The organism is Cellulomonas sp. (assembly GCF_015234515.1).
Classification (GTDB): Bacteria; Actinomycetota; Actinomycetes; order Actinomycetales; family Cellulomonadaceae; genus Cellulomonas.
The window spans coordinates 163,346-221,016 of the sequence record NZ_JADGMY010000014.1; the positions used below are offsets into that span (position 1 = coordinate 163,346).

Genomic DNA, 57,671 nt, shown 5'->3' on the forward strand with positions numbered 1-57,671 from the left:
CGACGTAGACGTGCACCCCGATGGGGGCCGTCGTGTCCGGGTCGAGCGCCCAGCCACGCAGGGAGATGGTCGTCGGCGTCGTGGAGATCGCGTCCAGCACGCCGACGGGTGCCGCGTTGCTGACGGTCACGAGCGCGCAGCCGAGCACGACGTCCGCGCCGGAGCCCCGGTTGACCGCGGTGACGCACACGACGTGCCTGCCGTTGGCGGCCGTGATCCGCGCGTCGAAGCCGTGGCGCGACCCCACGCCGTAGGCGGCGGCGACATCGGGCCGGGCGCGGTCGGCGGCGATGTCGGAGACCTTGCCACCGACGGACACGCGGATCGTCAGCGACGCGTCGGTCTCGGGGTCGAAGGCCCAGCCGCGCACGGTGATGCCGGAGCCGCCCTGGTAGGCGTCGACGACGCCGCGCGGGGAGGCCGCGACCGCGGCGTTCGCCAGCTGGGCGACGCGTGCGCGGATCTGGGCCAGACGGTCGTAGAGGTACTGGCCGGGACACGTCGTGGTCGCGGCGTCGCGGTGCGCGTAGATCGTCGGGAACGACACCACGGTGCCCGCGGGGAAGCGTGACGCACCGCCGCCGGACACCATCGTCACGTTGGTGCCTGCGGTGATGCGGTGGACCGAGAACTTCCAGGCGATGAGCTGGCTGATGGCCTCCACCATCGCGTCGGGGGCCCCGGTGGTCGCGAAGTTACCGATCGCGGACACCCCGATCGTCCGGCTGTTGAAGCCGCCGGTGTGCACACCGACCACGGTGCTCGTCACGCCGCCGGCGCGTCCCTCGAAGGTCCGGCCGAACCGGTCCACGAGGAAGTTGTAGCCGATGTCGCACCAGCCCCGGCCGCCGGCCGCTTCCGGACGCGTGTGGTACGAGTAGATGCCGCGGATGATCCCGGCAACGGCGTCGGCGGAGTAGTCGTTCGCCGAGGCGGTGTGGTGCACGGCGGCCGAGACCATCGAGTTGGAGTAGTCGGGCGTGCAGCCGCGCAGCGACTCGTCCGCGCCCCAGCCGGCGCGGCTGATGATGGCGGGGCGCGCGGGGGCGGCCGCCGCGAGCACCGCGGCGTCGCGTACGGCGGCGTCACTCGCCCTGCCGGCGCCGGTGCTCGCCCCGACGGTCGCGCGCGCGTCGACCGTGGCCTCGCCGGGGTCGACCAGGACCGCCTTGAGCCCCGTGACCCTGCCGCTGCCCGCCTCGGCCCAGACCTGGAGGCCGTCGGCGCCGGCGGTGACGACGGCGTCCGTCCCGTCACGCGCACCCGCCTCGGCATCCGGGGTGCCGAGGTCCGGGGCGATGTCCGACGCCGACACGCCGACCCACTCCGACCAGCTGCCCGCCTCCCGGACCCGGTAGCGCACGACCACGTCGTCGAGGCCCGGCTCGTCCTGCCACGTGAGCCCGAGCACGGTGAACGGCGCGGTGTCGAGCGGTGCGGTCAGGACATCCGGAGTGGGCGTCGTGCCGGCACCGGCGGTCGGCGACGGCGACGGCGACGGCGCCGTGACGTCGGGGCTCGGCGCGGCGCCACGCGGCGCGGCCGACGGGCTCGCCGCAGGCTCGGAGGGGGCGGCCGGGGCGGTGGGCTCGGCGTCGGTCGCCGACGTGCGGGGCTCGTCGTCCTCGGTCGGCGTCGCGGCGAGGGCGGTGCGGACGACCCGCCCTCCCTCGCCCGACGAAGCGGTCGACCCGGCGTCGTCGACGGTCGCGTCCTGGCTCGCTGTCGCCGGTTCCGCCTCCTCCGCGAGCGGCACGTCCTCGGGGTCGGGGAGCGAGCTCACGAGGTCCGAGCGCACGCCGACGAGGTCGAGCTCCGTGACGTCGACCGAGCCGTCCGCCTCGGTCGCCGCGGTCGCGGCGGACCCCGGCAGGACGACGAGGGACGTGGCGAGGGCGGCGCTCAGCAGGACGGCGGCGGCGCGGCGAGGGTCGGACATGGGTGTCTCCTGTGCTCGGGCGTTAAGTCGAGGGGACCACGGACACCGGTCGGGCGCGCGGCCGACACGCCCGGTTCGACCGCTTCGACGGACGTGCGCGACGGCGCGTGCGCGGTCTGCCCCCTCCGTCCCGGGCGGCTCAGCTCCTCGCCGGCCGGCCCTCGTCGCCCCGGGCCCGGAACCGCCGCACGGCGAGCGTGACACCTGCGGCGAGCAGGACGACCACGCCGGCCGTGGTCGTCCAGAGGCCCGTGACCAGGCCGGGCGGCGCGTACGTGAGCTCGACCGTGTGCTGTCCGGCGCTGATCTCGACGCCCGAGAGCGCGTGGTCGACCCCGATGAGCTCGACCGGCCGGCCGTCGACGCGGGCGTGCCAGCCGGGCCGCCGGGCGTCGGCGACGACGAGCACACCGTCACCGTCGGCGGCCACGTCGAGCACGATCCGGTCGTCGTCCTGCAGGACGCGCACGACCCCGCGCGAACCGGCGGTCGGCGTGGTGGCGGGCGGCACGTCGAGGACGGCTTCGTCGTCGTCCAGGTGACCCCCCGCGAGCAGCGCGACCCGCGACTCCGGGTCGTCCTCCACCACGACCTCGGACGCCCAGCGGAACCGGGGGAGCGCGGTCGTGCGCTCGTAGACGGTCGCGTCGCCCGTGTGGACGACGACGAGGTCGTCGTCGGCACGGACCACGTTCGTCGCCCACCGGCCCTGGCGGTCGGTCTGCAGGGTGACGGTGGCGTCGTCGACACGCAGCCGCACGCGGAGCGGCCCCTCCTCGTCCACCGACGGCAGTGCCATCCACACGCTCCCGGGGTGGGCGAACCCGCGGGTCACCTGCGCGGTCCGGGCGACGACGCGATCGTCGTCGTCGACCAGCTCGAGCACGAGGGTGCCCTCCTGGCCGGACGCGAAGACGAGGCCCATCACCAGGTCGACGCGGACGCCCCGGACCGGGCCGTCCAGCTCCGCCGACGTGGCCCACTCACCCTGGAGGAGCGGTGCGTCGCCCCGCGGGCGACTCGTGCGCTCGAGGTCCCCGAGCAGCTCCGCCCCGGGCTCCACCACGGCGTAGCGCGCGGCGAGACGGTCGAGGGCGGGGGAGCCCAGGGCCTCCGAGGTCATCGTGGAGTAGGTGTCGCTGCGCATGGCGTCGGGGTCTGCCGACTCCAGGAGCGCGCGCCACTCCTCCGTGTGGAACGCGTGCCCCGTCGCGGACCGCAGCCCGTACGCGGTGCTGCTCCCCGGCAGCATCGTCAGTCCCGTGCTGGTGAAGCGGTCGCTCCCGAGCCGGTCGCGCAGGACCTCGTGCGTCGGCGTCTCGGGGTAGAAGGTGCTCACGGGCGATCGGGGCCACCACGCGTGAGCGACCTGGCCCGCCTGCACGGCCATGAGCAGGGGCAGGCACACCGCGGCCGCGACAGCCCAGGACCGACGGGAGGTGCGCAGCGCGACGAGCAGCAGCGTCACGGCGACGGCGAGAAGGACGACACCGACGACGAGACCCGTCCACGCAGCGCCGACCTGCTCGTGCGGTGCAGCCCGCAGCGCACGCACGACCGCGACCGCCAGGGCCACGGCGGCGGCACCGCCGAGTACCCACGCGGTGGCGGGGACGGGGCGACGGGTGGGCCGGGGGACGGTCTCGTGGTCGTCCGAGCGGGCGTCCGCCTGCGGCACGTCGGTCGAGCGTGCCCGGACCGACCGGACGAGGCGTTCCATCCCGTAGGCGGCGCACACGGCCGCGACCAGTCCCAGGAGCCCTCGCACGCGGCCGACGTAGTTGACGTCGAAGCCGGGCAGCCGTTGCACGAGGCCCAGCGCCAGTCCGGAGTAGACGACGGCCACGCAGGCGGCACCGCCCGTCGCCGCCGTGACGAGCGGCCACGAGAGCGCCCGGCGGGAGCGGACGGCGAGGGCGAGGACGACGAGCACCAGCGTCACGGCGCCGACGTACGACAGCCGCTCGACCGGGTTGCGCGAGCCGCCCCACAGCGGGTCGTCGACAGCCCCGAGGACGTCGGGGGCGAAGGTCGTCGCGAGCGCCGACCAGTCGAGGTGCATCTCCGGGGACTGCAGGCGGCGGTCCAGGCTGACGGCGCTGGTCGTGTTGAGGGCGAAGGGGATCAGCTGCCACGCCGACAGGGCGGCTCCGAGCAGTGCGCCGCTCGTCGCCACAGCAACCGACCGCAGCCACTCGCGCAGCGCCGCCCGGGCGTGCCACAGGCGCACGACCACCAGGACGAGCGACGCGTACGCCCCGTGCAGCAGCACCGCGGGAAACCCGCCGAGCAGCATCGCGGCGATCACGGCGCCCAGGGGCAGCGCGTCGCGCCACCGGCGGTGCTCGACAGCACGGTCGACGGCCCACAGCAGCAGCGGCAGGAGCACGGCGACACGCGTCTGCGGCCAACCGGTCCAGGCGATCATGAACCCGCTCGACAGGAAGGCGAGGCTGCCGACGGCCCACGAGGCCGGCCCGAGGCCGAGCCGCCGGAGCAGCAGCACCATCCCGCCCACGCCGACGGCGATCTCGAGGAGCTTCACCAGGCCGGGCGCGTACACGTCCGGCACGAGGAGCCAGGGGAGCGTCAGTGGCGAGAACATGGAGGAGTCGGGCAGCGACCCCAACGGGCTGCCCCCCGCGACGTACGGGTTCCACCACGGCATGTCGCCCTCGAGCAGCGCGTGCTTGAGCAGCAGCAGCCGCGGGATGACGGAGTCGACGGTGTCGGCGGGCCACGGGTTCCGTGCGGGGGTGTCGGCCAGGACGCCGTCCCACGGCGCGTACGCGCCCAGCATGTCGGTCGCGGCGAACACCGTCCGGCCGAGCAGCGCGGAGCCGACACCGACGACGACGAACAGGGCGAGCCCGCACCAGGCGGCGGCCGTGACGAGCGTGACGCCACGCGACGCGGGGTCCTGCAGGGCACGGACGGCTCGCTCCACGGCCCGTCCACCGGAGCGGCGCACGGAACGGATCACGCCGACGAGCGGTCGTACGGATCGATCAGGGGTGCCGCCCGACCTCACGGACGAACCTCGCGCACCGAGACGCGGCACTGCTCGATCGGGGCGCCGGCGACGTCGGAGCAGGTCGTCAGCGCCGTGAACGTCGCGAGCGGCGTACCGAGCGCCGTGAGGTCGGGATCGGCACCCGCCACAGGTGTGAACTGCAGGTGGTACCGGATCCCTGCATCGCGGACCTGCTGCCGGAAGGACGGGTCCGTGAGGTCGTACCCCTGGTCGGCCCGGCCGAAGACGCGGGCGTCGAGGTAGTAGGCCAGCCGAAGTGTCGCCCGGTAGTTGCTCCCGAGGATCGCGGAGCCCGCCGGCACGAACGGACGCATCTCACCGGCGAGGCGCGCGATGTCGGGGGGCTGCGACGCGGCCAGGGCGTGGGTGACACCGCGGGCCTTGCCGCCGACGCTGAACGGCGCACGCACCCCGGCCCCGTGCTCCCACGCCGCCGTCAGCGGGATGAGCAGGGCGAGTATCGCGGCGGCGGTGCGGACGACGAGGCCGCGGCCGGCCACGAACCGCTGCCATAGGGCAGGCAGCGCGCTGTACGCCGCCAGGGAGGACAGGGTGAGCAGGGGCCAGTAGTAGCGGGCGTTCCCGCCCTGCGTCGCGGCGGTGGTGACGCCGGCGTAGCCGAGGAAGTACACCCAGCCGGTGAGGACGAGCGCGAGGGTCGTCCGGCGCAGCCGTGCCTCGCCCGCTCGCGAGAGCACGAGCGCCGCGGTGGCGAGCGCCAGCACCGGGACGGTCCAGGGAGCGAAGCTGCGGATCCGTTCGAGGTAGTACGGGAAGGCCAGCAGCCGCTGCTCGACGTAGTAGGTGAGGCGGTCGCGCACCGTCAGCTGCTGCGTCTCCTGCCCGCCGCCGTCCGACCCGCCGCCGGTCCGTACCTGGAACGTCCGGTCCTCGCCGAACGAGATCGCGTGCTCGTTCGGTGGCGCCCACAGCACCGGCTCGCGCGCGGCCGCGCCGCCGGTCGGGTCGACCTTCGCGCTCATGTTGACGGCGAAGGACGAGCCGATCGTGGCCTCGCCGTACTTCCACGACAGGACGGCGGCCCAGGGTGCCGCGAGCAGGCCGGCGACGAGCACCGCCAGGCCGGCCGCAGCGGCCACCTGGCGTCGTGCCGTGCGGTCACGCAGCCGCAGCACGAGCCAGGCCGCGAGCACGACGACGACGACGGGCACGAGGAAGAGCTTGGTGACGTACCCGAGCGTGCACGTGGCGCCGAGCAGCACGGCGTGCCGTCGGACGTGGCGACCCGTCGCGAGGGACTCGTCGAAGCGCGCGAGGACGAGGGCGAACAGGGTCGTCCAGCTCACGACGAGGACGTCGGGCGTGAGCGACCGGACGTTGGCGAGGTAGAAGACCGCGGCGGTCGCCATGAACAGCAGGGTAGGCACGCTGCGGCCGTGCGTCGCCCACCACACCAGCGCGCCGCCGGCCGCGAGGCCCAGGGAGGCGCCCACGGCGGAGACGGCGACGATCGCGACGACGCCGTCGACGCCGAGTGCGATCAAGGGCGCCGCCAGCCAGCTGATCAACGGCGACCAGTACGCGTTCACGGCGGAGCCGAAGAGCCCCGACGCGTACTGCCGCGCGATCGAGATGTACGAGATGCCGTCGATGTTGTTGAGGTCGTGGCGTGCGCGCACCGTCGCGACCGCGAGCAGAGCGGAGGTCACGGCCCACAGGACGGCGGGGGCGGCCGGCACGCGGTCGACCGTTGCCCGCAGCCGACGCGCCGCCCCGGCAGCCACCGCCCCGGGCGTCGGGGCGGTCACGAACCGTCTCCCGTGGTGCCCGAGGACGCGGGGACCGTGCGCGGCGCGCCGCCCCGCGGGCGCAGCGCTGCGGCGCAGGCCAGGAAGAGGACGTCCACGGCCACGCTCCACAACCGCGTCAGTACCGTCACGACGACGGCGGCCTCGAGCGGCATGAGCGCGCTGAGGAACAGAGCCTGCACACCTTCGCGGACGCCCAGCCCTCCTGGCGCGAAGACGGCCAGCATGCTCACGGCGGACGCGATGCTGGCGGCGCCCACGACGTACGCCAGGTCGCTCCACGGCAGGTCGGAGTACACCGCGCGGGCCAGCAGGTAGTACGAGGCGCCGGTCAGCAGCGTGCCGAGCACGTACAGTCCGCCCCCGCTGAGGACCAGCGACCAGGTTGGGCGGTCCTCAGCGGGCAGCCGCCGGCGGGCGAGGCGATAGGCGAGGTCCAGCAGGCGACGCAGAACGGGAGGTGCCAGCGCCAGGAGGCACACGCCGGCGGCGACGGCGGACAGCACCGTCGCACGGCCCCCCAACGCGTCGAGGCGCGGGTCCAGGGCCAGCAGCGCGAGGCCGACCAGCAGCGTCGAGATGAGCTGCAGCGCGGCCTCGAGGGTGCCGCTCACGGCGAGCTTCGACCGGCTCACGCCGTGCTGAGCCGCGAAGTAGACCTTGCCGACGATCCAGGTGCCGGCGCCCAGCACGTACCGACCCAGCCACGCCTTGGCGTAGACGTACGAGAGCTCGCGTGCCGACCGGTGCACGTCGCGCGCGCCCAGGCGTCTCAGCAGGTGCAGCCAGACCAGCGCGCCCCAGTACCGGAACCCGAGCGCGAGCACCGTCGCGGCGGCCAGGGGGGCGGCGGAGAGGTGCAGCCCCTCCAGCTGGGCCCAGTCGATCCGGACGAGGTAGACGGCCACCGCGACCACGACGACGGCACTGAAGCCGATCTGGATCCAGGTGCGCGACGTCATCCGCCGACGGCTCACAGCCCTGCGTCCGTGCGTGTGATGAACGGGGCCACGAGCGCCTCGTAGTGCCGCTTCGCGAGCCGCTCCCACGAGAACTCGTGCGACAGCTCGAGCCCTCGGAGCGCGAGCTGCTCGCGCTGCTCGGGAGGCATCGCGGTCAGCCGCACGAGCGCGGCTGCGAGCCCGGCAGCGTCGCGCTGCTCCACGAGCAGCCCCGTGCGGCCGTCCTGCAGGATGTCGTCGGCGCCGCTCTGGCGGGTCGCGATGCACGGCAGGCCGTAGGAGAGGCCTTCGAGGAGGACGACCGGCAGGCCCTCCATGTCGCCGTTCGAAGCGACGACCGACGGGACGACGAGAGTGTCGGCCGCTCGGTACCACGCCTCCTTGTCCTCGCCCGTGGCGTAGCCGGCGAACGTGACGCGGTCAGCGAGGCCGAGAGCGTCGGCCAGCGCGACGAGCTCGTCGAGCAGCGGTCCGTCGCCCACGACGACGAGCCGCCAGGTGCCCAGGTCGTCGCGGACGGCGGCGAGCGCGTCGAGCAGGTAGGGCAGGCCCTTCTTCTCGACGAGACGCCCGACGAACAGCAGCACCTGCTCGTCCGGAGCCGCCTGGATCCGTGCGCGCGCACGCTCGCGGATCGTCCCGTCGTGCACCCGCGCGGGCAGGTTGGTGCCCATCGGGATGATGTGGATCGGCACGCCGCAGGTGTCGTCCTCGTCGAACCGTCGCAGTCGCGCGAGCGTCTGCGAGGAGACCGCGGACGCTGCGGCGGCCCGCCGCAGGGTCGAACGCACGACGAGGCGTCCCAGGACCGGCAGCCGGTGCCAGACGTCGACGTCGGAGGCGTGCGTGGTGAAGACGAAGGGGATCCCCGTCAGCCTCGAGACCCACGACGCGACGATGGCCTGCGGTGTGAACCAGTGTGCGTAGACGACGACAGGGCGCGTCCGTCGCGCCTCGCGCAGCGCTGTCACGAACTCGCCGAGGAAGAGGAACGGGACCGCGACGTACAGCCACGGGTTCCGTTGCAGCGCGGGCATGATGCCGCGTCCGGCGAGCACCTCGCCCGACCGGGGCCAGAAGTAGTGGAAGCGGATCTCCTCGAAGCCTGCGTGCCGCGTCCGGTCCTGGGTCGCGGAGCGCCGGTCGTGCGGAGCCACCACGCGGATCACGAGCTCGGGGTACTCCTCGGAGAGGGCGACCACCTGGTCGTGCACGAACGCCGGGACAGGGTCCTGGGCGTGGGTGGGGAACGTGGACGCCAGGACCAGGACGGATGGTCCCCGCCGCGGCTCAGCCCTGTCCATGGACCAGATCGGCGAACCGCGCGCGGTCGGCGTCGGTGAGCGCCCGCGTGTTGACGTACGTCAGCCGGCCGGCGCGACGCAGCAGGGACTCGATGACGTCGAGCTCGAGGCGGGTGAACCTCTCGTCGAACGTCGCGTCGCCCGACACGAGGTCGCGCATCGAGTCGTTGAGGTCGGCCGACCGTGCCACCTCCGCGGCGAGCTCGCGGGCGTTGTCGTCGCCGACGTCGACCGTCGTGGTGGCCGGGCCGTCCTTCCGGAGGAAGCCGATGCCCCCGACCGGCGCGGCGCTGCCGAAGACGTCACCGGGGAAGATCTCGTCCGCGTGGATGCGCGTCGAGATGAGGAACTCGGTCCGCAGCACGCGCTCGAGGACGAACCGGATGGCGTTCTTCCCGTACACCGCCGCGCGGTAGCGCAGCGGGATGCGCGCGCCGACCAGGCTGCGGACGTTGTACGTGAAGATGTGGAGCGGCCGCGGGTACGGGTGGACGATGCCCGACGTCGTGTCGACGAACAGCAGGTCGTCGCCCAGGAACCGGAACCCCTGCGCGAGCAGCGCGATGCTCAGCGTGGTCTTGCCCGTGCCGCCGTAGGCGGGCAGGGCGATCGCCTCGCCGTCCTTGGTGACGCCCGCCGCGTGCATGAACAGGACGCCGCTGTGCAGCAACTTGTAGTACATGACGGGTTCGAGCACCTGGGCCTGGAGGAACACGCCAATCGCGTTCATGTAGACGCGGTCGACCCAGTGCCGACCGAAGTAGATGTCGACCTGGTCGGTCTCCAGGCCGCGAACGAGCGTCCGGTACGTGAACAGCCGCTTGTACCGCGTGTGCCGGACGATGTCGCCGGGCCGTGCGTCCGGGAGGTCGTCGACGACGTGGACCCGGATCGTGGCGGCGGTCGCCGCTGCCGGGTCGCCCTGCGCGATGCGCAGGTACTCATTGTCGAAATATCGCCGATAACCGCGGTGGCGGGTGTTCAGCTCTACGGTCAGAAATCCGTAGAAGTTGTACCTCTTCACTGCTGCTTCCCACCTGTCCTGCCGGCTGCGCGTCCGCGGACCGTCTGTTGCGGCCGTCTCGGCGTCGTGGCCGCATCGATCCGTGTGCCAGTGATTCATCGGATGTTCGACCACTGGGCGCCGAAACTTTAGCAGTCGGGACCATCCCGAGGGGCGCCTTCCTGGTCACGTGTCCGGGTGGCGTCAGGCCTCGGTAGACTTGCCCCGATTCCGGTCCACCACCACCAGGACGTGACGTGAAGGTCTTCATTCAGATCCCGTGCCTCAACGAGGAGACGACGCTCCCCGCCGTGCTGGCGTCGATCCCTCGGCACATCGACGGCGTCGAGCTGGAGATCCTGGTCATCGACGACGGCTCGACCGACCGGACCGTCGAGGTGGCCCGGGAGCACGGTGTGCGGCACTTCGTGCGGCACACCCGGAACATGGGCCTGGCACGGTCGTTCAAGGACGGCGTGCACTACGCGCTCGCCCACGGCGCGGACGTCGTGGTCAACACCGACGGCGACAACCAGTACCCGCAGGACCGGATCCCGGACCTCATCGCGCCGATCGTCTCCGGTGAGGCGGACATCGTCATCGCGGACCGACAGACCGCGACGATCGCCCACTTCTCGCCGTTCAAGAAGATGATGCAGCGCCTCGGCAGCGCGGTGGTCAACGGTGCCGCCGACACCGACCTGCCCGACGCGGCGAGCGGCTTCCGCGCGTACTCGCGTCCGGCGCTGCTGCGGCTGAACGTCGTCACGGAGTTCAGCTACTGCATGGAGACGATCATCCAGGCGGGGCACAAGCGCCTGAAGATCGTCAGCGTGCCGGTGACGACCAACGCGAAGACGCGGGAGTCACGGCTGTTCACGAGCATGTTCCAGCACATGCGGAAGTCCGCCGCGGCGATCGTGCGGAGCTACCTCATGTTCAAGCCCCAGGCAGTCTTCGTGACACTCGCTGCCGTCTTCGGGGTGCTCGCCTTCGTGCCGATGATCCGGTTCCTGGTGCTGTGGATCGTCAACGACGAGGCCGCCGGCAACGTCCAGTCGCTCATCTTCGGGGCGATCATGGCGGTCGCGGCGCTCCTGTCGCTCGCCCTCGGCGTGCTGTCGGAGCTTCAGCGCACGAACCGCATCCTCCTCGAGGAGCAGCTCGAGCGGATCAAGGAGCTCCAGTACCGCCGGGAGCTCGAGAACGGTCCTGACTGGGAGAGCTGGTCGACGGAGCCGGTGCAGGTCGCCGCGTCGTCCGACGGGGCCGCGTGACCCGCACCGAGGGTGTCCGTCGGCCGCGGAGCGGCCCGGACCACGAAGGCGCCGGCCCGGTGCTCCGTGCGGCGGGCACGTACGACAGCGGTGCGCACCCGAGGATCCGCGTGCTCCTCGAAGGGCTGGCGCGGCGCGGCTGGACCGTCCAGGAGGTGGTCGAGCCGCTGCGGTTCGACACCCGGCGACGCGTCGAGGTCCTGCGGCGCCCCTCTCGGCTGCCCGCCTTCGGGTGGGCGTTGGTGCGCGCTTGGTCCCGCCTGGGGCCGCGTCTGGTCTCCGCGCGTCGGGGCCCGGCGCCGGACGCCGTCGTGGTGGGCCACATGGGGCACTTCGACGTCGCGCTGGTGCGCGCACTGTCCCCGAGGTGTCCGGTGGTCCTGGACTACCTCATCTCCGGTGCGGGCACGGCTCGCGACCGCGGCGAGCAGGGGCGGGTCAAGCAGCGGCTCCTGCGTGCGCTCGACCGCTTCGCGCTCGCACGGGCCGACGTCGTGGTGGTCGACACCGAGGAGCACGCACAGGCGCTCGACCCGGACGCTCGCCGACGTACCGTGGTGGTCGCGGTCGGGGCGGACGACCGGTGGTTCGGCGCGCGTCGCAACGAGGCTGCGGAGCCGGACGGCGGTGGCCGGCTGCGCGTCGTCTTCTACGGCGTCATGACCCCGCTGCAGGGCGCCGGCGTGGTGGCCGAGGCGCTGCGGGCGCTCGACGGTGCCGTGGACGCGACGATCGTCGGCCAGGGGCAGGACGGCGAGCTGGTCGACAGGCTGCTCGCCGACGTGCCAAGGATCCGCCGGCTGCCCTGGGTCCAACCGGACGACCTCCCCGCCCTCGTCGCGGAGCACGACGTGTGCCTCGGCATCTTCGGGGACGGCGAGAAGGCCCGGCTCGTGGTGCCCAACAAGGCTTTCCAGGGTGCGGCCGCGGGGTGCGTCGTCGTGACCGGTGACACCGCACCCCAGCGCCGGGCTTTCGGCTCTGCGGCGGTCCTCGTCCCGCCCGGTGACGCGGCGGCCCTCGCAGAGGCGCTGCGGCAGCTCGCGAGCGATCCGGCGGAGCTCGCCCGTCGCAGGTCCGCGTCCCGGGCCTGGGCGGACGCCCACTTCCGTCCCGAGTCGGTCGTCGCGCCGCTCGACGAGCGGCTGCGGGCACGCTGATGGGTCGGCTGCTCGCGCTGCTGCGCAACCCCGCCGTCCGGACGGGGTTCGTCGTGGTCGCGGTCGGGGCCGCGGTGGTCGCCGTCGTCGTCGAGCGCGAGACGCTGCTCGAGGCGCTCGACAGCCTCTCGGCCGGGGCCGTGCTCCTGGCCGCGGCGCTGGGGGCCGTCTTCCTCGTGTGCACGGGGGCCTCCTGGCGCACGGTCCTCGCCGACCTGGGCTCACCGCTGCCGCGCACGGACGCGCTGGTGATCTTCGGCGTCAGCCAGCTCGGCAAGTACGTGCCCGGCGGGGTCTGGAACGTCGTCGCGGCGGGGGAGATGGGAGCGGTGCACCGGATCCCGCGCCGCCGGTCGGTCACCGCCATGGGTGTGTCCGTGCTCGTCTCCGTGGTCACCGGTCTGGCGCTGGGCGTGCTCACGGTCGCGACGGTCGGTGCCAGGGGTCTGGACCTGCGCTGGCTGTGGTGGGCCGCACCGGTCATGGTCCTCTTGCTCGTCCCGCCCGTCCTGAACAGGTGCCTGGCGCTGGGCATGCGCGTGCTGCGCCAGCCGGTGCCCGAGGAGCCGCTCACCACGAGCGGGACGCTCCGCGCCGTCGCGTGGGCGATCGTGGGCTGGCTGGCGATCGGGTGCCAGGTCGGCGTCATCGCGACCGCCCTCGGACTCCCGCTCACCGTCGGGTCCTTCCTGCTGTGCGTCGGGGCGTACGCCCTCGCGTGGGTCGTGGGCTTCCTCGTCGTGGTGACCCCCGCCGGTCTCGGCGCCCGGGAGGTGGTGCTCGCGGCGATGCTGGGCGGGTCGCTCGCGTCCGGGCAGGTCCTGCTCGTGGTCCTGTCGTCCCGCGTCCTGCAGACCGTCGGGGACCTCGCGCTCGCCGGCCTCGGTGCGCTGCTCGCCCGCCGCGCGGCGTCGAGGCGCCGCGCCGCCGCGGGCACGGGCGTGCCGTCTCACGGCGAGGCCCTCTGACCCTGCGCGGCACCGCCGCGCGGCGTCGGGACGTGCGCGTCGCTCCGCCGGCGGCTGCGCCACGGCGGACGCCCTAGGGTGTCCGGGTGCGGATCCTCCTCGACGCGACAGCAGTTCCCGAAGACCGTGGCGGCGTCGGGCGGTACGTCGACGCGCTGCTGCCGGCCCTGGTGGCGCAGGGCGTGGAGCTCGCCGTCGTGTGCCAGGCCCGTGACGCCGCTCGCACGTCCGAGCTCGTGCCGTCTGCCGAGGTCGTCGCCGCGCCGCCACGGATCGTGCGGCGGCCTGCTCGACTCGCCTGGGAGCAGGTCGGCCTGCCCCGCTTGGCCCGGGGCCTCGCGGTGGACCTGCTGCACAGCCCGCACTACACGATGCCGCGTGTCCCCGGGGTGCCGGTCGTCGTGACGCTCCACGACGCGACGTTCTTCTCGCACCCCGAGCTGCACTCGCGCCTCAAGGGCGGCTTCTTCCGGCGAGCGACACGTCACGCCATCACGCACGCCGCGGCGCTCGTCGTGCCGTCGCGCGCGACCGCCAGCGAGGTCGTACGCCACGCCGGGGGTGCTCCCGAGATGTTCCACGTCGCGTACCACGGTGTCGACACGTCGCTGTTCCACCCGGTCGACGAGGGCGACCGCGCTCGTGTCGCTGCCTCGCTCGACCTGGGCGGGCGACCCTACGTCGGGTTCCTCGGGACGCTCGAGCCGCGCAAGAACGTCCCGGCGCTCGTGCGGGCGTGGGGGCGGGCGGTCACCGACCTCGCGGAACCGCCGGCGCTGGTCCTCGCGGGCGGACGGGGATGGGACGACCAGGTCGAGCCCACGGTCGCGGCGGTCCTCGCCGAGCACCCCCACCTGCGGGTCAGGCTCCCGGGCTACCTGCCGCTGGAGGACCTCCCGGGCTTCCTGTCCGGCGCGCAGGTGCTGGCGTACCCGAGCCTGGGTGAGGGCTTCGGGCTTCCGGTCCTCGAAGCCATGGCGTGCGGCGCGGCGGTCCTCACGACGCGCGAGCTCTCGCTGCCCGAGGTCGGTGGTGACGCGGTGGCCTACTGCGGGACGGACGAGAACTCGATCGCCACCGGGCTGCGCGCGCTGCTCGACGACACGGCTCGTCGTTGTGCCCTGGCCGCCGACGCCGTCCACCGGGCGGCACGCTTCACGTGGCAGGCCGCTGCCGCGGCGCACGTCGAGGCCTACGACGCCGCGTTGCGGCGTCGCGCCGTCAGGCCCTGAGCGGCCCGGACGCCGAGGCCGGCTCCGCCTCGCCCGGTGCACCGGGAGCCGTCCGGTCGGGACCCGTCGCGGGCTGCACGGCGGACAGGGCCGGGGTGTCGCCCGGACGGAACCAGCGCCACGCGAGCCAGGCCAGCACCGCCGCGAGGACCGCGTACGCGAGTGTTCCCGTGAGGAAGCCGATCGGGGACGACCACCGCGGCTCGAGCGTGAGGACCTCTCCGGCGAGCCCCTCGGCGTACCGGCGTGACGCCCAGTAGAACGCGGCGACGTGGCCGACGAGGACCACGGGCAGCGTGCCGCGCGCCAGACGGCGGAGGAGGTCGCGCTCCGGGGTGCCGGTGCCGTCCGCGACCAGGGCGGCCAGCAGCGGGACGCCCACGGCGAGGGGCAGCGCGTATCGTCCCTGCCAGATCAGCCCGGTGTCGGCGGCCGTCGGCACCTGCAGCACGAGCGGGGCGGCCGCCGTGCCGACGACCAGGAGCAGCAGGGCGCGTCGCAGCCGGGGCGCGCGCGCCGCGCTGAACGCCACCAGCAGGACCGCCCCGAGCATCGCGTACCACGCGATGAACGTGGCCGGCGGTGAGGGCGCGTCCAGCCACCCGTAGTCACCGATCATGTTGAGCAGGTACTCGGACGTCTTGCCGACGACCGACAGGACGGTCGTGCGGGGATCGGCGAAACCGGGGTACTGGTCCCGCGTCGTGACGACGGACGGGTGCGTCACCAGCCACGCCACGGCCGCTGCGCACGCGGCGAGGGTCGCCGCGACGAACCACCGGAACCGGGGGTGGCGCACGACCTCCCGCCACCGGCCGCGCGGCGCGGCGACGAGCGCCACGACGACGACCGCCAGGGCCCACAGCGGCGCGGACGACCGCGAGTTCACCAGCAGGGCCCCGGTGACGACCGCCTGTGTCAGGGCTCCCGTCGTCACGGGGCCGCGGCTCAGCACGATCCCGAGGCAGGCGCACCAGAAGGCGAACGCGGCGGCGATCTCCAGACCGGCCGGGTTCACGGTCGCCCCGAGGAAGAAGCACATCGGGGTCAGGGCGATGGCGGCGCCCCACGGACCCGCGCGGTTGCCCGTCACGCGGGTCAGGCGGAACAGCCCCCAGGTCAGCAGCAGGCCACTGACCAGGGCGCTGACCAGGCGCATGGCCATGATCCCGGCCTCGGCGGGGAGGAACAGCGACGGCCACCCCACGAGCGCGTAGTACAGGGGCGGGTACTGCGCGGCGTACGTGCGCGTCTCGATCGCGTCACCGGACTCCGGCAGGTCCTGCTGGCAGGCAGCGGGGACGTCGGGCTGGAAGGCGAAGCAGTTGGGCAGGAGCACGGACGCCGCGTAGTCCGCCGGGAGCAGGACGACGCCGGCGACGCCAGGCTCGGCGCCGGCACCGGGGTCGGGCTCCGCGTCAGGAAGCGTCACCTGACCGCGGACGACGCCCGCGGCGCGCACCACGTGACTGGGCTCGTCCGGGGAGGACATCAGCGGTGTGCCCAGTGACCAGCACATCCCGAGCGCGACGACGAGGGCTCCGACGGCCGTCCAGCGGGCGGCGGTGCGTCGGTGATGACCGCTCCGCGTGCCCGCGTCGTCGTCGTGGGCAACGGGCGTGCGGGACATCGGCGCTGGCCTCCGGTTACGGTTCCGCCGCCGGGCCGGCGACGCGGACAGTGTAGGCGTGCCGCCGTCGCGCCGGGGCTGTCACGGTGGCGCCGCGTCCGTCCGGCGGCGCCCTCCCGGACGGTAGTCTTTCCGCCGTGTCCGTCCCCCCTGTGAGTCGTGTGCTGGTGGTCCTGCCGGCCTGGAACGAGAGTGAGTCGCTCCCCGGAGTGCTGGCGGAGATCCGCGAGCACCTGCCCGGGGTCGGGGTGCTCGTGGTCGACGACGGGTCGCTCGACGGCACCGCCGCAGTCGCACGGGCGCACGGGGTGGACGTGCTTGAGCTGCCCTTCAACCTCGGCGTCGGCGGTGCGATGCGGGCGGGCTTCCGGTACGCGCTCGAGTCCGGCTACGACGCCGTGGTCCAGGTCGACGCCGACGGTCAGCACGACCCGCGTGACGTCCCGCGCATCGTCGAGCGGCTCGCGCACGCCGACGTCGTGATCGGTGCCCGCTTCGCCGGGACGGGGCAGTACGTGGCCCGCGGTCCGCGGCGGTGGGCGATGCGCGTCCTCGCGGCCGTGCTCAGCAGGGTGGCCTCGACGCGCCTCACCGACACGACCTCCGGATTCCGCGCCGCCGGCCCGCGGGCCGTGGCGCTGTTCGCCCGCCACTACCCCGCGGAGTACCTGGGCGACACCGTCGAGTCCCTCGTGATCGCGGCCCGCTGCGGGTTGCAGATCGAGCAGATCGGCGTCGCCATGCGCGAGCGCTCGGCGGGACGACCGTCGCAGAGCCCGGTGAAGGCGTCGATCTACCTGGCACGGGCGTGCCTCGCGCTGCTGATGTCCCTCATGCGCCGCCGTGAGACGGTCGTCCCGCAGGAGGTGGCGGTCTGATGAACGGGCACCTCTTCGCGCTTCTCGGGGCGCTCGTCACGCTGGTCTTCATGTTCGAGCTCCTGCGCCGCCGACGGCTGCGCGAGAAGTACGCGAGCCTGTGGATCGTCGTCGCGCTCCTCGTGCTCGTCGCAGCGGTGTTCCCTGCCGTCACGGAGTGGCTCTCCGCCCTGGTGGGGATCACCACGCCGGTCAACCTCGTGTTCTTCCTCGGGCTGCTCGTGCTCCTCGTCGTCTGCGTGCAGATCAGCGCCGAGGTCAGCGAGCTCGAGCTCGAGAACCAGACGCTCGCCGAGGAGGTAGCGCTGCTGCGCCTGCGCGTCGAGCGGCTGGAGAGCGCCGTGGAGGGCGGCAGCGCGTCCGAGACGCCCGCAGCCCCCGACACGGACGGCCGGAACCTGTGACGGCCCCCGCCGAAGCCTCGTCCCGTGGCCTCGGCGACCGTTGGGGATTCCTCTCCGTCGCCGTCGGGCTGGGCGTCTACGGCCTGGCGTCGTACGCGTACCTGACCGTATCGGGACGGGCGCTCGGGGTCGCGTTGTTCGCCCCGCTGTCCGTGCTGTGGACCCTGCTCAATGCGGTCGGCATCGGCTTGTTCCTCCCGCTCGAGCAGGAGCTCGGGCGCACGACGGCGTCCCTCAGGGCGCGGCGACGCGGGAACGGTCCGGCCGTGCGGGCGGTGCTCGCGACGGGCGGCGCTCTCCTGGCGGGCGTGGCGGTGGTGTGCCTCGTCGCCTGGCCCGCGTTGGAGGCGCGGCTGTTCCACGGTCACGCCGTCCTCGTGCCGCTGCTGGTCGGCGGGCTCGCGGGGATGGCGGTCGCGTACGCAGCGCGAGGTCTTCTCGCGGGGAACAGCCGGTATCCCGCGTACGGTGCGCAGCTGGCCGTCGACGGCGTGCTGCGCGTCGGCGGGGCGGGGCTCCTCGCCGTGCTCGGCGTCCGCGAGGTGGGCGCCTACGCGCTCGTGCTCGTGCTGGCTCCGCTCCTGTCGGTGCTCGTGACGACCCGTCGCGCGGGTCTCGTTGCGCCCGGGGAGGCGACGGACGCCGTCGGGCTGCGCCGCGCGGTCGTCGCACTCGTGCTGGCTTCGCTCGCGTCGCAGCTCCTTGCCAACGTCGGCCCCATCATCGTGCAGCTGCGTGCCGCGCCGCACGAGCAGGTGCTCACGGCACAGTTCACCGCGGCCCTCACGGTCGCGCGCGTCCCGGTCTTCATGTTCGCCGCGGTCCAGGCGGTGCTCCTGCCGGGGCTGGCGGCGCTGCGCGGCGCCGGTGACCTCGCCGGCTTCCGACGACGGCTCGGCCTGGTCACGGCCGTGACGGCAGGGCTGGCTGCAGCCGGGACGCTGGCTGTCTGGGCGTGGGGCGACGCGCTCGTCCCACTGCTGTTCGGGGACGCCTTCAGCGTCGCGAGCGTCGGTCGCGGTGCCGTGACCCTCATCGCGCTGTCCGGCGGCCTGTTCATGCTCGCGCAGGTCGCGGCCCAGGCGCTGCTGGCCCTCTCCGGGGACCGCGCCGTCGGGACGGGCTGGGGCGTCGGCCTGGTCGCGCTCGTGCTGACCGCTGTCGTCCCAGGCCCCGTCACGACCGTCGCGGCCGTCGCGCTCGTCGTCGGTTCGGCCGTCGCGCTGCTGGCGCTGGCTGTCCCACTGCTCGCCCGGCTGCGTGTCGCCGCCGCCACGGAGGTCGACCATGTCTGAGACCACCGAGCCTGGCCCCGGCGTGGACCGGGACGTCGACGTCGTGATGCTCGCGTACGGCGACGAGCCGTACCTCGACGAGGCGATGTCGGCCGTCGTGGCGTCGGCTGGGGTGCGGGCCCACCTGACGCTCGTGGACAACGGGACCACCCGCGGCGACCTCGACGAGCTGTGCGCGCGGACCGGCGCGACGCTGCTGCGCCCCGGGCGCAACCTCGGGTTCACGGGCGGCGTCAACCGCGGGCTGGCCGAGGGTCGGTCCCCGTACGTGGCTCTGGTCAACAGCGACGCCATCGTCGCCCCGGACGCCCTGGCCCGCCTCGTCGCCGTCGCGGCGGACCCCGCCGTCGGCATCGCGTCCGGTGACGTGCGGCTCGCGGACGACCCGCAGACCATGAACTCGGCGGGCAACCCGCTGCACGTCCTCGGGCTGAGCTGGGCCGGTGGGCTGGGGGAGCCGGCGACGTCGCACTCCGAGCCGGGCGACGTCGCCTCGGCCAGCGGCGCGGGGCTCGTGCTGCGTCGCGAGGTGTGGCACCTGCTGCGCGGCTTCCCGGAGGAGTTCTTCGCGTACCAGGAAGACCTCGAGCTGAGCTGGCGCACGTGGCAGGCCGGGATGCGCGTGCGGTACGTGCCGGACGCCGTCGTCGTCCACTACTACGCCTTCGGTCGGCACGCGTCGAAGATGTACCTGCTCGAGCGCAACCGCCTGCTGTTCGTCCTCACCACCTACGGCGCCCGCACGCTCGCGCTGCTCGCCCTGCCGCTGCTGGCGTTCGAGCTCGCCATGCTGGTGGTGGCGACGGCCCAGGGGTGGGGCCGCCAGAAGCTGCGCGGGTGGTGGTGGGTGCTGCGGCACGCCGCATGGGTCCGCTCCCGACGGCGGTGGGTGCAGCAGCAGCGCGCCGTACCCGACCGGGACCTGGTGCAGCTGTGGGTCACCCGCTTCGACCCCGCCGTGCTCCCGCTGCCGCCGGGTGCGGGGATTCTGCAGAGCGCCCTGGCCGGGTACTGGCGGGCGGTGCGGCCGCTGCTCTGAGGGAGCGGCGCGCACCGCCCGGGCTTCAGACGCGCAGGCTGCGCAGGTACTCGTCCACGGCCGCCGCGTCGGGGAGCAGACCGGCGGCGCGCGCCTCGGCGAGCGTCGGCGCGGCGGTGTCCTTGTCGGACAGCTGCAGCGTCAGGGGGCTGCCGTCCCGAGCCGTCGTCGGCCACGTGATCCCGATCTCGGCGTCCAGCGGGTGGATGCCGTGCTCGCGGCCGGGCGCGTAGCCCGACGAGCACAGGTACAGCACGGTGGAGTCGTCCTCGAGCGAGACGAACGCGTGGCCCAGGCCCTCGCCGAGGTAGATCGCGCGCCGGTCGACGTCGTCGAGCAGCACCGAGTCCCACCGGCCGAAGGTCGGTGACCCCACCCGGATGTCCACGACCACGTCGAGCACCGCCCCCTTGGCGCACGTCACGTACTTCGCCTGCCCCGGAGGCACGTCGGCGAAGTGGATCCCGCGCAGGACGCCGGCCGCCGACACCGAGCAGTTGGCCTGCTGCAGGTCGAACGCGTGCCCGGTGGCCTCACCGAACGGTCCGGACTTGAAGTACTCGAGGAACACGCCCCGGGGGTCCCCGTGCTGCTGGGGCGTGATCTCCCACGCCCCGGGCACGTTCAGCTCGCGGTAGTGCACGTCGGCTCCTTCTCGATGGTGGGCGGGACGACTCACCCTACCGGCGGGTGAGGGCGGGTAAGGTGAGCCGCCGTCGTCGGATGACAGGGAGCAAGCGTGCGCTGGGTGGTCATGGGAAGTGCTGGGATGCTCGGCACGGACGTCGTGTCGGCGGCTCGGTCCGCAGGGCACGACGTGGTCGCGCACGACCGGGAGACGGTCGACATCCTCGACCCCGACGCGGTCGGCCGCACGGTCGACGGCGCGGACGTCGTCGTCAACTGTGCCGCCTGGACGGCGGTCGACCTCGCCGAGGAGCGGGAGTCGGACGCGTTCGCCGTCAACGCCACCGGCCCACAGGTCCTGGCGCGCCGTGCGCGTGAGGCCGGCGCGCGGATCGTCCAGATCTCGACCGACTACGTGTTCCCGGGCGACGCGACGTCGCCCTACGGGGAGACGGACCTCGCCGCGCCGCGCTCCGCGTACGGAAGGACGAAGCTCGCCGGTGAGTGGGCGGTCCGAGCCGAGAACCCCGACCACCTCGTGGTGCGCACCGCGTGGCTCTACGGGGCTGCTGGTCGGTGCTTCCCCCGCACGATCGCGCGCGCGATGGCCGAGCGCGGTGCGCTGCAGGTCGTGGCGGACCAGGTCGGCCAGCCCACGTGGACCCGTGACCTGGCGGACCTCGTGCTGCGTCTGGTCGCCGCAGGTGCACCGGCCGGCACGTACCACGGCACGTCGTCGGGCTCCACCTCCTGGCACGGTTTCGCGCAGGAGGTCGTCGCCTCGGCCGGGATGGACCCGGAGGCGGTGGCACCCACCTCGAGCGCCGACTACAGCCAGGCAGCCCCTCGCCCCGCCTACTCGGTGCTGGGGCACGACGCGTTCGCACGTGCCGGCGTCGCTCCCATCGGTGACTGGCAGGAGCGTTGGAGGGTCGCCGCGGGCGAGGTGCTGGGAAGCACCGCCTGACGTCGACGCGCCGAGCTGACGCCGGGCCCGTCCACGGGATCGAGATGGCTCGTTACCAGGACACGACCGGCACGTCCTCGACGAGGTCGGAGACGACCGTCGCGACGTCGCCGGGAGCGACCACGACCCGCCAGCCGCGCTCGTCGACGACCCGGGCGAGATCGCTGGGCGCCGCGGGCGCCAGCAGGACCGCGGCGTCCGCCTCGGTCGCGGTGGTCCACGTGCCGGTGAGCGCGAGGAACCACTGCTGGGCGTTCACCGGGTGCAGGGTGGGGATCGCCTGGAGGAAGACCGCCGGCGACGAGGTCGCCGTCGCGAGTGCCGCCTCGGCGCCGGCGAGGAGGTCCCCGGCCGTGGTGACCAGGGCCGGCTCCGCGGGGAAGGTGCCGGTGGAGCGGCCGAGCACGTCGTGGACCTGCAGGAGCGCCACGCTCCCGACGGTGACCGCACCGACGAGGCGCAGTCGTTCCTGCCTGCTCCGCACCGACGGCACGGGGGCTCCGCGGAGCACGACGCCGGCGGCGACGACGACCGCGGACACGAGCGCGAGCCCGAGGACGAGCTTCCAGAAGTAGTAGGACAGCTCGCCTGCCGCCAGGACCTGCAGGGCGCCGACCGCGACCGCACCCCCTGCGCCGATCGCGACGACGGCGGCCGTGGCCGGGAGGCGCCGGTGTCCACCAGGCGCGAGGCACACGGCGACGGCACCGGCCACGAGTGACAGGGCGAGCCCCGCCTGCGGGAGGGCGATGCCTCCGGGAATGACCAGGACCTCGGCGACGTCCAGAGCCCGCAGGGTGGCAGCCGCGTGCAGGACGCCGGCGCACGTGGCCATGGCGATGACGGCGACGGTCGCCCAGCGGCGGGGCGTACCGCGCCACGCCGCGCGGTCGCGGCGCGCGGCGATGAGCAGGACGGCGGGGAGCGCGACGACGCAGAGCAGCGCCCAGCTGTGGGCGACGCACACGAGGAGACCGCCGGCCGCGGCCACCGGCAGCGGGAGGGCGACCCTGGGCGTGGTCAGCGCCAGCAGGACCGCGGCACCGGCCGCTGCGGACGCGAGCACGATGTTCGGGAAGCCGGCGCTCGCGGCGTACGCGCCCGGGCCGAGCAGGAAGACGCCGGCGACCCCGGCTGCCGCCAGCGCGAGGGCTGCCGGCCGCCGCGGTGCCGTGGGCAGCGCGCACAGGCCGGCGACCAGCACCACGGCGGACGCGCCGAAGATGATCGCGTGCGCGTGCAGGAAGAGCACGACCTCGTCCGCGGTCGGCCCAAGGAGGGGCCGGAACAGCTCGATGAGGGTAGCGACGACGGCGTGGTAGCCCTGCGGGTAGTCCCCGAACTTCCAGGGCTCGCCCGTGGGACCTGCACCGAGCGCGGGCACGACGGCACCGTGCCGTCGGATCATCAGCACCATGTCGGCGTGGGCCGAGAAGTCCCACGCCGGCAGCAGGCGAGCGAGCGCCTCAGGTCCGGTGCGGACGGCCAGCAGGCCCCGCGTCGCGACGACGGCGGTCGCGGCGGTGGCCGCCACCAGCAGGTCGACCGTGCGCCACCGGGGGAGCACCAGCTCCCTCGTCCGTGCGAGGACACGCCCCGGCCCCTCCCAGGCGAGCACGGCCACGAGCGCCCCGGTGACCGACGCAAGCAGCGCACCCGCGCGCCCTACCGTGCCGAGGGGCAGGTCGACCCACCAGAGCGCTGGGACGGCTCCGACCGCCAGACCGGCCGTCAGGAGCAGTCGGCGGACACCGAGCCGCGACGTCGGCAGCGCGATGACGACCGCGAAGGCGAAAGCGAGCGCCGCCCACCCCTCGAGCGCGCCGGTGCTCCGCAGCAGGATGACCGCCGCACCGGCCAGCCCTCCGAGGGCCAGCGCGCTCGCGCGGTGCAGGGTCCGGCGTCGCGGTCCCACGGGCACGAGCGCGCGCGTCGGCGCCTGGGCAGCGGTGCCGCGCCGTGCGGCGGTCAGGTCGAGCACAGTGCGTCCGTTCGCGGGCGCCGGCGCCCGTCAGGTCAGGGACGCTCCCGGTCGAGCAGCCCGAGCAGATACGAACCGTACCCGGACTTGACCAGCTTCTCGGCGCGTTCGCGCAGGTCGTCGTCGGTGAGGAACCCGCGACGCCACGCGACCTCCTCCGGAGCTCCGATCTTGAGGCCCTGCCGGTGCTCGATGGTGCGGACGTAGTCCGACGCCTCGACGAGCGAGTCGAACGTCCCGGTGTCGAGCCACGCGGTGCCGCGGGGGAGGACGCCGACCTGCAGGCGGCCCTGCTCCAGGTAGACGCGGTTGACGTCCGTGATCTCGTACTCGCCGCGCGCCGAGGGCTTGAGGTCGCGCGCGATCTCGAGGACGTCGTTGTCGTAGAAGTACAGCCCCGGCACGGCGTAGTTGCTCTTGGGGTTGGCCGGCTTCTCCTCGAGCGAGAGCGCGCGGCCCTCGGCGTCGAACTCGACGACGCCGTAGGCCGTCGGGTCCGCCACGCGGTACGCGAAGACGGCACCACCGTCGACGTCCCCGAACCGCTGCAGCTGCGTGCCGAGACCCGGACCGTAGAAGATGTTGTCGCCCAGCACGAGCGCAGCGCTGTCCGTGCCGACGAAGTCGGCGCCCAGCACGAACGCCTGCGCCAGGCCGTTGGGCTGCTCCTGCACCGTGTAGCTGATCGAGATGCCGAACTGGGAGCCGTCGCCCAGCAGCCGCCGGAACTGCTCGGCGTCGTGCGGGGTGGTGATCACCAGCACGTCGCGGATGCCCGCCAGGATGAGCGTTGAGAGCGGGTAGTAGATCATCGGCTTGTCGTACACCGGCACGAGCTGCTTGCTGACGCCGAGAGTGATCGGGTGCAGTCGGGTGCCGGATCCGCCGGCCAGGATGATTCCACGCATGCGCCTAGTCTGTCCCATCCGTGCGGGACGCGTGACCGGCTCCCGGGTTCTCGTCGTCCGGTGGTCGTCGTGGTCGCGGCGAAGAAGTGCGGGGTAGCGGCTACTCTGACCGGATGGCGACGAGGGTTGGTGGCGGGCCGAGCAGTCCGGGAGCGCCGCTGGCGCCCAACGCGTGGCTCCGTTGGGACGTGGTCCAGCGCAGGCTCCGGGGCGGCGAAGGGCGTCTGCTGGAGATCGGATGCGGCCGCGGTGCCTTCGGCGCGCGGCTCGCCTCGCAGTTCCAGTACACCGCGGTCGAGCCCGATCCGGTCGCGTGGGAGCACGCGGCGGCGACCGTCGGGGAGGTCGCGCCCGACGCCCGCGTCGTCCTCGGTGACGTGTCGTCGCTGGGCGGCGAGGGCGGCTTCGACGTCGTCTGCGCGTTCGAGGTCCTCGAGCACATCGAGGACGACCATGCCGTCCTGGAGTCGTGGCTGTCCTGCTTGCGGCCCGGGGGGATGCTCCTGCTGTCCATGCCTGCGGGCTCCTCTCGCATGGGGCCGTGGGACGAGGCGGTCGGCCACTTCCGTCGGTACGACCCGGAGGCGTTGGAGGAGCAGTTGACGCGGCACGGGCTCGTCGACATCGAGGTCACCTGCTACGGCACTCCGCTGGGCTACGTCACGGAGGCGGTCCGCAACAGCGTCGCCCGTACGCGACGGGTGGTCGAGGAAGGAGCGACGACCGCGGAGCGCACGGCGCGCAGCAACCGTCTGCTGCAGCCGGGTCCGGGCCTCGTGGCCGTCGCCACCCAGGTCGGCACCTGGCCGTTCTGCATGCTGCAGCGCGCGTTCCCGGGTCGCGGCACGGGGCTCGTCGTGTCGGCGAGGGCCTCCGGCTGACGGTCGTCGTGGCCTGGGCTCACGCGTGGGGCAGGGCTCGCTCGTCCGACACGACGCGGTCGACGTCTACGTCCGCGTCCTCGAGCACCAGCACGACCGACCCGTCGACGGCGAGCAGGCCGAGCCAAGCCTCCAGCTCCGCCGCCGTCACGGGACCACGGACGACGCGCCGCAGGACCCGTGCGCCGGGAGCTGCGGCTCCCGCGCCCCGGAACAGGTCCTCGTGCGTGAGCCCGGGAGCGGCAGCGGACGACGGGTCGGCCGGCGGCACCCACCCGACGACGTCGCCGTAGGTCATGACGGCGGCCGCGGCGTCGACCGCGGACGGGGGCAGGGTGCCCTCGAAGCGGCGCGCGAGCGCCGGCAGGGCGACCGCCACGACGTCGGCACCGGTGTGCGCGTCCGGGCGCCACGTGACGGCGAGGTCCGTAGCGCCACCGTCGACGGCGCGACCGTCGGCGTCGGCCGGGACGACCTCCGCCCCCGTGCGCCACGCACCGAGGGCCCACACGAGCGAGCGCCAGTGCGCCGGCAGGTCGACCAGCACCCGGGTGCCGGGGGCCGCGTCGAACTCCTCCACGAGGAGGTTCGTCGTCTTGCTCACCCAGTTGGCCAGGACCGCTCCGGACAGCTCGACCCGCTCGCCGCCGCTGCCGTACCAGGTGATCCGCGGTCGGCCGGGATCCCGCTGCAGGAGCGCGAGGAGGGCCTCGACGTCGGCGGGTGGGCGGGGGCTCGGGGTCGCCATGGGGCCCAAGGCTAGACTCGCGGGCACGCCACGCCGACGTCACAGAAGTTTCACCCGGACAACTCGGGCAACTAGCACGTCTCCGGTTGACGCGCGCGAACGACACGCGTGTAATTCGTTGCAACTGATTCATCGACGCGCTCCACCGTCGCGGCCTCCGCGCCGCACCGATCGGGTCGACAGCGATCAGCCGGACCACGGCGCACCTGGCGGCACCCGGCGAGCACGAGCACCACCGAGCACGACATCTGCGGAGGCACGTATGTGGCACCTGCTCGACGACGAGAGCTTCCCGAACGACGTCGCCACCACCGCACCCGTCGAGCCGTCGAACGTGCTGCCGATCTTCGGCACGCCCGACGACGACGGCCCCATGGGGTGGCAGGAGCGTGCCCTGTGCGCGCAGACCGACCCCGAGGCGTTCTTCCCGGAGAAGGGGGGCTCGACGCGTGAGGCGAAGAAGGTCTGCACCCAGTGCGACGTGCGCTCCGAGTGCCTCGAGTACGCGCTGGCCAACGACGAGCGCTTCGGCATCTGGGGCGGGCTGTCCGAGCGCGAGCGGCGCAAGCTGAAGCGGCGCGTGGTCTGACGGTGCTGCCTGGGGCGCGCCACGCCCGGGCGGCCTGCCGCTCGTCGCGCCGCCACGGCGGCATGATGGCGCGAGCATGACTGACACGCTGTCCCCCGTGGACCACATCACGACCGCCGCGGTACCGGTGACGACGCCGGTGACCGCGGTCGTGGTGACCCGCGGAGTCACGCACTACCTGGCGGTGACGCTGCGCGCGCTCGCGGTCCAGACCCGGCGCCCGCTACGGGTCCTCGTCGTCGACGTCGCACCGCAGGACGGCCACGTCGGCGTGCTGCTCGACGAGGCGTTCGCAGGGGTCGCGATGACGGTGCCGCGGCTGTCGACGGTCCACGCACCGCGGGCCCGGACGTTCGGCGAGGCCGTGCGGACCGGGCTCGAGGTGCTCGCCGAGGCGGGGGACGAGCGGCCGACGACGTGGCTGTGGCTGCTCCACGACGACAGCGCGCCGGCCCCCGACGCGCTCGCACGCCTGGTGCGGACGGTGTCGAACGCGCCCTCGGTGGTCGTCGCCGGCTGCAAGCAGCGCACCTGGACCGACCCGGAGCGTCTGCTCGAGGTCGGCGTCCGCACGACACGGTCGGGCCGGCGGATGACGGACGTCGAACCCGGTGAGCTCGACCAGGGCCAGCACGACGGACGCACCGACGTGCTCGGCGTCGGCCTGGCCGGTGCGCTCGTGCGTCGCGACGTGTGGGACACGCTGGGCGGCACGGACCCGGCGCTCGGGCCGTACGGTGACGGGCTCGACCTGTCGCGCCGGGCACGCCTCGCGGGGCACCGTGTCGTCGTCGTCCCCGACGCGGTCGTCCGGCACGCGCAGGCGGCCTACCACGGCCTGAGGCCCGCGCGCGGGGGGTCGTCCCGCGGTCAGGACGTGCTCGGCGCCGAGGTGGACCTCGACGGCGACGGCGAGCCCGACACCGCCGACCCGACGCGGTCGTTCGCGGCCCGCCGTCGTTCGCTCCTGCACCAGCGCCTCGTGGGTGCGCCGCTGCCGCTGGTGCCGGTCGTCGTCCTGCTCACGCTGGCGGCGGCAGTGGTGCGCAGCCTCGGGCAGGTCGCCGCGAAGCACCCGCAGCTCGCCGTCGCCGAGCTGCGGGTGGCGCTGCTCGTGCTGCTGCGTGCCGGGGACGTCGTCCGGGCGCGGCGCCGCGCCCGCGTGACGAGCGTCCTCTCGCGCCGGACCCTCCGCCCGCTGCAGGCGACCTGGCGCGACGTGTGGCGTCAGACGCGCGACCGGCGGCTCGCGCGCCTGGAGACGCGGCGCGCGGGCCGGGCGCCCAGCGAGCTCGAGCTGCGGGAGCTGGCCGCGGCCGCGACCCGGCGCCGCGTGACGCTCGCCGTCGTCGTCGGCGTGCTGGCGCTCCTGTCGGTGACCGCGCTGGGCCGCCTCGTCGGCCCCGTCGCCGCCGGCGCACCGCTCGTGGGTGAGGCGCTGGCGCGGACGACGACCGACATGAGCGACGTGTGGACGGCCGCCACCTCGGGCTGGGTCGCGGGCGGCCTGGGGGCGCCCGGCCCGGCGGACCCCTTGCTGACGGTGCTCGCCGCTCTCGCTGCGCTGCTCGGCGGTGAGCTGCGAGCGGCCGTCGGGGTGATCGTGCTCGGTGGCGTGCTGCTGGCAGGGGTCGGCGCGTGGGCGGCCGCAGGTGCTGCGACACGGTCCGTCGTGGTCCGGGCCTGGGCAGCGCTCGCGTGGGCGTCCGGGCCCGCCCTGCTGCTCGCGGTCGGTGACGGGCGGGTGGGCGCCGTCGTGGCGCACGCGGCGCTGCCGTGGGTCGCCCTCGGTCTGGCTCGGGCGGTCGGTGTCCAGCGCGTCGACCAGGTGCTCTCGGGGGTGTCCACGGCACGTCGCGACGACGACGCCGAGCGGGACGCCGACGCGGCCGCGGAGGCCCGTTCCGCACGGGCGGCAGCCCGCGCGCGCAGAGGGCTGCACGCGGCCGCACCTGCGCCGGGGGACCTGCTGCTGCGCTCCGACTCCGAGATCGACGTGGTGACACCGGTCCGTGGTGTGCCCGCCGTGCCGACGCCGCGGGCGCCGACGTCGGACGCGGTCCCGGCCGCTCCGGCAACCGCCACGCGCGCCGCCACGGCCGTGACGGACGACGTGCCGACGCTCGTCGGTGCCGCCGACCCGACCGGGTCCGTCGCGGCCGCGGCCGGTGCCGCCCTCGCGCTCGCCGTCGCGGTCGCCGCCGCGCCCGTCCTGCTGCTGCCCACGGTCCTGCTGATCGTCGTCGTCGCCTCCACCGTCCCGCGGTCGCGTGTGCGGGTCGTGGGGGTGCTCGTCCCGACGCTCGTGCTGATGGGTCCCTTCCTCGTCGAGGTCGGCAGCCGCGGCGCGGACGGTCTGCGGCTGCTGCTCGCGGACCCCGGTCCCGCGACCGTGACGGCGCCGGCGTCGGCGCTCGCGCGGGTTCTCGGCGTGCCGGCGGACCCCACGGCGCTCGTCCCCGGCGGGTTGCCGGACGTGCTCGCGTCGGCGTGGCCGTACCTGTCCGGAGCCGTCCTGCTGGTCCTGGCAGCGGCCGCGCTGCTCCGCGACCGGACCGTCTCCCGGGGCGTCCGGGTGTGCTGGGCGGTCGCGGCCGCCGGCATCGGCACCGGAGCTCTCGTCGCGGCGCTTCCCGCGGCCGTGTCGGCGGACCTGATCGCGCCCGCGTGGACGGGCGCCACGGTCTCCCTGACGACGCTCGGGCTCCTGGGGGCCGCGCTGCTCGGCAGCGACCGCCTCGCGGGCGTGCTCGTCGAGCGGTCGTTCGGCTGGCGGCAGCCCGCGGTCGCGCTCGTCACCGCCCTCGCGGTCGTGTCCGTCTCCTGCGCGGCGCTCGGGTGGGCCTGGACGGCCCGCTCGGGTGACGCGGTCGACCTGCGGGCCTCGGCCGCACCCGTCGTGCCGGCCGTCGGTCAGCAGGGGGCGCTGTCCGACGCGTCCTCGCGCGTGCTGGCGCTCGGCGTGCGGGACGACGGGTCCGTCGACTGGTCACTGCTGCGAGCCGACGGTGACCAGCACGTCGACCACGCCGCCGTCGTCGCGACGGGTGCGGCGACCGGACGGCCGGGCGCACCGCGCGCTGCGGACGTCGACCCGGCATCGGTCGAGGTGGGTGCCCTCGCGGCCCGGCTGGTCCAGGGTGCCGCGGGCGACGTCGCGCCCGAGCTGGGCGCGCTCGGGGTCGGCGACGTCCTGGCGCCGGCCGTCGCGGACGACTCGTCCGCGACGCGGGCCGCACGCGCGCGCCTCGTCGGCGTGCTCGACGCGACCGCCGGGCTCGAACGGGTGACGCACGAGGGGTCCGGGACCCTGTGGCGCGTCCGTGGCACGCAGGGCGAGGTCGTCACGTCGTGGGCCCGCCTCGTGGCCGACGCCGCCGACGTGGGCGCCCCCGGCGCGGTGGCCCTGCCGGTCCCGGCGGACGGCCGCACGGTCGGGACCGTCGTCCCGGCGGGTGACGGCACGCGTGTCCTGCTCCTCGCCGAGCGCGCCGACGCGGGGTGGCACGCCTGGCTCGACGGGCGCAGGCTCGCCACCGTCGACGCAGGGTGGCGCCAGGCGTTCGACCTCGGTGCCGAGGGGGGCGTGCTCGAGGTGCGGTACGTCGTGCCCCACCGTTCCGCCTGGTTGGGCGCCCTCGGGCTGACCACGCTCGTGACCGTCCTGCTCGCCGTCCCGCTGCGGCGCCGACGAGGAGTGCGCACATGACGGCGTCCACCACCGGGACCGGCCCCGCCGCCCCGCCGCCCGAGCGACGCGGAGGGCGTGCCCTGCGCGTCGCGTCGGGTCTGCTCGTCGTGGGCCTCGCGGGCGGTGCGCTGGCCGGGGCGACCCACCTCGGCGTCGCGGACGCCGTCACCGTGCCGGCCGACGAGGTCGAGGTCGCGCCGACGCCCGTGACACTGCAGTGCCCCGGCCCCGTCGTGCTGCCGCTGCGCGCGGAGCGCGGCGACGCCGCGTTCGACCCGTCGCCGGTGGCGCCGGACGTCACCCTCAGCGCCGTGACGGCCGCCGGGGCGGGTGCGGGCGCGCTCGCGGTCCTGCCGCTGGGCGGTGACACCGCCACGCGCGACCTGGCGGCCGGAGGTGGTGCCGTGCACCTCGGCGAGGTCGCCGCGCCCCTGGTGGTCCGTGCGCAGCCGCAGGACGTCTCGCCCGTGGTCGCGGCGACGGGCGCCTCCGTCGTGACCGACGGGGACGCCCGCGGGCTGGCGGCCGCGTCGTGCCGCGCGCCCGCAAACGACGAGTGGTTCGTCGGGGGCTCGACCGCGGTCGGTGCGACCGCGACGCTCGTGCTGACCAATCCCGGCCTCACAGCGGCGCAGGTGGACCTCGAGCTCTTCGGCCCGAACGGGCCGGTGGAGCCCAGCACGAGGCAGCACGTGGTCGCGCCGGGTGCCACGAAGGTGGTCGACCTCGGGGGTGCCGCCGCGGACCAGGCGGCCGTGGTCGTGCACGTGACGGTCGCCGGTGGTCTGGTGGCCGCGCACGTCCAGGACACCGTCGTGCGCGGGTTCACGCCCGCCGGGACCGACCTGGTCGTCGCCGGCGTCGCGCCCTCGACCCGTCAGGTGGTCACCGGCCTCGTGGCGCCGAAGTCCCAGGTCGGCTCCGCCGACGCTCCCGCGCTCCGGCTGCTGGCCCCCGGCGACGGGGTGACGACCGCGCAGGTGACGCTCCTGGGCGCTGACGGCCCCGTGACCCTGCCGGGTGCACAGCGCGTCACGCTGGCGGCGGGCGAGGTCACCGACGTGCCCCTCGGCGGGCTGCCGGCCGGTGCGTACACGGTCGTCGTGGACGCCGACGCCCCGGTCGTCGCGGGGGCGGTCGTGTCGAGCACCGGTGCGCCCGGTGCGCTGGACGACGAGCCGCGTGTCGAGCGGGCGTGGTCGCCCAGCACGACGCCGGGTGTGCACGGCACGGTGGCCGTCCCGCGCGGCGTGCAGGCACGCGTGGTGATCGGCGCCGTCGGGCAGGCGGCGGACGACGCGGGTGAGGGCGCCGCGACGCTGCGTGTGCTCGGCAGCGAGGGTGAGGTGCTCTCCGAGCACCGCGTGCGCGTCGACGCCGGGACGACGGGGGCGTGGGACGTGGCCGAGCTCGCGAAGGGCGCGGCGGCCGTGGAGCTGGAGCCGACGGGCGGTGTCCCTCTCGCGTGGGCGGTCACGCTGACGGTCCGGCAGGACGACGGTCCGCTGGTCGCGACGCTGGACCCGGTGCCCGTCGTGGACGTGACGGCTGCGCTCACGGTCCGCCAGGACGCGCGGCTCGCGCGAGGCTGAGCCTGACCTCAGCGCGGGGAGTCGCGCAGCTGCACCCGTTCCCGGACGTTGAGCCCTGCCCGTAGCGCCCAGCGCATCGGGACCTGGTACCAGTGCCGGTAGCGGCGCTCGAGGTACTGCCGGGCGCTCGCGTGGTGCGCCCGGATCATCGGGGCCGGGCGCTCGCGCCACGACGTGCCCCCGACGTGCGTCACGCGCACGTCGGGCACGTACAGGTTCTCCCAGCCGGCCCGGCCCAGCCGTTCGCCGAGGTCGACGTCCTCGAAGAACATGAAGTAGCTCTCGTCGAAGCCGCCGACCTGCTCGAACGCCTCCCGGCGCAGCAGCAGGCACGCCCCCGACAGCCAGCCGGCCTCGCGGAGGTAGCCACCGGTCGACTCCTGGCGCGCGTGGTAGCCGCGCGTCCACGGGTTGCCCGGCCACACGCGGGCGAAGACCGCGTGACCGGCGCCCTGTCGCAGCGACGGCAGCGCGCGTGCGGACGGGTACGTCGTGCCGTCCGTGTTGAGCAGCATCGGCCCGAGCGAGCCGGCGCTCGGCTGCTCCTCGCCTGCGGCGACGAGCCGCTCGAGAGATCCGGGCGTCCACTCGATGTCGGAGTTCGCGACGACGATCCACGGCGTCTGCGCACCCGCCGCGCCCCGGTTCGCCGCCGCGCCGTAGCCGAGGTTCGAGCCGGGCACGACGAGCTGTCCGCCGGACTGCTCGACGACGGCCTCCGCGACGGCGTGATCGGTGCCGTTGTCGACGACGACGAGCTCGACGGGCGTGCTGGAGGCGGTCGCGAGGGTCGCTGCGAAACGGGCGAGCTCGTCGCCCGGGTGGTACACGACGCAGACGACCCGGACGAGCGGGGCAGCCGTGTCACGCGCGGGGCTGCGCACGTCGACCGGCTCGGGGGAGGGGGGCGTGGTCATCGAGCGTCACCTTAGTCCGCGGACGTCAGTGCCCGTCGTCATAGCCGGGGTCGATCTCCTCGGGGCCACGGCCGAGGAGGTGCGCCACCTGTTCGACGACGACGTCGCGCACCAGGTCCGCGAGGTCGCCGTCGTCGGCCGCCCGGGCCTCGATGGGACGTCGGTAGACCACGATGCGGTGCGGGAGGCCCGCGTCGGCGGGGAAGTAGCGACCGAGCGGCACGCCGCCGTGCTCCCACGGTGCGGGGTTGGACGGCGGCACGTCCTCGACCGCGAACTCCGCGCCCTCGAGCTGGCGGGCCCACCGCCGTTCCAGGTCCTCCACCGCGTCGAGCACGAGGTCGTCGAAGCGTTCGGCGCGCGTCCGGTACGCCGGGGCGCCCATCGGCAGCACGGGTCCGCGCAGGCCGCGGCCGCGTCGGTCGCGACGGCGGGCAGGTGCGACGGGGCCGAGTGCGGCGGCGACGTCGGTCGTCCGACGACGCGCGGCGGGGACGGTGCCACCGTCACCGGGGACGGCGGGGCGGCGGGGGCCGAGCGGACTCACCCCGCCACTGTAGCCAGCGTCGGGGCGCCGACGCGGGGGCCCGACACGCGGACCGAGCGCGCGACGCGAAGGGCGCGTCCGGGGGTACGGTCTGCTCGTGAGATCCGTCCGGCAGTGCTCGCGCACCGCGTGCCCGCATGCCGCGGTCGCGACGCTGACCTACGTCTACGCCGACTCGACCGCCGTGCTGGGGCCGCTCGCGCAGCTCGCCGAGCCGCACTCCTACGACCTGTGCGTCGAGCACGCCGACCGGCTGACCGCCCCACGCGGGTGGGAGGTCGTGCGGCTGCTCCCCGACCTGCAGGCGGCGGCGCCGAGCCACGACGACCTCGTCGCCCTCGCCGAGGCGGTGCGGGAGGCCGGACGTCGGCGTGCCCCCGAGGCGGCGCCGACGCTGACGCCCGTCGCGGCCCCCACGGTCGACACGGCCCGTCGTCGTGGCCACCTGCGGGTCGTGCCCGGGTCCGCGCCGAGCGAGCAGCCGTGAGCGCGCCCCGCGACCGCCGTCCGCCGGCGGACGAGCCGCTCGGGTCGATCACCAGGCCCGTCGTCGACGACTCCGACATCGCTCCCGCCTGCTACGTCTGCGGGGCGGTCGACATGACGCGGATGCGGGTCTCCCTGCCTGCCGGGAACCCCGCCGTGTTCGCGTCCTGCCCGGACTGCGAGGCCACCGCCTGGTTCGTCGTCGGCGGGGACGGCCGTGCGCTCGGCCCTGACGGCGTCCCGCGCGACTGACGCGATCTCGCCGCACCGGCCTGCACGACGACCCGACGACCCTGGAGATGCCATGGCAGCGAGCGACCGACCCGCGACCGACCTCGAGCCCTGGGCCCGCGCCCTGCTGCGGTGCCCCGTCACGGGAGCCGAGCTGGTCGACGGCGTGTCCGACGACGGCTCGCCGGTCCTGGTCTCGACCGACCCCGAGCGCCCGCTCGTCTACCCCGTGATCGACGGCATCCCCGTCCTGCTCGTCGACGAGGCGCGACCGGCGTCCTGACGCGAGCCGCGACGACGGACCCCTCTGCCGGTGTCAGACGTCGGGGTCCGGGACGCCGTGCGGAAGCCGGCGCAGCAGCACGGACTCCGCCTGCTCGCGCCGCACGCGCTCGAGCTCGACGACGGTCTCGCGGCGGCCCCGCTCGGCCAGCACGGCCGACAGGAACGCCTCGGGGTGCGTCCCGGCCGGCGGGGGCGGGCTGACGTACGGTCGCAGGTCGCCGGCGAGGCGGGTCCCGAGCTCCGCCCGGGAGCCGGGGTGCAGCAGGCCGGCGCGTCCGAGGAACTGCCGGATCGCGAGCGCGAGACCGTCGGGCAGTCGCGCCACGTCGGCGTGCGCCGCCCACCCCGCCAGCTGTGGCGGCATGACGGCCGGGTTGCGCACCGGGGCCGCGGTGCGGACACGTGACGCGTAGGAGCCCGCGAGCACGTCACCGATGCGCTTGCCGCGGGGGTGCGAGATCGAGCAGATCACCGCGACGGAGCCGAACGTCAGCCACAGCTCGACCACGCCGGTGAGCGCGCGCACGAAGGCCTGCCGGAACACGATCGGCCCGCCGTCGTCCCGCACGATGCGCACGCCGGCGACGAGCTTGCCCAGGGAGCGGCCGCGCGTCAGGGTCTCGACCGTCGTGGGCAGCACGACGGTGACCGTCACGAGGACGACGATCAGCAGGATGCGGCTCGTGTACTCGTCGAGCCTGAGGGACAGGTTCTCCAGGACGAGCAGGGCGAGGATCGCGAGCACGAGCAGGGCGACGAGGTCGACGATCGCGGCGAGCAGGCGTGAGGCGACCGACGCGGGCCGCGAGTCCAGCACGACGCCCTCCCCGATGACGACACCGTCCTGGAGCTGGGTCGGGCGGGGCGTCGTGGCGGTCACCTGGGCAGAGTAGCCGCCGCCACGTGCGCCGGGACGTGACGCGCGTGCCCCGGACGATGGCAGGCTGGGGGCGTGGACCTCGATGCCTACACCCGCGCGCGCACGCCGACGTGGCAGCGCCTCGACGAGCTCTCGCGCCGTCGCGGACTGACCGGCGCCGAGGCCGACGAGCTCGTCGCGCTGTACCAGGCCACGGCGACGGACCTGTCGGCGGTGCGCTCGGCCGCCCCGGACCCCGAGACCGTGTCGCGTCTGTCGCAGGTGCTGGTGCGTGCACGCAGCCGGCTGGCGGGCACGCACGCACCGTCCTGGTCCGACGTGACGTCGTTCGTGCTCCTGCGGCTGCCTGCCGCGCTCTACCGCATCCGCTGGTGGACGGTCGCCGTCACGGCCGCGTTCCTCGCCGTCGCCGTGGCGACGGGCGTGCTCGTGGCGACGTCCCCGGAGGCGCTGGCGCTCATGGGGACGCCGAGCGAGCAGCAGCAGTACGTCGACCACGCGTTCGCGGAGTACTACGCGCCCGGCGCCGGATTTGCCGCGATGGTGTGGACCAACAACGCCTGGATCGCGGCGCTGTGCGTGGGCACCGGCATCACGGGGATCGCGCCGGCCTACGTCCTGTTCACCAACGCCGTCGGGGTCGGGTCCGCCGGCGGGCTGATGGCGTCCCACGGCCGTCTGGACGTGTTCCTCCAGCTCATCGCCCCGCACGGGCTCCTCGAGCTCACGGCCGTCTTCGTGGCGGGGGCCGCCGGGCTGCGCCTGTTCTGGACGCTGGTCGACCCCGGACCGCGGACCCGCGGGCGGGCGCTCGCCCAGGAGGGGCGCGCGCTCTTCACGGTCGCGCTCGGGCTCGTCGGCGTGCTCGCCGTGTCCGGGCTCGTCGAGGGCTTCGTGACCGGCTCGTCGCTGCCGTGGCCCGTCAGGGTGGCGATCGGCGTCGTCGTGCTGGCGGCGTTCTGGGCGTACGTGCTGGTCCTGGGCCGCCGTGCGGTCGCGGCCGGCCACACGGGCGACCTCGACGCCGACCGTGCCGGGTACGGGGTCGCCACCGCCGGCTGAGTCCTCGGGTCACTCGACCGCGTGCCTCACCAGCGCGGCGAGCCTCTCCCACGCCGCCTCCGTCGGCTGGACCAAAGCGAACGACGTCGCCCACAGGCCGCTGTCGTCGTCGAGCCCGGCCTGCACGCTGAACCCGAAGGTCGAGTAGCGCTCCTTGTCCATCTGCCCGCTGCGGAAGAAGCACACCACCTTCCCGTCGCGCGAGTACCCCGGCTGCCCGTAGTACAGCTTCGGCGCGAGCTCCGGCGCCGCTGTCGTCACGATCGAGTGCACCCGCTCGGCCAGCGCACGATCCTCCTGCGGCATCGTCGCGATCTTCGCGAGCACGTCCGCCTCGTCCGCTGCCGCCCTGTCCGCGGCACGCGCGCGTCGCGCGTCCGCCTTGAGCTCCGCAGCCCGCTCCTTCATCGCCGCGCGCTCCTGCGCGGAGAAACCACCCACCGACGTCGCACCCTTGCCTGCCACCTGACACTCCCTCGCTCGACCGACGGATGTGCGACCGACCCTAGGAGCGGGCGTCGGAGCCGTGCTTCTCGGATCCTGACCGCCTGGCGCGGTGTGCGGCTCGCCGACCGGGCGCGACGTCGTGACCGTCGGCTGAGGCTCCGGGCCGGTCAGCCGGCGTACCGGACGACGTGCGCGTCGGCGTCGTCGGCGAGGAAGCGCACCGCCGGCTCGGCCGCCTCCAGGACCTCGCGGCGCCGTGCCGCGGGCAGGGGGTCGAGCGGCGTGACGGTCAGCGTCGCCGTGACGCGCCGGCCCGTGCGTCCGCCGCTCTCGCGCGTCATCGCCCACGTGGCGCCCACCCGGCCGTCGACCAGGACCGCGGCGGGCAGCCGCCCGTTGGGCGTGCGCAGCCGCAGCCGGTGCTCGTCGTCGATCACGCGGGTGCGCTGGGCGTGCGCGAGCCACAGGTTGTCGTAGTCCGCCAGCAGCCGGACCGGAGCGGGCACGTCCCCGTCGGGCCGGGGTGCGTCCGGGAGGTCCAGCAGCTCGCGCGTCCTGCCACCCGCCCGTGCGGGGGCCGCCGGGAGGACGACGAGGCGGTCGCGGAGGCCCGCGACGACGTCCCGCAGACCCGTGAGCCCCGACCACGCCTGGACGTCCGCGACGCTCGCCGGGCCGAACGCCCCGAGGTAGCGCAGCACGACGTCCTCCAGGGCGCGGGCGCGCGCGTCCGCCACCGTGAGGTCCCCGGCGGCTGCGACCGCATCGGGGACCCACGTGTCGAGCGTCGTCCACGTGGTGGCGGCCGACCGTCCCCACAGCCCACGAGGCGTCACCTGCACCAAGGGCAGGAGCGCACGTGCGAACGCCGAGAGGTCCTGCGGGTGCGCGGCGGGCCACTCCTGCGCGAGGTGGGCGCCGAGGTCGGTCGTCCGCCGCGGCTCGGCGCGGACGTACGCGGCTGCGCGCTCGACGAGGCGGTCGAGGTCCACGACGTCCAGCGCTGCGCGCCGCCGGGGGTTGGCACGCAGCTCACCGGCCATGACCGGCAGCGCGAGCGCCGCCAGGACCGGGGCGTCACGCGCCGTGACGAGGTGGACCGTCGAGCGCATCACGGCCATCCGCAGCAGGGTGCGGTCGCTCAGGCCCGCGTCCAGGTCCGCCGTGGTGAACCCCGCGACGCGGCTCCACAGGCCCAGGAACGGTGACCACGGGTTCTGCGCCTGGAGCCCGACGAGGTGCTCGACGACCGTCGGCACGTCGTCGGACGTGCGCTGCAGGAGGTGCTGACGCGCGAGGAGCGCACGGTTGAGGGAGCGGTCGTCCAGCACGGTGCCGAACGTAGCGCCCGGGACCGACACCGGCCGCGACCTACAGGCGTCCGGCCGCCTTGAGCGCGAGGTAGGTGTCCGCGAGCCGCGGTGCGAGGTCGTCGGGCGAGGCCTCGACCACCTCGACGCCGCGCTGCCGCAGCCGCACGCCGACGGCCGCCCGCTCCAACGACGTGCGCTCCGCCGCAGCGGCGTCGAAGACCTCCTCCACCGTGCGTCGCGACGTCCGCAGCTGCTCGAGCTCGGGGTCGGCGACCGAGGCGAGGACGACCTGGTGACGACGCGTCAGCCCGCCGACGACGTCCAGGAGCCCCTGCTCGACCGCCGCCGGGTCGAGCGACGTCAGGAGCACCACGAGGGCGCGCCGGCTCAGCCGTGAGCGCACCTGCCCGACGAGCCCCGGCCAGTCGGTCTCCACCAGCGCCGGCTGCACGCCGGCGAGCGCCTCGGCCAGTGCGGGCAGGACGCGTGAGGAGTGCGAGTCCGCGGCGCGGGCACGGACCCGGCGGTCGTACGCGATCAGCTCGACACGGTCGCCCGCGTGCGCCGCGAGCACCCCCAGCAGCAGGGCCGCCTCGACCGACGCCTCGAGCCGGGTGGCGTCGAGCACGCGGGCCGCGCTCGTGCGCGACGTGTCGACGACGAGCAGCACGTGCCGGTCCCGCTCGGGGCGCCAGGTGCGCACGACGACCTCGCGCCGTCGCGCGGTCGCCCGCCAGTCGATCGACCGGACGTCGTCGCCGTCGACGTACTCGCGCAACGAGTCGAACTCCGTGCCCGCCCCGCGGACCTGGACCGCGGCCCGCCCGTCGAGCTCCCGCAGGCGCGCGAGGCGCGAGGGCAGGTGCCGCCGCGACGCGAACTCCGGCAGCACGCGCAGGCGCCCCGGCACGTCGAGCGACACCTGACGCCCCGCGACACCCAGCGGGCCCAGGGTCCGGACCGTGACCCGCTCGGCGACCGCGTCACCGCGGCGGGTCGGGACCAGCGTGGTCGTCACGCTGCGCTGCTCGCCCGCCGGCACGTCCACGCGGTGGCGCGGCGTGCGCGCACCGGTGGGCGCGTCACCGTCCGGCAGGGTCGAGGGCGGCCAGGCGTCGCGCACCACGGCCCGTGCCGTCCGCCGGCCGACGTTGCGCAAGGTGAGGACCGCCGCGACCGTCCCTGACAGCCGGACCGACGGCGGCAGGCGTCGGGAGACCGCCAGCTCGCGCGGCGAGGCCGCGAGCGCCACGTCCACCGCGCACAGCGCGAGGACGACGGCCGCCCAGACGATCACGGTCAGGGGAGCGGGCAGCAGGGCGACCGGGACGAGCCCGGCGAGCGCGACCAGGACCGCGCGTGACGTCAGGGCCACGGGCTCAGCGGGGGACCGGCACGGAGGCGAGCACCGTGTCCAGCACCGACTCGGCCGTCACGCCCTCGATCTCGGCCTCGGGCCGCAGCTGGACGCGGTGCCGCAGGGTGGGGTGCGCGAGCGCCTGCACGTCGTCCGGCGTGACGTAGTCGCGCCCGCAGAGCCAGGCCCACGCGCGGGACGTCGCCAGCAGCGCGGTGGCGCCACGCGGCGAGACGCCCAGACCCAGGGACGGCGAGGTCCGGGTCGCACGGCACACGTCGACGACGTAGCCGAGCACCTCCTGCGCGACCTGCACCCGCGCGACCTGCTCCCGTGCACGCGCCAGGTCGTCGGCCCCTGCCACCGCACGCAGGCCGGCGGCCGCGAGGTCACGTGGGTCGAAGCCCGCCGCGTGCCGCGCCAGCACCTCGACCTCGTCGGTGCGCTCGGGCAGCGGGAGCAGCAGCTTGAGGAGGAACCGGTCGAGCTGGGCCTCGGGCAGCGGGTACGTGCCCTCGTACTCGACGGGGTTCTGCGTCGCGACCACGACGAACGGGTCCGGCAGGAGGCGCGGCTCCCCGTCGACCGTGACCTGACGCTCCTCCATCGCCTCCAGGAGCGAGGCCTGCGTCTTGGGGGGCGTGCGGTTGATCTCGTCCGCCAGGAGCAGGTTCGTGAAGACGGGGCCCTCGCGGAACGAGAACTGGGCGGTGCGCGCGTCGTAGACGAGCGAGCCGGTCACGTCGCCCGGCATGAGGTCGGGCGTGAACTGGACCCGCTTGGTGCCGAGCGAGAGCGCCCCCGACAACGACCGCACCAGGAGCGTCTTGGCGACGCCCGGGACGCCTTCGAGCAGCACGTGCCCGCGGCACAGCAGGGCGATGATCAGGCCGGTGACCGCCGCGTCCTGGCCGACGACCGCCTTGCCGACCTCCGTGCGCACGGCGGCGAGCGACGCGCGCAGGTCGGCGCCCGCGGCCGTGGCAGCGGACCGGCCCGGGGCGTCGGTCCCCGGTGACCCGGGCGTCACCTGCGGTGCGGCGGGTGCGGGGGCACCCGAGGGGGTCGGCCCGGGTGCGGTGGCAGGTGCCTCGGCAGCGGGCGCGGTCGGGCTCTGCGGGACACCCCAGGTGCTCGGGGGTCGCGGCGTCTCGTCGGTCACGGTCGGTGTACCTCGCTCTCCAGGTGGTGCAGGTCGTCGGCGAGCCGCAGCAGGCCCGCGTCGTCGGTGGGTGGCGGGCCGTAGATCAACGCCTCGACGTCGCGTGCCGGCCGGCCGGTGGCACGCGCGAGGGCGTCGACCAGCGAGGGTGCGTCGGCCGACCGGGGCAGTCCCAGCCGGTGCGCGACGCGGGCCGCCGTCCCGGCGCGCAGGGCGGCGGCGGCGTGCCCGTGGGCCCGTGCCCGCCGGTAGAGACGCCCGCGGCCGCGGGTCGCCTCGGCAGAGCGCACGACGACGGGCAGCGGCTCGGCGACGACCGGTCCGAGCCGACGTGCGCGCCAGACGACCGTCACGACGAGGACGAGCACCAGCCAGCCGGCGACCGGCACCACCCAGGGCACGAGGTCGGTCAGCGACGTGCCGGCCCCGTCGGCGGCCACGGGGCCGAGGTCGTCGAACGTGGGGACGTACCAGACCAGGTGGTCGTGACGGCCGAGCATGCGCAGCGCGAGCGCGGCGTTGCCGTCGTCGTCGACCGCGGCGTTCGTCAGCGGGTGCAGGTCGGACAGCGCGGTCACGCGGCGACCGTCCTGCTCGAACGTGACGTACGCACCGCCGCGCGTCCCGTCGCCGGCGGGGAAGCACGTCGTTGCGCCGTCCGCGAGGTCCACGTACCCGCCCGCGGCGGTGATGGTGCCGGCAGCGCGAGCGTCGGGGTCGTCGCACGCGGCCTCGCGCAGCGACCGGGTGCTTCCCGTCCCGGCCGCGACGACGTCGGGGGCGAGCGTCGACAGGGCCCATCCGGCGTCGACGAGGACGAGGTCGTCGTCGAGCTCGAACAGCACGTCCACCTGCTCCGGGGTGAGCCACTGGTCACCCACCACGAGCACCGTGCCGTCCCCCGTGGCGGCCTGCAGGGCGGCCGCCGTGGTGGTGACGTGCTCGACCGTGACCCCCTGCCGCTCCAGGACGCGGGCCACGGCACGCGCACCCGTCCCGCCGGGGTTGTCCGGTGCACCGGGCGTGCTGCTCGTCGGCGGGGCGGGCAGCGTCAGGACGAGGCCGCCGAGCAGCACGATCCCCAGCACGACGAGCCACGGCCGCGATCGCCGCCAGCGGCCGACGGCCCGTGAGCGACCCGTCGACCCGTCCCCGAGCACCTCCGGGAGCTGTGCGGTCGCACTCACGTCACAGCCGCCGCGGGGCGTGCCGCGCGGACGGCGTCGTCGAGGGCGCGCATCGCCGCGTCGTCCCCGGGCGTCGCCGAGCGCTCGCCGTAGACGACGTCGTCGAACAGGTCGCCGCCGTCGCGCAGGAGGTCCGTGTGCTGGGGGAGCGCGGCCGCGGCGACGCGCGCGGCCTCGTGGGCGGTGCGGCCGGGGCGCTCGTCGAGGAGCCCGCGCTCCTCGAGGCCGCGGACGACCGCGCGGTACCGGTCGGCGACGGCCACCGACCACGTGCCGGCCCGGGCCGCGGCGTCGGCCGCGTCGCGCAGCTGCTGCGCCGTGCGGCGGTCGTCGGCGTGCAGGACGCCGACCCGTCGCCGACGCGCGGTCGCGCGCACGGGCCCGGCGACGCGCAGGGCGACGAGCACCACGAGGAGGACCACGCCGACGACGACGAGCAGGGCGGTCCGGTTCGACATGCCGAGCGACGGCATGTTCTCGAGCTGGTCGGCGAGCCACGCCAGGGCCCGCTGCAGCAGCGACTCGGGGCGGTGGTAGGCGGGGTCCAGCAGCTCCTCGCGCAGCCACCGACGCGCCTGCGCGGCATCGGGCTCGACGGGCACCCCGGTCACGACGTGCACGGCCGGCCATCCCGCACGCGTCATGCGGCACCGGTGGCAGCCCGCGCGAGCTCGAGGTCGAGCCCCTCGCGACGGATGCGCACGTCGATGTAGAGGAGGGCGACGACGGCCGCGAGGAACGTCGTGGACAGCGTCAGTCCGACGACCTGCCCGAGTGCCGACACGAGGACCGTCAGGTCGTCCGAGCCGGACGCGGCGGTGACCAGGCCCGCCACCACGGCCGCCGGGACGATGAACAGGTACATGAGCACCGAGACCAGCAGGTTCGACAGCAGGTAGATGCCGAGCAGCCGCCAGAAGCTCCCGCGCGTCAGCCGCCAGGCGCGCGCGACGGTCGGCCAGAACCGCCTGCCCTCGAGCATGAGCGCCGGCGGGACCAGCAGCGTCCGCGCCGTGAGCCACACGAGGACGACGAGCAGGGCGCCACCTCCCAGCAGGGCGACGGCGAGCGCCGCCTCGCCGGCGCCGGCGGCGGCGAGCGCGGCGACGCCCCCGCCCCACGCCAGGACCAGGAGGAACGGCACGACGAGCTGCAGCAGACCGAAGCCGACGAGCAGCCACACGCGGCGGGTGCGCCACACCTCACGCAGCGCCACGCGCTGACCCAGCACGGAACGGCTCACCGAGACGATGAGGAGCCCGGTGAGCACGGAGGTCACGGGGACCAGCAGCGGCACCGTCAGCGCCTGTCCGCCGCTCGTGGACAGCATCTCGACGAGAGCGGCGTCGGTGCTCGCCATCGTGCTGTCGAGCTCGAGGTCGCTCAGAGCGGCCCCGATCAGGCCGGACACGTAGAGCTGGACGAGGGTCTGCAGCGCGACGGCGACGGTCACCACGACCGCCGAGAGCCCGAACATCACCGCGGGGTTGGCGCGCACGGCCCGGATCGCGCCGTCGAGGACCTCGCCGAGACCGAGCGGGCGCAGGGGGATGATCCCGGGCTGCAGCGCCGGCAGGTGCCAGGCGGGCGCCGCCCCGGGCGGGGGCGCGCCCCACGCGGGCGGGGCGGACGGCTGGCCCCACGCGGGCGGGGCGGACGGCTGGCCCCACGCGGCACCCTGCGGGCCGCCGGGCGGACCAGGAGGTGGCGGCGGCACGGCGGCGCCCGGCGCCGAGGAGTCCGCCGGCGGGCCGGCGGGGTGCGCCCACGACGCGGGACCGGAGCCGTCGTCCTGCGGGGAGGTCATGCGTCGGACTCCTCGTGTCTGGCGTGCTGAGGCCCGACCGCGTCGCCGCGTCGGCGGGTCCCATGGTGCCACGACGCAGGTGAGCGCCGGTCGTGGACGCACCGTCACCCGGCTGCGCGGCGTGCTCGCTCCGCGGGAGGCCGGGTCGATGAGAGGATCGTCGGCATGAAGGGACGCGTCCTGGTGGTCGACGACGACACCGCCCTGGCCGAGATGATCGGCATCGTGCTGCGCTCCGAGGGTTTCGACCCCGTCTTCTGTGAGGACGGCGACGAGGCGTTGGGCGTGTTCCGGGCCACCCAGCCCGATCTCGTGCTGCTCGACCTGATGCTTCCCGGCAAGGACGGCACCGAGGTGTGCCGTCAGATCCGGGCCGAGTCGGGTGTGCCCATCGTGATGCTCACGGCGAAGAGCGACACCGTGGACGTCGTGCTGGGGCTGGAGTCCGGCGCGGACGACTACATCTCCAAGCCGTTCAAGCCCAAGGAGCTGGTGGCGCGTGTGCGTGCACGGTTGCGCCGCAGCGACGAGCCGGCTCCGGAGCACCTCACGATCGGCGACCTGACGATCGACGTCCCCGGGCACCGCGTCGAGCGCGCGGGCCGCTCCATCTCGCTCACACCGCTGGAGTTCGACCTCCTCGTGGCGCTGGCACGCAAGCCGTGGCAGGTCTTCACGCGCGAGGTGCTGCTCGAGAAGGTCTGGGGGTACCGCCACGCGGCCGACACCCGGCTGGTCAACGTCCACGTCCAGCGCCTGCGCTCGAAGATCGAGACGGACCCGGAGCGCCCGGAGATCGTCGTGACGGTGCGGGGCGTCGGCTACAAGGCGGGCGTCGCAGGCACGTGAGGCAGGTGCGCCGAGCGCCAGGGCGTGAAGGCCGGGCGACGTGCCGCGGCTGACGGCGTGGGGCCGGCTCGGACGCGCGCGAGCGTGGCGACCGGCGCGCGCGCTGGCCCGGCGGTGGCGGTCGTCGCTGCAGCTGCGCCTCCTCGTCTCGACCCTGACGATCGGCCTGGTCGCGCTCGCGGGCATCGGGGTGTACGTCGGCGAGCTCACCAGCGGCGGCCTGTTCGACCAGCGACGCCAGCAGGTGCTGTCCGAGAGCACGCGCAGCACGCTGCAGGCGCAGGAGGTCTTCGCGGCGTCCGCGGCCAACACCTTCACCGACGTGGCTCGGCAGCTCGAGGACGTGACGACCGCGCAGCGCAACGGCGGCTCGGGGGAGCGCGACGTGTTCCTGCTGCGCGCCCCGGGGCAGACGGGCGTGGGCGTGGGCGCCACGGCCACCGACCGCTCGCTCGTCGAGCTCGTGAGCCGTGAGCTCAAGCAGGCCGTCGTGGACGACCGCCAGCACTGGCAGTCGGTCGCCATCCCGGTGGGGAACGGTCAGGTGGAGCCGGGCATCGTCGTCGGGCAGAACGTCGACGTGCCCATGGCCGGGACCTACCAGATGTTCTTCCTCTACAGCCTGCAGGCGGAGCAGGACCGCCTCGACTTCCTCCTGCGGACCCTGGCGTTCGCGGCGGTCGCGGTCGTGGGGCTGCTGGGTGCCATGACGTGGCTGGTGACCCGTCGCACGGTCCACCCGGTGCGTCGTGCGGCCCACGTGGCCGAGCGTCTGGCGGACGGTCACCTCTCCGAGCGCATGGCCGTGCGTGGCGAGGACGAGATGGCCACGCTGGCGCGCACGTTCAACGAGATGGCCGAGAGCCTGCAGGACCAGATCCACCGCATGGAGGAGCTCTCGATGCTGCAGCGGCGGTTCGTCTCCGACGTGTCCCACGAGCTGAGGACGCCGCTGACGACCATCCGCATGGCGGGAGAGGTCATCCACGGCGCGCGGGACGACTTCGACCCCGCGATCAAGCGCTCCGCCGAGCTGTTGGCCACGCAGCTCGACCGGTTCGAGGACCTGCTGGCGGACCTGCTCGAGATCAGCAGGTTCGACGCGGGGGCCGCGGTGCTCGACGCGGAGCGGCGTGACCTGCGCGGCATCGTGCTGCAGGCCGTCGACAACGTGACCCCGCTCGCGGAGCGGCGGGGGTCGTGGCTGCACGTCGACCTCCCCGACGTCCGTGCGGACGCCGACGTGGACCCGCGGCGCGTCGAGCGCATCCTGCGCAACCTGCTGGTGAACGGCATCGAGCACGCCGACGGGTCGGCTGTGGAGGTCCGCGTCGGTGTCGACGCCACGGCCGTCGCCGTGACGGTCCGCGACCATGGTGTCGGCATGACCCAGGACGAGGCGCTGCACGTCTTCGACCGCTTCTGGCGTGCCGACCCGGCGAGGGCGCGCACCACCGGGGGGACGGGTCTGGGTCTGGCCATCTCGCTGGAGGACGCGCACCTGCACGGGGGCAGGCTGGAGGCGTGGGGTCGACCCGGTCGTGGCGCGTGCTTCCGGCTCACGCTGCCGCGGCGCGCGGGCATCCGGCTGGACGGGTCGCCGCTGCCGCTCGCCCCGGACCCCGACGAGCCGTCCGTCGCGGACGCGGGACCGCTGCGCAGCACCGACCCCGCGGCGCTTCCCGACCTGCCGCCGATGACGGGGGAGATCGCCATCGTGAGCAACCCGACCGACCCGGTCCGGACCGACGTCCGCACCGACGACGCCGCGCCGACGGCCGGTACCGCGCGGAGGCGGTCGTGACGCGCGCCGCCCGCACGCGCGCCGTCGTCTGCGTCGCGACCGTCGTCTGGGCGCTGACGGCGTGCGTCGCGATCCCGACCGGGGGCCCTGTGACGGTGGGCGGCGGCGAGGAGGTGCGCGAGCAGGACAGGGTCGACGTCCTGGCTCAGGGCCCGCAGTCCGACGCCGACCCCGCCCGCATCGTCGAGGGGTTCCTGCTCGCGGCGGACGCCGAGGCCACCGGTGACTTCGAGGTGACGCGCGAGTTCCTCGCGGCGGACGAACGCACCGAGTGGGACCCGGGCGCCGACACCATCGTCGCGAGCGCGACGAAGGTCGAGCAGACGGGCGACGCCCAGGTCACCGTGTCCCTCACCGTGAAGGCGAAGGTCGACGCCGCCGGGCGCTACCTGGAGGTGCCCGCCGACGCGCTGGAGACGCTGCGCTACGAGCTGGTGCAGGACGCGCGCGGCGACTGGCGCATCTCGCACGCCCCGGACGTCCTGGTCGTCAACTCCCGCCGGTTCACGCAGACGTTCCGTGAGACGTCGCTGTACTTCCTGACGCCCGACAGCAGGATGCTCGTGCCGGAGGTCCGGTTCTTCCGCGACCGCAACGTGCCGACGGCCGTCGTCCGTGCGCTCCTCGCCGGCCCCTCGACGTGGCTCCAGGACGCCGTGACGTCGGCGCTCCCTCCGGGGACCGAGCTCAAGCCCGAGGCGGTCTCCTTCGAGAGCGGAGGAGTGGCCGAGATGACCTTCGAGCCGGCGCGGGCGGTGCTGGAGGCGGACCGCGGGCTCCTGCTCGCGCAGCTCGAGGCGTCGCTGCGCCCGCTGGGTGTGACGACCCTGGTCGTGCGGGCAGGGGCCGGTGGGGCACCGCTCGAGGGCGTGCCCGACAGGTTGCCGACCCCGGACCCCGGCGCGCTGGAGCTCCTCGTCGACGGTCAGACGCTGCGACTGGTCGGTGAGTCGCCCGTCGCGGTCGACGACGTCCTCCCGATCGAGGGAGCACGGCCCGCGGGCCCGGCGCGATCCGCGGACGGTTCGCTGCGTGTCGCGCTCGCCGACGCCTCGACCCTGGTCGCGGTGCCCGTCGACGGCACCGGGCAGCGGACACTGCTCACCGGCCCCGCCCTGGCCTCCCCGTCCGTGGACCGGTTCGGGTGGGTGTGGACCGCGAGCGGCTCGGGATCCGGGCACCTGGATGCCGTGCGGCTCGACGGCACCTCGGTCGAGGTCACCGCGGACTGGCTGGCCGGACGGACCGTGCAGGCGGTCCGGGTGTCGCGTGACGGCACGCGGGTGGCCATCGTGTCGCGCGGCCCCGACGGCGTGACGCTGGAGGTGGCGGGCGTGGTGCGGGACGGCGGCGCGGTCCCGCTGCTGGTCGGGCCCGGCGTGGGCGCGGGCGCGTCCCTCACGCCCGTCGCGGGCGCGTCGATCGTGTGGGTCGACGACGTCACGCTCGGCGTGCTGGCCGACGGCGACGCGGGCGCGACGCCCTACCTCGTGCCCGTCGCGGGTGGCAGCACGCCGCTGGCCGCGGTCGCGGACGCGGTCGAGCTCGCCGCCGACCGGGGGACCCGCTCGCTCTACGTCGTCACGGCCGATGGTGACCTACGGCGTCACGAGGGCGGCACGTGGGTGCCGGTCCCCGGGGTCACCGGCGTGCTCGAGGTGGCGGGGGCCGCGTTCCCCGGGTGACGGCGGGTGGCGGAGGGCTCGCGCGGCGCCGAGCCGACCACAGGGCTGCACGGGGCAGGCCGCGTCCACCGACGTGGCCGCGGGACGGCGCGGGCGGCGTCGCACGAGCAGGCTGACCGTGTGCCGCCCGACCGACGACGCCCCGCACCGCCCTCCTCCCTCGCCGCGCGGTCGGTGACGGGACGCACGCCGCCCGTCGCCGCACGCGCGGTCGCCCTCGTCGCTGCGGCGTGGCGCGACCTCGTGGGCCTGCTCGTGCCGGTGGCGTGCGGAGGCTGCGGGCAGCCCGACGTGGCATGGTGCGCGCCGTGCGCCGTCACGCTGCACGGCACCGCGGTCCGCCGCGACCACGCGGCCGGGCGGCTCGACCTCCTGGACGGGCGCACCCTGCTGCCGGTCTGGGCGCCCGCCGTGTACGTCGGACCGGTGCGGCACGCCGTCTCAGCGTGGAAGGACGGGGGACGGGCCGACCTCGACCGTCCGTTCGTGTCGGCTGTCCGCCGCGCCGGCGCGACCGCGGCCGTCCACCTGCTCGCAGGCTCCCACGCACCGCCGGTCGTCCCGGACGTGCTCGTGGTGCCCGTGCCGTCGACGGCGCGCGCACGTCGTCGACGGGGGCGCGCGCCCGCCGACGTGCTCGCCGCGGCGGTGGCAGCCGGTCTGCGGGACGGCGGGGTGCCGGCCGCTCGTGCCTGCGTGCTGCGCCGGTCGGCGGGTCCCGACCTGGCCGGGCTCACCGCGCGGGCGCGGGGCGCGGCGCTCGTCGGCAGGGTGCGGGTGCGTCGGGGGCCCGGCCTCCACGGACGTCGCGTGGTCCTCGCCGACGACGTGCTGACGACGGGTGCCACGCTCGCGGCCTGCCACGCGGCGCTCGTCGCCGCCGGTGCCGTGGTGCTGGGCGCCGTCGCGCTCGCAGCCACGCCGGCGCCGGCGGGCGCCACGCCGCCGGACGTCGCCCGTACGGACCAGCCGGCGGACCGTGCGGCCCCGGAAGCGGGCTAGCGTGAGACCCTGGGTACGACGCCGCGAAGGTCTCCTGCCGCAGTCGGGTGGGGACGAGCGGCCGAGGAGGTGATGCCGCCCGCCCCCGTCGTGGGGCCGTAGACGTACGTATCGTCCGGGCGGGCTCCGCTCGCCCCTGACCTCCCAGGAGGCCCACATGGAGATCGTGGTTGCAGGCCGGCACACCGAGGTGTCCCCGCGGTATCGCGCCCACCTCGAGAGCAAGCTCGCGAAGATCGAGCAGCTGGCCCCACGCGCACAGCGCGTCGACGTCCTCGTGTCGCACGAACCGAACCCGCGCCAGTCCGGCAACAGCGAGCGGGTCGAGCTGACGGTGGTCGACAAGGGACCCGTCATCCGGGCGGAGGCGTGCGCGGACGACGCGTACGCAGCCCTGGACGTGGCCCTCGGCCGGCTGCTCGAGCGCCTACGCCGTGCGCGCGACCGGCGCAAGGACCACCGCAACCACACTCCGCTGACGCCCGTGGACGTGCGCCCGCCGGCGGCAGAGCCGCCGGCTCCGCCGGAGCGCGAGCCTGGCGAGGACGGTGTCACCGAGACCGTCCTGGGCGACTCCCCGGTGCTCATCCGCGAGAAGGTGCACCGCGCGGAGCCGATGACGGTGGACGACGCGCTCTACGAGATGGAGCTCGTCGGCCACGACTTCTTCCTGTTCGTGGACGCGGAGACCGCGCAGCCCGCGGTCGCGTACCGCCGTCGCGGCTGGAGCTACGGCGTCATCAAGCTCGACGTGCCGGTCGTGACCAGCGGATCGAGCCGCGCCGTCAGCTGACCTGACGCGGGAACCGGGGCGGCGGGCCGACGGGCCCGCCGCCCCGTGCCGTGCTGTGCCGTGCCGGGGGACGACCTCCTGCCGGCGCGTGGAGCCCCGGTGCCGGACGGCGCGGTCCGTCCGGCACCGGGAGCCGATCGTGACCGCCGGAGTGCCGAGAGCCCGCGGTCGCGGAACACGACGTTCGCCGCGCAGCAGGGGTGCGTCAAGTGCTGCGGTCAAGTTTCGGAAAACTTTCGACGTCGCGGCGCCGGGCTGAAGCGATTCGAGCCGCCGGGCGGGTCGCCGGTGTCCTGCGGCGACGGCAGATCGGCGCCGATAGCGCATATTTCGGCCCTGTCTCGGCACTTGGGCGGTCGTCGACGCCGCGTCCGAGGTCCGTCAGGTGGCGAAACTATCGGTCCTGGCCGCCGCGAGAGGATCCCCGTGGGCGGCGATGTCAGAGGGTGCGGGCAGCATCGCCGGCATGGTCGACACCCGCCCGGAGAGGCTGACGCGCTCGCAGGCGCGTCGTACCGTCCTGCGCGCCTCGGGGCTCGACCGCCCCCGGCCCGCCCGGCGGGCGCCCGGCGGGACGCGGGAGCTGCAGCAGGTCGTCGACCGGCTGGGCCTGCTGCAGGTCGACTCCGTCAACGTCCTGGCCCGCGCGCACCTCATGCCGGTCTACTCCCGCGTCGGCGCGTGGGACGTCGCGACGCTGGACCGCGCGACCGCCAGGGCGCCGCGTCGACTGGTCGAGACCTGGGCGCACGAGGCGTCGCTCGTGCCGCCCTCGACGTTCCGCGACCTCGCGTTCAAGCACGCGGCCAACCGGGCTCGCGTGGAGCAGCGGGGGGACGAGCTCAACGGCGTCCCGGTGGGGCGCTCCCCGGAGGTCGCGGCCGTCCGCAGCATCGTCGAGGACCTGGGGCCCGTCACCGCGCGCGAGGTGCAGGAGGTCCTCGGGGGCGCAGGGCGACGCTCGGAGGCGTGGGGATGGTCGTGGACGGACGCCAAGCGCGCCCTCGAGCACCTGTTCTACGTCGGAGAGCTCACGACGGCGGGCCGCAACGCCCAGTTCGAGCGTCGCTTCGACCTCCCGCAGCGCGTGCTGCCGCCCGACGTGCTCGCGGCCCCGCCGGTCGACGAGCGGACCGCCCGGCGCCGCCTCGTCGAGATCGCCGCCCGTGCCCACGGCATCGCGAGCGTGCGGTGCCTGGCCGACCACTGGCGCACGGCGACGGCGCCGACGCGCGCGGTCGTGGACGAGCTCGTGACCGAGGGCGTGCTCCGGCCCGTCGAGGTCGAGGGGTGGCGCGGCCCGCTCTACCGGCACCGTGACGCCACGGTGCCGCGCCGCGCGCGCGGCCGGGCGCTGGTCAGCCCGTTCGACCCGCTGGTGTGGGAGCGGACCCGGACGGAGAGCCTGTTCGACCTGCGGTACCGCATCGAGATCTACGTGCCGGCGGCGTCGCGGGTCTGGGGCTACTACGTCCTGCCGTTCCTGCTCGGCGAGCGGATGGTCGCCCTGGTGGACCTCAAGGCCGACCGCCGCGCGGGGGTGCTGCGCGTGCCGGCGGTGCACCGCGCTCCGGGTCCGGCGGGGGACCCGGCCACGGGGGCGCCGGGTGACGCCGAGGTCGCCTACGAGCTCGCCGCCGAGCTCCGCGGCGTGGCGGGGTGGCTGGGCCTGCCCGACGTCCACGTCGACCGGGACGCGGCCGGAGGTCTCGCGGCCGCGCTCGGGCGTGAGGTCGCCACCGCCGCAGGGTGAGCGAGGACCACGCTGGTCCTCCGCCTCGCCTACGATGGTCGGGCCCGGTCGAGCGGTCGGGCGACACGCACGCCCCGACGCCGTGAGCGGACGGGCGCCAACGACGTCGGGAGAGTTGCGTGACGGCGATCCTCGAGAAGGTCCTCCGGCTGGGCGAGGGGCGGATCCTCAAGAAGTTGTCCGGCGTCGCGGCCCAGGTCAACGCGCTGGAGGACAGCTTCACGTCGCTGTCCGACGCCGAGCTGCGCGAGGAGACCGACCGGTTCAAGGCGCGCCTCGCCGAGGGTGAGAAGCTCGACGACCTGCTGCCCGAGGCGTTCGCCGCGGTGCGCGAGGCGTCCCGCCGCACGCTGGGGCAGCGACACTTCGACGTCCAGCTCATGGGCGGCGCGGCGCTGCACCTGGGCAACATCGCCGAGATGAAGACCGGTGAGGGCAAGACGCTGGTCGCGACCGCGCCCGCCTACCTCAACGCGCTCACCGGCAAGGGTGTCCACGTCGTCACCGTCAACGACTACCTCGCCGGGTACCAGGCCGACCTCATGGGTCGCGTGTTCCGGTTCCTGGGGCTCACGACCGGCACGATCCTGTCGCAGCTGACGCCCGCCCAGCGCCGCGAGCAGTACGCCGCCGACATCACGTACGGCACCAACAACGAGTTCGGCTTCGACTACCTGCGCGACAACATGGCGTGGAGCGTCGACGACCTCGTGCAGCGCGGCCACCACTTCGCGATCGTCGACGAGGTCGACTCGATCCTCATCGACGAGGCGCGCACGCCGCTGATCATCTCGGGCCCCGCGTCGGGTGACGCGAACCGGTGGTACGGCGAGTTCGCGAAGGTCGTGCGCCGGCTGCAGCCGGAGCGCGACTACGAGGTCGACGAGAAGAAGCGCACCGTGGGCGTCCTGGAGCCCGGGATCGCCCGCGTCGAGGACTACCTGGGCATCGACAACCTCTACGAGTCGCTCAACACGCCGCTCATCGGCTTCCTCAACAACGCCATCAAGGCCAAGGAGCTGTTCAAGCGCGACAAGGACTACGTCGTGATGAACGGCGAGGTGCTGATCGTCGACGAGCACACGGGTCGCATCCTCGCGGGGCGCCGCTACAACGAGGGCATGCACCAGGCGATCGAGGCCAAGGAGGGCGTGGCGATCAAGGCCGAGAACCAGACGCTCGCCACGATCACGCTGCAGAACTACTTCCGCCTCTACGACAAGCTCGCCGGCATGACCGGCACGGCCGAGACCGAGGCCGCGGAGTTCCAGGGCACCTACAAGCTCGGCGTCGTCCCGATCCCCACCAACCGGCCGATGCAGCGCATCGACGGCAAGGACCTGGTGTACAAGTCGGAGGAGGGCAAGTTCGACGCCGTCGTCGCCGACATCGTGGAGCGGCACGCCAAGGGTCAGCCCGTCCTCGTCGGCACGACGAGCGTCGAGAAGTCGGAGCTCCTGTCGTCCAAGCTCAAGAAGCAGGGTGTCCCGCACGAGGTGCTCAACGCCAAGCAGCACGCACGTGAGGCGTCGATCGTGGCGCAGGCAGGCCGCAAGGGCGCGGTGACGGTCGCGACCAACATGGCGGGCCGTGGCACGGACATCATGCTCGGTGGCAACGCGGAGTTCATGGCCGTCTCCGAGATGACCGAGCGGGGCCTGGACCCGGCGGAGAACCCCGAGGAGTACGAGGCCGCCTGGCCCGAGGTCCTGGAGAAGGCCAAGCTCGCCGTGGCGGCCGAGCACGACGAGGTCACCGATCTCGGTGGCCTGTACGTGCTGGGCACCGAGCGTCACGAGTCGCGCCGGATCGACAACCAGCTCCGCGGACGCTCCGGCCGTCAGGGTGACCCGGGCGAGTCCCGGTTCTACCTGTCGATGCAGGACGACCTCATGCGGCTGTTCAACTCCGGCCTCGCGGAGTCCATGATGACGCGCGCCGGGTTCCCGGAGGACATGCCCCTGGAGTCGAAGATCGTGACCCGCGGCATCCAGTCCGCGCAGTCGCAGGTCGAGGCGCGCAACTTCGAGATCCGCAAGAACGTCCTGAAGTACGACGACGTGATGTCCCGTCAGCGCGAGGTCATCTACGAGCAGCGTCGCCGGGTGCTGCACGGGGAGGACCTCCAGGAGCAGGTCGCGCACTTCCGCTCGGACGTGCTCTCGGAGTACGTCGCGCACGCGACGGCCGAGGGGCGGCCGGAGGACTGGGACCTCGAGGCGCTGTGGACCGCCCTGCGCGGTGTGTACCCGATCTCCATCACGCCGGACGAGGTCGTCGAGGAGGCGGGCGGACCGACCCGGCTGTCGGCCGAGCTCATCACGCGTGAGGTGCTGTCCGACGCCGAGCACGCCTACGCCGAGCGCGAGGAGAAGCTGGGCGAGGAGAACATGCGCCAGCTCGAGCGGCGCGTCGTCCTGTCCGTGCTCGACCGCAAGTGGCGCGAGCACCTGTACGAGATGGACTACCTCAAGGAGGGCATCGGGCTGCGCGCCATGGCGCAGCGCGATCCTCTGATCGAGTACCAGCGCGAGGGCTTCCAGCTCTTCACCGCCATGACCGACGCCATCAAGGAGGAGTCGGTCCAGTACCTCTTCAACCTCGAGGTGCAGGTCGCCCAGCCGACCGATGCCCCCGTGGTCAGCGCGGACTCCGCTGCTGCCGCGGCAGGCTCGGCCGGTGCCGCAGCGGCGGCGTCCCGCCCCGACGAGGAGGCGCCCGGCGCGCTCGTGGGGAAGGGGCTCGACGGCCCCGCCCAGCGGACGCCTCTGCAGTACTCGGCGCCCTCGGCCGACGGTGACGGTGCCGTGGTGACCCGCGCGGAGGGCGGCAGCGGTGCGGCGCGTTCCGCCGCGGCCCCGTCCGGCAGCGCGAACCGCGCCGACCGGCGCAAGCAGGCCAAGCAGCGCAAGCGCTGACGTGCGGAGGTGATGTCACCGGTCCGCGGCGATCCGCGAAGGACCGGTGACATCACCTCGCGTGCGCCCGCTCAGCAGAAGCGTCAGCCGATCTCCAGCCGGGTGACCCGCCATGCGCCGCGGTGCGCCTGGAGCCGGAGCGCGACGGCGCGGACCCGGACGCCGTCGTCCACCACGAGGCACGCCTCCGCGGTGTGACGGTCGATCGGGCACACCCGGACGCGTCGGGCCGCGGGCCGCCGGGAGTGGGTGAGCACCCCGGCCCGACGGATCAGGTCGGCGCTCTCCTGGAGCGACTCGAGGACGTCCGGCGCCACCCACCGCGCCAGCTGAGGAGACGGGCGACGCCCGAGCACGACCTCGACACAGGCCAGCCCGACGCCGTGCGCGAACCGCCCGGCGTCGGTGCCCGGCACGGCTCCGCGGTCGTCCTCGGGCTCGGGCACGCGCAGTGGCGCGCTCGCCTCCAGGTGGCGGACGCGCTCCCGGAGGAGAGGCGGCATGCCCGGTCCCGGATCTGCCAGGGTCGGCGCGGCCGGTAGCGCGCGCACCAGCCGCAACCGTGCGCCACGCTGGGCCCGGCGTCCGACGGTGTCGTCCGCGACGAGCGCGGTCGGGGTGGGGACGGCGGCGAGACGTCGCTCCGTCCTGCCGTGAGGTGCGGACGGCGCAGCGCGGTCCAGGAGGGCGACGGCGTCCTCGAGCGCGGACGCGGCGACGTCGTCGTGCGGGCGGGTGGTCACCGCGCACCTCCCTCGGTCGTCACGGGCACGACGAGCACCTGGCCGGGGTGCAGGACGTCGGGGTCGGGTCCGATCGTCGACGCGTTCGCGGCGTACCACTGCGGCCACGCGGCGGCGATGGCGGCGTCGGACGCGTCGGGGCCGAGCGACCGTGCTGCCAGGCCCCAGAGGGTGTCACCGGGCCGCACCTCGACGGTGCGGGAGGCCGGGGCCGGCGCCGACGGTGCGGGGTCCGGTGCCGGGGGCAGGTGCGCGGCGACCGGGAGGGCGACGGGGGTGGTGGTCGCGGCGCCGGACGGCTCCCTCGGGGCGTCGTCGGGCGTCGGTGCTGCCTCGACGGGGAGAGCGGGCGCGGGCGCACCCGGCTGCGGGGTGTCGCCCACGACCCCCGGCTGCGCCTCCGGACCGACGCCGGGGAGGTCGGGCAGGGCCGTCGCCGTCGCCGTCGGCGTCCGGTCGGTCGCAGACGTGCCGGCAGCGTCCGCCGGAGCCACCCTCGTGCTCGGGTCCGCCGTCGTGGGCGTCCAACCCAGGTCCACCGTGACGGAGGTGGCGGCAGGGGCGACCTCGACGGCGGCGTGCGCGCCCACCGCACCGGTCATGCCGACGCCGGCCGCGACGGCGACCGCCAGAGCCCGGCGCACGAGTCCGGGAGCCCAACGCTGCACGGCGACCTCTCCGGCGCGCCAGGCGCCTCCGGCCGCCCGCACTCCTGCGCAGGTCCCGGCCACGAGTGCCGACACCCCGACCCACGCGGCCGCCAGGACGCCCACGGCGACGACCGCGGGCGCCACGACGGTCTCGACGCGCCACAGCTCCGTCGCGGTGAGGTGGTCGACGACCCACAGGCCGAGTGCAGCGGCGACGGCGAGAGCCGTCGCGCCGGCGAGCACGAGCCCTCCCGCGGTGGCAGCAGGACGCGCGGGACGCCCGGGTGGGTGGGTCGGCGGGTTGGTCATGATGCCCCTTCATGATGCAGTTTGATGTCGTTTGGTGAAGGACGATGGTTCCAGGTGTAGTCGAGTCGGTCGGGTATGTCCAGTAGTGTCCGGTCCGTGAGTGGCGACGGCACGGGTGCGCGACCTCCCGGCTCCGCGCCGCGGTGGGAGCAGCTGTTCGCGGATCTCGAGGCGCAGCTGGCCGCGGGCCGTGCGGACCAGGCGCGATGGGACGTCGCGGAGCTGACGCGTGCCGAGCGGGCGAGGGTCACCCTGGCGGACCGGCTCCGGGCCGCGACCGGGATGCGCCTGCGCATCGTCACGGCCGGGGGAGAGCCGCTCGAGGGTGTCGTCACGGAGGCGGCCGCGCACTGGGTCCTGCTGGATCTGGGCGCTGGTCGCCGGGCGGTCGTCCCGACACGCGCCGTCCGCACGGTCGAGGGTCTGGGTGCTCGGGTCGCACCTCCGGCCGGCCGCGTCGAGTCGGCCCTCGGCCTGGGTCACGTGCTGCGGGCTCTGGCGCGTGACCGGGTCCTGGTCAGCGTGCGTACCGACGTCGGGGTCCACGCCGGACGGCTCGACCGGGTCGGCGCCGACCACCTCGACCTCACGCTGGAGATGCCGGCGGGCCGCGGTCTCAGCGTGCCCTTCGACGCCCTGCTCGCGGTGGTGTCGCGGTGAGCGCGGCGCGCACGCAGCGCGTCGTCGCGCGCGGTCGGGCGGGTCCGGACCGGCCACCGCCCGTCCGGGTCAGCCGGAGCCCTCGGAGCTGGCACCGTGCGCGTTGCGCGCTCGCGTCTCCGCGTACATCCGCTCGATGTAGCGCTCCAGCTCGGCCGACTCGACGCGCCACTGCATCCTGCCCCCGATCTGGATCGCGGGCAGCTCGCCGGAACGGACGAGCGCATACGCCTGGGGAGCCGAGATGTTGAGGATCTCGGACACGTCGGTGAGCGTCAGGAACCTCGGTGCCATGCTCGAAGTCTCGCACGGCCGGTCCGTCCCGGGCGGTTGTCCACAGGCTCGCGAACGATGCTGTCGCGCCCGTCCCTCGGCACGCCAGACTCGTCACGCGCACCGGTGCTGCGCCGCCCGCCGACCCGTGGCCCGACCACCCCGCCACGGTCCGCCGCACCCGCTGACCCGCCGTCCCGCTGACCAGGAGCCTCTCGTGGACACCACCGTGCTCGACCTTCCCGCACCGACGGCCGCGCGGTTGCGCCGGCCCGGATGGCGCGATCCCCGGCTGCTCGTCGGTCTCGCCCTGATCGCCGCGTCCGTCGCGCTCGGGAGCTGGGCCGTGACGACCGCGCAGCGCACCGTCGCCGTGTACGTGGCCCGCGACGTGCTGGTCCCCGGCGTCGCCCTGACGCCGGCCGACCTCGTGCTCGCGGACGTCCGGCTCGCGGACCGCGCTGACGGCTACCTGCGCGCCGACGAGCCGTTGCCCGAGGCGGCCGTGCTGCTGCGCACCGTCGGCGCCGGTGAGCTCGTCCCCGCGGCGGCCGTGGGAACCGCTGCGGATCTCGACGTCCGCGCCGTCCCGGTCGCACTGTCGGGGCCGGCCCCGAGCGGGTTGGTCGCAGGGTCCCGCGTCGACCTGTGGTTCACGCCCGAGCGGCGCACG

The 57,671-nt window shown here is 74.7% G+C and carries 50 protein-coding genes (1 of these 50 cut by a window edge); 26 read left to right on the forward strand and 24 right to left on the reverse strand.

Translation table 11 applies throughout. From position 1 onward, the window contains the following. The 6 genes from IR158_RS05460 to IR158_RS05485 form a co-directional block, all read right to left on the reverse strand. A partial coding sequence (locus tag IR158_RS05460) for an N-acetylmuramoyl-L-alanine amidase (RefSeq protein ID WP_291810549.1) occupies positions 1-1,939 on the reverse strand: 1,939 nt, incomplete at its 3' end. A gap of 139 nt (positions 1,940-2,078) precedes the next feature. Further along, the gene (locus tag IR158_RS05465; protein WP_291808393.1) at positions 2,079-4,886 is read right to left on the reverse strand and encodes a YfhO family protein; all 2,808 of its coding nucleotides are present in this window, start codon (positions 4,884-4,886) and stop codon (positions 2,079-2,081) included. 80 nt (positions 4,887-4,966) lie between these two features. Beyond that, complete coding sequence (locus IR158_RS05470) at positions 4,967-6,742, reverse strand: hypothetical protein (RefSeq protein ID WP_291808390.1); 1,776 nt, start codon at positions 6,740-6,742, stop codon at positions 4,967-4,969. Next, a complete protein-coding gene (locus IR158_RS05475) occupies positions 6,739-7,704 on the reverse strand; it encodes a lysylphosphatidylglycerol synthase domain-containing protein (protein ID WP_291808387.1) in 966 nt (321 codons plus the stop codon). Before IR158_RS05475 ends, IR158_RS05470 begins: the two co-directional genes overlap by 4 nt. A gap of 11 nt (positions 7,705-7,715) precedes the next feature. Then, on the reverse strand, positions 7,716-9,008 hold the full coding sequence (locus IR158_RS05480; RefSeq protein WP_291808385.1) for a glycosyltransferase: 1,293 nt from the start codon (positions 9,006-9,008) through the stop codon (positions 7,716-7,718). Beyond that, the gene (locus IR158_RS05485; protein ID WP_291808382.1) at positions 8,995-10,032 is read right to left on the reverse strand and encodes a hypothetical protein; all 1,038 of its coding nucleotides are present in this window, start codon (positions 10,030-10,032) and stop codon (positions 8,995-8,997) included. Before IR158_RS05485 ends, IR158_RS05480 begins: the two co-directional genes overlap by 14 nt. A 236-nt stretch (positions 10,033-10,268) precedes the next feature. Here IR158_RS05485 and IR158_RS05490 point away from each other — a divergent pair, with 236 nt between their 5' ends. The 4 genes from IR158_RS05490 to IR158_RS05505 all read left to right on the forward strand — a co-directional run bounded on the left by IR158_RS05490 (position 10,269) and on the right by IR158_RS05505 (position 14,648). Continuing rightward, on the forward strand, positions 10,269-11,288 hold the full coding sequence (locus IR158_RS05490) for a glycosyltransferase family 2 protein (RefSeq protein WP_291808380.1): 1,020 nt from the start codon (positions 10,269-10,271) through the stop codon (positions 11,286-11,288). A 59-nt stretch (positions 11,289-11,347) separates the two neighbouring features. Continuing rightward, on the forward strand, positions 11,348-12,448 hold the full coding sequence (locus IR158_RS05495) for a glycosyltransferase family 4 protein (RefSeq protein WP_291808378.1): 1,101 nt from the start codon (positions 11,348-11,350) through the stop codon (positions 12,446-12,448). After that, entirely contained in the window at positions 12,448-13,416 is a 969-nt protein-coding gene (locus IR158_RS05500) for a lysylphosphatidylglycerol synthase domain-containing protein (protein WP_291808376.1), read from the forward strand. Before IR158_RS05495 ends, IR158_RS05500 begins: the two co-directional genes overlap by 1 nt. Positions 13,417-13,502: 86 nt before the next feature. Continuing rightward, complete coding sequence (locus tag IR158_RS05505; protein WP_291808374.1) at positions 13,503-14,648, forward strand: glycosyltransferase family 1 protein; 1,146 nt, start codon at positions 13,503-13,505, stop codon at positions 14,646-14,648. Here IR158_RS05505 and IR158_RS05510 read toward each other — a convergent pair. Beyond that, the gene (locus IR158_RS05510) at positions 14,638-16,278 is read right to left on the reverse strand and encodes a DUF2142 domain-containing protein (protein WP_291808372.1); all 1,641 of its coding nucleotides are present in this window, start codon (positions 16,276-16,278) and stop codon (positions 14,638-14,640) included. The genes IR158_RS05505 and IR158_RS05510 overlap by 11 nt on opposite strands. A gap of 137 nt (positions 16,279-16,415) precedes the next feature. On the opposite strand from IR158_RS05510, the gene IR158_RS05515 reads away from it, so the two are divergent. The 4 genes from IR158_RS05515 to IR158_RS05530 are packed head-to-tail and all read left to right on the forward strand — an operon-like array spanning position 16,416 to position 19,894. Beyond that, on the forward strand, positions 16,416-17,156 hold the full coding sequence (locus tag IR158_RS05515) for a glycosyltransferase family 2 protein (protein WP_291808370.1): 741 nt from the start codon (positions 16,416-16,418) through the stop codon (positions 17,154-17,156). Continuing rightward, entirely contained in the window at positions 17,156-17,560 is a 405-nt protein-coding gene (locus IR158_RS05520; RefSeq protein WP_291808367.1) for a DUF2304 domain-containing protein, read from the forward strand. The genes IR158_RS05515 and IR158_RS05520 overlap by 1 nt, the downstream gene beginning before the upstream one ends. After that, positions 17,557-18,855 (forward strand): hypothetical protein, encoded by a 1,299-nt coding sequence (locus tag IR158_RS05525; protein ID WP_291808364.1) that lies wholly within the window; start codon positions 17,557-17,559, stop codon positions 18,853-18,855. Before IR158_RS05520 ends, IR158_RS05525 begins: the two co-directional genes overlap by 4 nt. Continuing rightward, the gene (locus IR158_RS05530) at positions 18,848-19,894 is read left to right on the forward strand and encodes a glycosyltransferase (RefSeq protein ID WP_291808361.1); all 1,047 of its coding nucleotides are present in this window, start codon (positions 18,848-18,850) and stop codon (positions 19,892-19,894) included. Before IR158_RS05525 ends, IR158_RS05530 begins: the two co-directional genes overlap by 8 nt. 25 nt (positions 19,895-19,919) lie before the next feature. Here the strand turns inward: IR158_RS05530 and rfbC are convergent, their stop codons facing one another. Further along, positions 19,920-20,537 carry a dTDP-4-dehydrorhamnose 3,5-epimerase gene (gene rfbC, locus IR158_RS05535; RefSeq protein ID WP_291808357.1) on the reverse strand — a complete coding sequence of 206 codons (618 nt, stop codon included), beginning with the start codon at positions 20,535-20,537 and terminating at the stop codon, positions 19,920-19,922. Positions 20,538-20,633: 96 nt separating this feature from the next. Between rfbC and rfbD the strand changes: the two genes are divergently transcribed. Next, positions 20,634-21,488, forward strand: coding sequence for a dTDP-4-dehydrorhamnose reductase (rfbD, locus tag IR158_RS05540; RefSeq protein WP_291808355.1), 855 nt, complete (start codon positions 20,634-20,636; stop codon positions 21,486-21,488). A 52-nt stretch (positions 21,489-21,540) separates the two neighbouring features. On the opposite strand, the gene IR158_RS05545 is transcribed toward rfbD, so the two are convergent. Then, entirely contained in the window at positions 21,541-23,469 is a 1,929-nt protein-coding gene (locus IR158_RS05545; protein WP_291808352.1) for a hypothetical protein, read from the reverse strand. 35 nt (positions 23,470-23,504) lie between these two features. Further along, the gene (gene rfbA, locus IR158_RS05550) at positions 23,505-24,377 is read right to left on the reverse strand and encodes a glucose-1-phosphate thymidylyltransferase RfbA (protein ID WP_291808349.1); all 873 of its coding nucleotides are present in this window, start codon (positions 24,375-24,377) and stop codon (positions 23,505-23,507) included. 113 nt (positions 24,378-24,490) lie between these two features. Between rfbA and IR158_RS05555 the strand changes: the two genes are divergently transcribed. After that, positions 24,491-25,258, forward strand: coding sequence for a class I SAM-dependent methyltransferase (locus IR158_RS05555; RefSeq protein WP_291808346.1), 768 nt, complete (start codon positions 24,491-24,493; stop codon positions 25,256-25,258). 19 nt (positions 25,259-25,277) lie between these two features. Here the strand turns inward: IR158_RS05555 and IR158_RS05560 are convergent, their stop codons facing one another. Further along, positions 25,278-26,006, reverse strand: a complete 729-nt coding sequence (locus IR158_RS05560) for a TIGR03089 family protein (protein ID WP_291808342.1) — start codon at positions 26,004-26,006, stop codon at positions 25,278-25,280. Positions 26,007-26,268: 262 nt separating this feature from the next. Between IR158_RS05560 and IR158_RS05565 the strand changes: the two genes are divergently transcribed. The 3 genes from IR158_RS05565 to IR158_RS05575 all read left to right on the forward strand — a co-directional run bounded on the left by IR158_RS05565 (position 26,269) and on the right by IR158_RS05575 (position 31,878). Then, positions 26,269-26,595 carry a WhiB family transcriptional regulator gene (locus IR158_RS05565; protein WP_291808340.1) on the forward strand — a complete coding sequence of 109 codons (327 nt, stop codon included), beginning with the start codon at positions 26,269-26,271 and terminating at the stop codon, positions 26,593-26,595. A 76-nt stretch (positions 26,596-26,671) separates the two neighbouring features. Further along, complete coding sequence (locus IR158_RS05570; protein ID WP_291808338.1) at positions 26,672-30,304, forward strand: glycosyltransferase; 3,633 nt, start codon at positions 26,672-26,674, stop codon at positions 30,302-30,304. After that, a complete protein-coding gene (locus IR158_RS05575; protein WP_291808336.1) occupies positions 30,301-31,878 on the forward strand; it encodes a DUF5719 family protein in 1,578 nt (525 codons plus the stop codon). Before IR158_RS05570 ends, IR158_RS05575 begins: the two co-directional genes overlap by 4 nt. 8 nt (positions 31,879-31,886) lie before the next feature. On the opposite strand, the gene IR158_RS05580 is transcribed toward IR158_RS05575, so the two are convergent. Both IR158_RS05580 and IR158_RS05585 read right to left on the reverse strand, forming a co-directional pair. Next, a complete protein-coding gene (locus IR158_RS05580; protein WP_291808334.1) occupies positions 31,887-32,795 on the reverse strand; it encodes a glycosyltransferase family 2 protein in 909 nt (302 codons plus the stop codon). A gap of 25 nt (positions 32,796-32,820) precedes the next feature. Next, entirely contained in the window at positions 32,821-33,342 is a 522-nt protein-coding gene (locus tag IR158_RS05585; RefSeq protein WP_291808331.1) for a metallopeptidase family protein, read from the reverse strand. A gap of 97 nt (positions 33,343-33,439) precedes the next feature. Between IR158_RS05585 and IR158_RS05590 the strand changes: the two genes are divergently transcribed. From IR158_RS05590 to IR158_RS05600, 3 genes are read left to right on the forward strand one after another with little or no spacing between them, the layout of a single operon-like run. Next, positions 33,440-33,829: a DUF3499 domain-containing protein gene (locus IR158_RS05590; protein WP_291808329.1), complete on the forward strand. Its 390-nt coding sequence runs from the start codon at positions 33,440-33,442 to the stop codon at positions 33,827-33,829. Continuing rightward, complete coding sequence (locus tag IR158_RS05595) at positions 33,826-34,080, forward strand: hypothetical protein (protein ID WP_291808326.1); 255 nt, start codon at positions 33,826-33,828, stop codon at positions 34,078-34,080. Before IR158_RS05590 ends, IR158_RS05595 begins: the two co-directional genes overlap by 4 nt. A gap of 52 nt (positions 34,081-34,132) precedes the next feature. Then, positions 34,133-34,342 carry a hypothetical protein gene (locus tag IR158_RS05600; RefSeq protein ID WP_291808322.1) on the forward strand — a complete coding sequence of 70 codons (210 nt, stop codon included), beginning with the start codon at positions 34,133-34,135 and terminating at the stop codon, positions 34,340-34,342. Positions 34,343-34,375: 33 nt separating this feature from the next. On the opposite strand, the gene IR158_RS05605 is transcribed toward IR158_RS05600, so the two are convergent. Then, a complete protein-coding gene (locus IR158_RS05605) occupies positions 34,376-35,224 on the reverse strand; it encodes an RDD family protein (RefSeq protein ID WP_291808319.1) in 849 nt (282 codons plus the stop codon). A 72-nt stretch (positions 35,225-35,296) separates the two neighbouring features. Between IR158_RS05605 and IR158_RS05610 the strand changes: the two genes are divergently transcribed. Next, positions 35,297-36,286, forward strand: a complete 990-nt coding sequence (locus IR158_RS05610; protein WP_291808317.1) for a stage II sporulation protein M — start codon at positions 35,297-35,299, stop codon at positions 36,284-36,286. A 9-nt stretch (positions 36,287-36,295) separates the two neighbouring features. Here the strand turns inward: IR158_RS05610 and IR158_RS05615 are convergent, their stop codons facing one another. The 7 genes from IR158_RS05615 to IR158_RS05645 form a co-directional block, all read right to left on the reverse strand. Beyond that, positions 36,296-36,751, reverse strand: a complete 456-nt coding sequence (locus IR158_RS05615) for a DUF1801 domain-containing protein (protein ID WP_366928395.1) — start codon at positions 36,749-36,751, stop codon at positions 36,296-36,298. Positions 36,752-36,900: 149 nt separating this feature from the next. Then, on the reverse strand, positions 36,901-38,064 hold the full coding sequence (locus IR158_RS05620) for a winged helix DNA-binding domain-containing protein (RefSeq protein WP_291808313.1): 1,164 nt from the start codon (positions 38,062-38,064) through the stop codon (positions 36,901-36,903). A 40-nt stretch (positions 38,065-38,104) separates the two neighbouring features. Further along, a complete protein-coding gene (locus IR158_RS05625) occupies positions 38,105-39,421 on the reverse strand; it encodes a DUF58 domain-containing protein (protein ID WP_291808310.1) in 1,317 nt (438 codons plus the stop codon). Between the two features lie 4 nt (positions 39,422-39,425). After that, on the reverse strand, positions 39,426-40,565 hold the full coding sequence (locus IR158_RS05630) for a MoxR family ATPase (RefSeq protein ID WP_366928394.1): 1,140 nt from the start codon (positions 40,563-40,565) through the stop codon (positions 39,426-39,428). Then, positions 40,562-41,752, reverse strand: coding sequence for a DUF4350 domain-containing protein (locus IR158_RS05635; protein ID WP_291808307.1), 1,191 nt, complete (start codon positions 41,750-41,752; stop codon positions 40,562-40,564). The genes IR158_RS05630 and IR158_RS05635 overlap by 4 nt, the downstream gene beginning before the upstream one ends. Continuing rightward, positions 41,749-42,396, reverse strand: coding sequence for a DUF4129 domain-containing protein (locus IR158_RS05640; RefSeq protein WP_291808304.1), 648 nt, complete (start codon positions 42,394-42,396; stop codon positions 41,749-41,751). The genes IR158_RS05635 and IR158_RS05640 overlap by 4 nt, the downstream gene beginning before the upstream one ends. Next, positions 42,393-43,559, reverse strand: a complete 1,167-nt coding sequence (locus tag IR158_RS05645; protein ID WP_291808301.1) for a hypothetical protein — start codon at positions 43,557-43,559, stop codon at positions 42,393-42,395. Before IR158_RS05645 ends, IR158_RS05640 begins: the two co-directional genes overlap by 4 nt. Before the next feature lie 165 nt (positions 43,560-43,724). On the opposite strand from IR158_RS05645, the gene mtrA reads away from it, so the two are divergent. From mtrA to secA, 7 genes are all read left to right on the forward strand, one after another. Further along, positions 43,725-44,408: an MtrAB system response regulator MtrA gene (gene mtrA / locus IR158_RS05650; protein WP_291808298.1), complete on the forward strand. Its 684-nt coding sequence runs from the start codon at positions 43,725-43,727 to the stop codon at positions 44,406-44,408. A 40-nt stretch (positions 44,409-44,448) separates the two neighbouring features. After that, positions 44,449-46,212: an MtrAB system histidine kinase MtrB gene (gene mtrB / locus IR158_RS05655; RefSeq protein WP_291808295.1), complete on the forward strand. Its 1,764-nt coding sequence runs from the start codon at positions 44,449-44,451 to the stop codon at positions 46,210-46,212. Continuing rightward, entirely contained in the window at positions 46,209-47,897 is a 1,689-nt protein-coding gene (locus IR158_RS05660) for an LpqB family beta-propeller domain-containing protein (protein ID WP_291808292.1), read from the forward strand. Before mtrB ends, IR158_RS05660 begins: the two co-directional genes overlap by 4 nt. A 120-nt stretch (positions 47,898-48,017) precedes the next feature. Continuing rightward, on the forward strand, positions 48,018-48,899 hold the full coding sequence (locus tag IR158_RS05665; protein WP_291808289.1) for a ComF family protein: 882 nt from the start codon (positions 48,018-48,020) through the stop codon (positions 48,897-48,899). A 157-nt stretch (positions 48,900-49,056) separates the two neighbouring features. Next, entirely contained in the window at positions 49,057-49,692 is a 636-nt protein-coding gene (gene raiA, locus IR158_RS05670; protein WP_291808285.1) for a ribosome-associated translation inhibitor RaiA, read from the forward strand. Between the two features lie 466 nt (positions 49,693-50,158). Beyond that, complete coding sequence (locus IR158_RS05675) at positions 50,159-51,445, forward strand: crosslink repair DNA glycosylase YcaQ family protein (RefSeq protein ID WP_291808282.1); 1,287 nt, start codon at positions 50,159-50,161, stop codon at positions 51,443-51,445. Between the two features lie 119 nt (positions 51,446-51,564). Further along, positions 51,565-54,363, forward strand: coding sequence for a preprotein translocase subunit SecA (gene secA, locus IR158_RS05680; protein ID WP_291810552.1), 2,799 nt, complete (start codon positions 51,565-51,567; stop codon positions 54,361-54,363). Positions 54,364-54,446: 83 nt separating this feature from the next. Here secA and IR158_RS05685 read toward each other — a convergent pair whose 3' ends face one another. Together IR158_RS05685 and IR158_RS05690 are read right to left on the reverse strand one after the other, a co-directional pair. Next, on the reverse strand, positions 54,447-55,106 hold the full coding sequence (locus IR158_RS05685; RefSeq protein ID WP_291810555.1) for an Rv3235 family protein: 660 nt from the start codon (positions 55,104-55,106) through the stop codon (positions 54,447-54,449). Beyond that, positions 55,103-56,065 carry a LysM peptidoglycan-binding domain-containing protein gene (locus IR158_RS05690; protein ID WP_291810558.1) on the reverse strand — a complete coding sequence of 321 codons (963 nt, stop codon included), beginning with the start codon at positions 56,063-56,065 and terminating at the stop codon, positions 55,103-55,105. The genes IR158_RS05685 and IR158_RS05690 overlap by 4 nt, the downstream gene beginning before the upstream one ends. Before the next feature lie 96 nt (positions 56,066-56,161). Between IR158_RS05690 and IR158_RS05695 the strand changes: the two genes are divergently transcribed. Continuing rightward, entirely contained in the window at positions 56,162-56,725 is a 564-nt protein-coding gene (locus IR158_RS05695) for a hypothetical protein (protein WP_291810561.1), read from the forward strand. A gap of 69 nt (positions 56,726-56,794) precedes the next feature. Here IR158_RS05695 and IR158_RS05700 read toward each other — a convergent pair whose 3' ends face one another. After that, positions 56,795-57,019, reverse strand: coding sequence for a helix-turn-helix domain-containing protein (locus tag IR158_RS05700; protein ID WP_291810564.1), 225 nt, complete (start codon positions 57,017-57,019; stop codon positions 56,795-56,797). Between the two features lie 196 nt (positions 57,020-57,215). Here IR158_RS05700 and IR158_RS05705 point away from each other — a divergent pair, with 196 nt between their 5' ends. Then, a protein-coding gene (locus IR158_RS05705) for a hypothetical protein (RefSeq protein ID WP_291810567.1) crosses the window boundary here: on the forward strand, positions 57,216-57,671 show its 5' portion. Its footprint extends 213 nt past the window's final position; 456 of the gene's 669 nt are visible here — the first part of the coding sequence; the start codon lies at positions 57,216-57,218; its stop codon lies off the right edge, out of view.

Coding starts and splice junctions, on each gene's coding strand:
- IR158_RS05600 (WP_291808322.1), top strand. CDS start 34,133: ATGGCAGCGAGCGACCGACCCGCGACCGACCTCGAGCCCTGGGCCCGC.
- raiA (WP_291808285.1), top strand. CDS start 49,057: ATGGAGATCGTGGTTGCAGGCCGGCACACCGAGGTGTCCCCGCGGTAT.
- IR158_RS05500 (WP_291808376.1), top strand. CDS start 12,448: ATGGGTCGGCTGCTCGCGCTGCTGCGCAACCCCGCCGTCCGGACGGGG.
- IR158_RS05640 (WP_291808304.1), bottom strand. CDS start 42,396: ATGACGCGTGCGGGATGGCCGGCCGTGCACGTCGTGACCGGGGTGCCC.
- mtrA (WP_291808298.1), top strand. CDS start 43,725: ATGAAGGGACGCGTCCTGGTGGTCGACGACGACACCGCCCTGGCCGAG.
- IR158_RS05555 (WP_291808346.1), top strand. CDS start 24,491: ATGGCGACGAGGGTTGGTGGCGGGCCGAGCAGTCCGGGAGCGCCGCTG.
- IR158_RS05700 (WP_291810564.1), bottom strand. CDS start 57,019: ATGGCACCGAGGTTCCTGACGCTCACCGACGTGTCCGAGATCCTCAAC.
- IR158_RS05520 (WP_291808367.1), top strand. CDS start 17,156: ATGAACGGGCACCTCTTCGCGCTTCTCGGGGCGCTCGTCACGCTGGTC.
- IR158_RS05690 (WP_291810558.1), bottom strand. CDS start 56,065: ATGACCAACCCGCCGACCCACCCACCCGGGCGTCCCGCGCGTCCTGCT.
- IR158_RS05565 (WP_291808340.1), top strand. CDS start 26,269: ATGTGGCACCTGCTCGACGACGAGAGCTTCCCGAACGACGTCGCCACC.
- IR158_RS05675 (WP_291808282.1), top strand. CDS start 50,159: ATGGTCGACACCCGCCCGGAGAGGCTGACGCGCTCGCAGGCGCGTCGT.
- IR158_RS05570 (WP_291808338.1), top strand. CDS start 26,672: ATGACTGACACGCTGTCCCCCGTGGACCACATCACGACCGCCGCGGTA.
- IR158_RS05575 (WP_291808336.1), top strand. CDS start 30,301: ATGACGGCGTCCACCACCGGGACCGGCCCCGCCGCCCCGCCGCCCGAG.
- rfbA (WP_291808349.1), bottom strand. CDS start 24,377: ATGCGTGGAATCATCCTGGCCGGCGGATCCGGCACCCGACTGCACCCG.
- IR158_RS05475 (WP_291808387.1), bottom strand. CDS start 7,704: ATGACGTCGCGCACCTGGATCCAGATCGGCTTCAGTGCCGTCGTCGTG.
- IR158_RS05510 (WP_291808372.1), bottom strand. CDS start 16,278: ATGTCCCGCACGCCCGTTGCCCACGACGACGACGCGGGCACGCGGAGC.
- IR158_RS05560 (WP_291808342.1), bottom strand. CDS start 26,006: ATGGCGACCCCGAGCCCCCGCCCACCCGCCGACGTCGAGGCCCTCCTC.
- IR158_RS05645 (WP_291808301.1), bottom strand. CDS start 43,559: ATGACCTCCCCGCAGGACGACGGCTCCGGTCCCGCGTCGTGGGCGCAC.
- IR158_RS05530 (WP_291808361.1), top strand. CDS start 18,848: ATGTCTGAGACCACCGAGCCTGGCCCCGGCGTGGACCGGGACGTCGAC.
- IR158_RS05580 (WP_291808334.1), bottom strand. CDS start 32,795: ATGACCACGCCCCCCTCCCCCGAGCCGGTCGACGTGCGCAGCCCCGCG.
- IR158_RS05480 (WP_291808385.1), bottom strand. CDS start 9,008: ATGGACAGGGCTGAGCCGCGGCGGGGACCATCCGTCCTGGTCCTGGCG.